Here is a 50,925-nt window from a genome sequence, read left to right on the forward strand (position 1 = left end):
GCGGCGAACCACCACACCCCCATGCCACAATCAACCCCGCAGCACCGGCAACGACGCCGCCCAACCCCACCCAACCAGACGATGAAAGATCGAGGTTAATGCGCGACCGAGAAGGAGAAGAAGAATGCTGTCGTTCATGTGGGTGCTCGGCGATATGACCGATAACGGCCCCGAGGAGATCCCGGCCCTGCTGGCCGACCTCGCCAATGCCGATGAGGAGCACGTCGACGTCGGATTCGGGAAGGGGAATTACGGCGTCGGCGTTCTCACCGACCGGTGGATCTTCATCGAGGACGTGGAGGCGGACTCTCTGCCCCCCTTCAGCTTCCACGCCCCCGATGACGAGACGATCGTTGAGATCGGGCGTCTGCTGGACGCGGGGAGGCTGAACGAGATCCTGGAGCGCTACCCGTGGCAGGACGGCTACCCCAGGGCCGACCGCTGAACGCAGAAGGTTATTCAGATCGCCCGCATGGTGGGACGGCGTCTCGCATGTCGTGACGCGGCCGATCTGCTCGGACCACTTAAATGCGGTTGGACCACCGTATTTCGTGAACCAGGTGGTCCAACGGAACACAAGTGGTCCAAGCAGGAGAACGCCGCCATGAATCCGCCGGCGGCCTCGCGCCCCGCCCCGCACCCCGCGCCGCCCCAGCCGGACCTTGGTCCCGACCCGCCCGACGGGTTCGTGCGCGCGCGGGCCGCGGTGCGTAGGCTCCCCCACGGAGCCACCCGCCCCGCGCCGCCCGCGCCGGGGCGGGGCCGCCCCGCCATCGGGATCACGACCCGGAAGGACGACCGCATGGACCTGTACGAGTACCAGGCAAGGGACCTGTTCGACCGGCACGGGGTGCCCGTGCCGCCCGGCGCTCTCGCCACCACGCCCGAGCAGGCGCGCCGGGCCGCCCAGGACATGTTCGACCGCGGCTCGCGCCTGGTCGTCGTCAAGGCGCAGGTCAAGACCGGCGGGCGAGGCAAGGCCGGGGGCGTCAAGCCCGCCCGAACCGCCGAGGAGGCCGGGGCCAGGGCCGCCGAGATCCTCGGCATGGACATCAAGGGCCACCCCGTGCGCGCCGTCCTGGTGGCCGACGGCGTCGAGATCGCCTCCGAGCTCTACGTCGCCCTCCTCCTGGACCGCGCCGAGCACCGCTACCTCGTCATGTGCTCGCGCGAGGGCGGCATGGACATCGAGACCCTCGCCGCCGAGCGCCCCGAGGCCCTGGCCCGCATCGGCGTCGACCCGCTTCAGGGCGTCACCGCCGACGTCGCCGCGCGCGTCGTGAAGGCCGCCGGCTTCGAGCCCGGCCCCGCCGCCGACGCCGTGGCCGCCGTCATCATCAAACTCTGGGGAGTCTTCACCGCCGAGGACGCCACCCTGGTCGAGGTCAACCCCCTCGTGCTCACCCCGGGGGGGGACGTCCTCGCCCTGGACGGCAAGGTCAGCCTCGACGACAACGCCGCCTTCCGACACCCCGAGCGCGCCGCCCTCAAGGACACCGCCGGCGTCGACCCGCTCGAGGCCCGCGCCAAGGAGGCCGGGCTGAACTACGTGCGCCTGGACGGCCAGGTCGGGGTGCTCGGCAACGGCGCCGGCCTGGTCATGTCCACCCTCGACGTCGTCGCCGCGGCCGGACGGGCCCACGGGGGCATGAGGCCCGCCAACTTCCTCGACCTGGGCGGCGGCTCGTCGGCCGAGATGATGGCCACCGGCCTGGAGGTGGTCGCCTCCGACCCGCAGGTGCGCGCCATCCTCGTCAACGTCTTCGGCGGCATCACCTCCTGCGACACCATCGCCGAGGGCATCGTCACCGCCGTCGGCTCCCTGCCGGACTTCGACAGGCCGATCGTCGTGCGCCTGGACGGCAACAACGCCGAGCTCGGCCGGAGGATCCTCGCCGAGGCCGCCATCGACGGCGTGAGGGTCGTCGACACCATGGACGGGGCCGCCGACGTCGTCACCGCCATCGCCCAGCGCGTCACCGAGTATCCGGACGCTGAACGGCGGGACGCCGCCGCCCGGCCGGACGCTGAACAGCCGGACGCCGCTCGACGAGGCGGCGAGCAGCGCACCACCGCCCAGCACACCGCCGTCCAGCAGGGGGCCTGAGACCATGAGCATCTTCCTGACCGAGGCCGACCGCGTCATCGTCCAGGGCATGACCGGCTCGGAGGGCCGCAAGCACACGGCCCGCATGCTGTCCGCCGGCACGAAGATCGTCGCGGGCGTCAACCCCCGCAAGGCCGGCACCTCCGTCGCCTTCGACGTCGCCCCCCTGGGCCCCGGCGCGGGCGACGTCCGTGCCGGCGCCGTCGAGATCCCCGTCCACGGCACCGTCGTCGGCGCCCGCGAGGCCACCGGCGCCGACGTCTCCGTCGTGTTCGTGCCCCCGGCCCACGCCAGGAGCGCCATCGTCGAGGCCGTCGACGCCGGCGTGCGCCTCGTCGTCGTCATCACCGAGGGCGTCCCGGTGGCCGACACCGTCTACGTCCGCGCCTACGCCGCCGAGCGCGGCGCGCGGATCATCGGCCCCAACTGCCCCGGCATCATCTCCCCGGGGCGCTCGAACGCGGGCATCACCCCGCCCGACATCACCGGCCCCGGGCCCCTCGGCCTGGTGTCCAAGTCCGGCACGCTGACCTACCAGCTCATGCACGAGCTGCGCGACCTCGGCTTCACCACCTGCATCGGCATCGGCGGGGACCCCGTGGTCGGCACCACCCACATCGACGCCCTGGCCGCCTTCGAGGCGGACCCCGACACCCGCCTGGTGGTCATGATCGGCGAGATCGGCGGCGACGCCGAGGAGCGGGCCGCCGCCTACATCCGCGAGTGCATGACCACGCCCGTCGTCGCCTACGTCGCCGGCTTCACCGCCCCGGAGGGCCGGACCATGGGCCACGCCGGGGCCATCGTCTCCGGCTCCTCGGGCACCGCCGAGGCTAAGAGGGCCGCCCTGGAGGCGGCGGGCGTGCGCGTGGGCCGCACCCCCAGCCTGACCGCCGACATCGCCCGCGAGCTCTACCGGGGGCTCGCGGGCGGGCGGGCGTGAGCGCCGCGGGCGGTCAACGGGGACTGAACGGCATGAGGTTCGGACGCGGCGGGCGGATCGGCGATCTGCGGGCGCTCCTGGTGCCGCCCGACTGGTTCTTCGCCGTGCGCGCCGGCGTCGAGCTCGTCATCGGCGCCTGGCTCGTGGTCCTGCTGCCCGTGCTCGCCGTCTTCGTGACCACCTCCTCCATGGACGCGGCCGCCGCCCTGTCCCTGGGCAAGGCGCTGCGGGTGGGCACGGGGCTGTGGAGCCTGGGCCTGGGCGGCTCCTACGGCCGGGCGTCCTCGCCCGCCGGGGTCCTCGGCCTGCCGCTGCTGGGGGTGACCCTGCTGCAGGCTCTCATCGCGCGCAGCTCGGTGCGCCGGGCCCGGCTGAGCGGATCCCGCGCGGGCGCGTGGACCGTGACGACCTCCGTGCTCACGGCGGCGGCGGTGGCCGCCCTGAGCGGACCGGCGGGCTCGCGGACCTGGCCCGCGGTCCTCGGCGTCGGGGTCATCAGCGCCCTCGTCGTCGTGTGGTCCCTGGGCCGGGCCGGCCGGTTGCCGGTGGGGCTCGCGGACCGGTGGGCCCGTCGACCGCCGTGGGCGGATCCGGCCCTCGCCCTGGCCCGCACCACCGCGGCGGCCCTGGCCGTCGTCGCCTGCCTCGCGGGGCTGGCCGCCCTCATCGGCGGCGCCGGACGCATGTCCCGACTGCACGGCGCGCTGAGCGCCGGCGGGATCGTCGCCACGGCCGGGCTGATCCTCCTCCAGCTCGGCTGGGCCCCCACCGTGATCGTGTGGGCCCTGTCCTGGGTGGCGGGGCCGGGCTTCGCCGTCGGGCGGGGGACGACCTTCAGCCCGGACCACGTCCAGGCCGGCGCCGTGCCGGTCCTGCCGCTGCTGGGTCTGCTGCCCGCCGGGCCGCTGGGGGGCGAGGGCTCCCGGCTCGGCCTGTACCTGCCCCTGGTCGTGACCGTGGCGGCGCTCGTCGTCGTGTGGATCCGACGCCGCGAGCTGGCCGGGCTGACCCTGGGGCGGGCCGTGATCGCGGCGCTGGCCGCCGCCGGCCTCGTCGGCGTCGGCACGGCGGCGGTCTGCGCGGCCGCCTCGGGGCCGATCGGCCCGGGGCGCCTGGCGCGCACGGGGCCCTTCACGGTGATGACGGTGCTGCTGGTCCTCGTCGAGGTCGGCGTCGGCCTGGTCGCGGGCGCCCTGGTCACCCATCCGGCGACCCGGATCCTGACCGAGCGCGGAGTGCGTTCGACGGCGCAGGCGGCCGAGGCCGCGGCGCAGAGCGCGCGCGAGCGCGTGGAGGAGGGCCTGGGGATGGTGCGCGATCGGAGCACGGAGGGGCGCGCCGCCCGGGATGCGGAGCAGGAGGGGACGGCGCCGGAGAAGACGGACCGGGGGAAGCGGGAGAAGACGGAGCAGAGAGAGTCGGAGGCGTCGTGGGAGACGGGACGGGGGGAGGACCGCCGGACCCGCCGGGAGCCCCGCCGAGGGCGGGCCCGCGAGGAGGAGCCGTGGTCGGAGGACGCGGAGCCGCCGGACGCGGGGCTGCCGCGATTCCGGGCGAGCCGGGCCCAGCGCTCCAGGCTCTTCGCCGGCTGGCGCGAGCGCGCCTCGGAGCGCGACCGGTCGACGGGGGAGGATTGACCGGGCCCGCAGGGCGCGAGCGCGGTGGTGCGGGTGGGGCTCCTGAGACTCGCCCGGGCGAGGGGTTGTCCAAATCTGTTGCAAAGGCGCTCCGGGCCGGGATCAGCCGCGGAGAAAAGCGCGGAATATCAACGATCCTCCTCCGGCGCCGCGACTCGATCCGGGCCTTTGCAACAGATTTGGACAAACCGCGCCGCCGAGGGCCCGCCCGAGGCGGGACATGGCGCCCCGGGAGGGCGGCCGCGGGCCGCGGCGCGCTGAGTGAACCGGACAGCCCGGGCGCGGACGGCGGGCGCGCGGTACCCTGGGCGCGGCCGCGACTGGCGAGGGTGGGTCACCACCGGGGAGCGGCACCGGATCATGAGCGGGGGCGTCGTCCGCCTGGGCGCCCCCCAGACCGATCGCACCAGGAGCGCCCGTGTCCACCACGCAGCCCGAGTCCGCCGTCCTAGCACCCCGCGTCCCCGCCGGGGGGCCGACCAGCCCGGACCGGGTGCCCGTTGAACGGGCCCTGATCTCCGTCTACGACAAGACGGGCCTGCTCGATCTGGCCGCGGCGCTGGCCGGCGCTGGCGTCGAGATCGTCTCCACCGGCTCGACGGCGGCCGCCATCGCCTCCGCCGGAATCGCGGTGACCCCGGTGGAGCAGGTCACCGGCTTCCCCGAGTGCCTGGAGGGCCGGGTCAAGACGCTCCACCCGGCCGTCCACGCCGGCATCCTCGCCGACCGCCGCAAGCCCGACCACCTGGAGCGGATCAAGGACCTCGGCATCGCCCCCATCGACCTGGTCGTGGTCAACCTCTACCCCTTCACCGGCACGGTCGCCTCCGGAGCCCCCTTCGACGCCTGCGTCGAGCAGATCGACATCGGCGGCCCGGCCATGGTGCGGGCCGCGGCCAAGAACCACCCCACGGTCGCCGTCGTGACCGACCCGGCCCGGTACGGCGAGGTCGCGCGGGCCGTCGCCGACGGCGGCTTCACCCTGGCCGCCCGTCGCGCGCTGGCGGCCGCCGCCTTCGCCCACACCGCCGCCTACGACGCCGCCGTGGCCACCTGGCTGGCCGAGCAGATCGAGGCCGACGGGGCCGCGGAGGATGGGGTCGACGGAGCCGCCGCCGGGGCCGGGGCCGGGGGCCCCGATCGGACCGGGGGCGCGGGCCCGGCCGCGGGCCCCGATCGGACCGGGGGCGCGGGCCGGGGCGCCCCGCCCGCCTACATCGGCGTCGGCTACCAGCGCCTGGCCGCCCTGCGCTACGGGGAGAACCCGCACCAGCGCGCCGCCGTCTACACCCTGCCCGGCTCGGGGGGCGGCGTCGCCAACGCCCGCCAGATCCACGGCAAGGCCATGAGCTACAACAACTACACCGACACCGACGCCGCCCTGCGGGCCGCCTACGACCACGACGCCGTCGCCGTCGCCGTCGTCAAGCACGCCAACCCCTGCGGCATCGCCGTCTCCGCCGCCGGCGACGTCGCCGAGGCCCACCGCAGGGCCCACGCCTGCGACCCCGTGTCCGCCTACGGCGGCGTCATCGCCGCCAACGCCCCCGTCACCGCGGACATGGCCCGCCAGATCAAGCCGATCTTCACCGAGGTCGTCGCCGCGCCCGCCTTCGAGGAGGAGGCCGTGCAGATCCTGTCGGCCAAGAAGAACCTGCGCCTGCTCGTCGTCGAGCCCCCGGCGCGGGGCGGCTACGAGATCAAGCAGGTGACCGGCGGCGCCGTCATCCAGGAGCGCGACACCTACCAGGCCGGCGACGCCGACCCCGCCGCCTGGCGGCTCGTGGCCGGCGAGGCGGCGGACGCCGCGACGCTGGCCGACCTGAGTTTCGCCTGGCGGACCATCCGCTCGGTGCGCTCCAACGCGATCCTGCTGGCCAGGGACGGCGCGACCGTCGGCGTGGGCATGGGGCAGGTCAACCGCGTCGACTCGTGCCGGCTGGCCGTCGAGCGGGCCAACACCCTGGGCCTGCGCTCCACCGGCGACGCCGCCGGCGGCCGGCGGAAGCAGGAGGACCGGGGGAGCGGGGCGGAGAGGGGCGCCGTCGGCGGGGCCGCCGCGACCGAGGTCCTGGCCGCCGCGCCGCCCGAGCGGGCGCGGGGCGCCGTGGCCGCCTCCGACGCCTTCTTCCCCTTCGCCGACGGCCTCCAGGTCCTCATCGACGCCGGGGTGAGGGCCGTCGTCCAGCCCGGCGGCTCCATCCGCGACGGCGAGGTCATCGAGGCCGCGAGGGCCGCCGGCGTCACCATGTACCTCACCGGCGCCCGCCACTTCGCCCACTGACGGCCCGCGGGGGCGCGGCGGCCGAGCGTCCGGGCGGCCGGGGAACGGCCCGCCCGGGCGGCCGGGAGGGACGGGCCGGGCCGCCGGCCTGGTCGTCCGGCAGGTCCGGGCGGCGGCCGGGGCGAAGCGCGCGCTCGCGGCGGCTAGCATGGGCGCCGTGACTCAGCAGGATCAGCACGACCGCGACGGGGCCGCCCGGGACCGGGACAGGGCCGCCCGGGACCGGGCCGCCGCCGACCTGGTCGCCAAGGCGAACAAGGAGTCCCGCGTGCTCGCCTGGCTGCGGCCGCAGGTCCACTCCAGTGCGAACCAGGAGCCCTACCGCATGATCGGCGTGATCTGCGTGGGGGCGGGGCTGGCGGCCGTGCCCGCAATGTCCCTGCTCGGGCACCGGCGCCTGTCGGTCCTGTGGCTGGCCGCCCTCGTCTTCGTCCTCGCCCTCGTGCGCCTCCAGCGGCCCGACGGCACCTGGATCGCGGCGCGCAGCCGCCCCTTCGACGTTGTCTTCGGGATCCTCCTGGCCGCCGCCCTGGCGGCCCTGAGCTTCTACGCCAACCTCCCGCGGGCCCTGTAGGGAGGGGCCGGGAGCCTGCGCGCGCCGGGCGCAAGAACCCCGCCCGGGCGCTGGGCATGATGATGCCCGCCTACCTCACCGCCCTGGGCACGTCCTCCTCGGCGGCGACGATCCCCGTGACGCTGGCGCAGACGAAGAGGAACGGCGTATCCGACGCGGTGGCCTCCTTCACCGTCCCGCTGTGCGCCACCATCCACCTGGCCGGCTCGACGTCGAAGATCTTCGCCTTCGCCTTCGCCATCGTGTTCACCCAGGGGCTGGGCGTGTCGGCCGTGCAGTGGGTGGGCTTCATCTTCATGCTCGGCATCACCATGGTCGCCGCCCCGGGCGTTCCCGGCGGGGCCATTATGGCGGCCACGGGGCTGCTGTCCTCCATGCTCGGCTTCGACGACGCGCAGGTCGCCCTCATGATCGCCACCTACATCGCCATGGACTCCTTCGGCACGGCCACCAATGTCACCGGCGACGGCGCCATCGCGATCGTCGTCGACCGGCTCGCGGGCGGCCGCTTCGGCGCCGACGGCGATCCGGAGAACGCCCGCGAGCTGTCCTTCGACGGGATGAAGTACCTGGACCGCGTGAGTGTCGAGGGCGTGGTCAGCCCCGAGGAGCTGGCCGCCTCCGCCGAGGCCGCCGGGCCCGACGCCGCGAGCTGAGGGCCCGGACCGCCGCGGGTCCGGCGCCGCGGGTCCGGCGCCGAGGGCCCGGCCCGGCGCCGCGGCGGAGGCCCCGGCCGGGCCGGAGACTCACTTATGAGCGGGATTACACGGGCGGCGAGCCCATTGTTCTGGGCCGCCGCCGACCGCGCACCGTAGGCTCGTGCCGTGGGCCGCGGCGCTCGTGGCCCGTGCGACACCATCGAGAAGGAGTCTTCATGGCCAACGCCCCCGTCAACGTCACCGTCACCGGTGCCGCCGGAAATATCGGTTACGCCCTGCTCTTCCGCATCGCCTCGGGCGCTCTGCTCGGCCCGGACCAGCGCGTCAACCTCCGCCTGCTCGAGATCCCGCAGGCCGTCAAGGCCGCCGAGGGCACCGCCATGGAGCTGTTCGACTCCGCCTTCCCGACGCTGGGCGACGTCGACATCTTCGACGACCCGACGCGGGCCTTCGACGGCGCCAATATCGCCTTCCTGGTCGGCTCCATGCCGCGCAAGGCCGGCATGGAGCGCTCCGACCTGCTCAGCGCCAACGGCGGCATCTTCGGCCCCCAGGGCGAGGCCCTGGGCGCCGCCGCCCAGGACATCAAGGTCCTGGTCGTGGGCAACCCGGCCAACACCAACGCCCTCATCGCGGCCTCGCACGCCAAGGACGTCCCGGCCTCCCGCTTCACCGCGATGACCCGCCTGGACCACAACCGCGCCCTGGCCCAGCTGGCCGCCAGGGCCGGCTGCCACGTCACCGACATCGACAGGGTCACCGTGTGGGGCAACCACTCCTCCACCCAGTACCCCGACCTGACCCACGCCACCGTCAAGGGCGCGCCGATCACGGACATCCTCGCCGACCGCGCCTGGGTCGAGGAGGACTTCATCCCCACCGTCGCCAAGCGCGGCGCCGCCATTATCGCCGCCCGCGGCGCCTCCTCGGCCGCCTCGGCCGCCTCGGCCGCCATCGACCACGTGCGCGACTGGTGCCTGGGCGTCAAGGGCTACTCCTGGACCTCCGCCTCGATCATGTCCGACGGCTCCTACGGCGTGCCCGAGGGCGTCATCTCCTCCTTCCCCTGCACCTCCGAGGGCGGGGAGTGGAAGATCGTCCAGGGCCTGGAGATCGACGAGTTCTCCCGCGCCAGGATCGACGCCTCCGCCGCCGAGCTGGTCGAGGAGAGGACCACGGTCAAGGGGATGGGCCTCATCTGAGCGCTCCCGCGAGCCGCTGACCGGGCCGGCCGGCGCGACGCCGGTCCCGTTCCGGCCCGTTCCGGCCCCGCCCGAGCGAGTCCGGGCCCCGCACCGACGCCGGTGCGGGGCCCGGACTCGCTCGGGCGCGCCCCGCCAACGGGGCGCGGACCGGATCACGCCACCGCCCGCGCCGGGCGATCTCACTTGCCCCGATCTCCGGCGTGGCATAGGACTGCCCCATGGCACGGCGACACTCGAAGCGGCCCTACGGCGCGGGTCACATCCCCCTCGACGTCTCCCGGCTCGCCTCGGTGCCCCGCACGCAGATCGGCCCCGGGGGAGCGGAGTTCACGGTCAGGCGCGTGCGCGGCGGGAACAAGGCCTACACCTGCCCGGGCTGCCACCGCACGATCGCGCCGGGCGCCGCGCACGTCGTCGCCTGGTCCAACGAGTCCCTCTTCGGGCCCGACCGGGGGCTGGAGGAGCGCCGCCACTGGCACACGAGCTGCTGGGACCGCGGCCTGTGGCGGGGGTGAGGGTCGCGCGCCCGGGCCGGGGCTCGGGGAGGGGGCGACGTCGCCCGGGACCGCGCCCGCCGATGCGGGTCAGGCCAGGGGCTCGGGGGAGCGGGACTCCCAGCCCGGCAGCAGACGGTCCAGGGCGAAGCGCAGGGGCACGACGTCCCCGTCGCGGCCGCCCTCGCCGATGGTCATGGGCACCGGCTCGGCGTCGGGCGCGGCGCCGAACAGCCGCTCGCGCACGGTCAACGGCTTCGACAGGACGTAGAAGCGGCCGTCGACGTCGATGGCCACCGTCCGATCGGCGCGCAGGTACCAGCCCCTCAGGGACGTGCGCGCGGCCCCGCCGCCGTAGCCCTGGACCCGCAGGGGCTCGGGGGCGAGCCCCTCGGCGCGGGCGACCCGGACGAAGAGCCCGACGATCCGCGCGGCCCGGGCGTGCTCGGCGTCCTGCCGGGCCCGCAGCATCCGGGCGCGCTCGGCGGCGGCGGCGCGGCGCCGGTCCGCCCAGCCCGACGGATCTCGCGGGGATGGTGCGGGGGACCGGGCGGAGGCGCCGGGTTCGTCTGCGGCCATGATCACAGGCTACCGGAGACGCGGGGCGGCATCGGCCCCCGGGCGGCGCTCGCCGCGGGACCAGGGGCGGGGACGACGAGCGGGCGCGATCGACTGGCGACCGCGCCCGCTCGATTACGGGGCCTCGATGAGGCCGTGCCCGACGGCGCGCCCTCAGGCCCGCTGCCTGGCCGGCGTCTTCGTGGTGTTGCGCCTGGGCCGGGCGGAGGAGGCGGACCTCCTCGCCGGGGCGGGGGGAGCCGGGGGCGCGGGCGCCGGTCCGGCGGCCTTGATGTCGTTGGCCAGGCCGATCATGACCTCCGTCTGAGCGTCGTCGTCGGCCTTGGCGGACGACTCCTCCTCGTCGTCGGTCGTCTCGGCGTCCTTGGCCTCGTCATCGGCCCGCTCGCCGCCCTCCGACTCGTCGGGGGTGTTGAGCGCGGTGCTGATGGCCTCGGACAGCACCGCGACCTGCGGGGCCGCGCCGCCGAGGACGCCGCGCATCTCCTCCAGGTAGGAGGCCACGGACTCGCGCTGACGCTCCAGCTCCCTGACCTGGCGGGCCGCGGCGGCGAGGTTCGCCTCCGCGTTGGTGCGGGCGTCCTCCAGGATCCGGTCGGCCTCCTCGCGGGCCTGGTTGAGGGTCTCCTCGGCGTGGCGCTCGGCCTCGACCGTCTTCTCGCGAGCGGCGACGTCGGTCTGGTTGCGCACCGCCTCGGCCCGCTCGATGGCCTCCTGGACCCGGGCCTCCGCCTCGGCCGCCTGGGCCTGGGCCTGCTCGTTCATCTCGCGGATGCGCTCGGCGGTGGCGTCGTGGGCCGCGGCGTCCTCCTGGGCGGCCGCCTCGTGGGCCGCGGCGATCTCCAGCGTGGCCTTCTGGCGCATCTCGGTGGTCTCGGCGCGGACGGCCTCGGACTCCTCCTTGGCCTGACGGCGCAGCGAAGCGGCCTCGGTGCGGGCCTTGTCCAGCGTCAGCTGGGCCTCCTCGCTCGCCGTGCGCCGCATGTCCTCGGCCTCGGCCGCGGCCGAGGCGCGCATCTCGGAGGCCTCGCGCTCGGAGGAGACGGCGAGCTCGGCGGCGGCCTTGCGGGCCTGCGTGACGACGAGCTGGGCCTCGCGCTCCGCGGTCGCGCGCACACCGGTGGCCGCGGAGTCCGCCTCCGCGGTGGTCTGCGCGGCTTTGCGCTCGGCGGCCGAGACGAGCTCGTCGGCGCGGGCCTGCGCGTTGGCGAGGATCGTCGAGGACTCCGACTCGGAGCGGCTGCGCAGCTCGGAGGCCTCGCGGCGGGCGTCCGCCAGGAGCGAGGCGGCCTCCGAGGAGGAGCGCTTGGCCAGCCGGCTGGCGTTCGTGCGGGCACGGGCCAGCAGGGCCTCCGCGTCGGCGTCGGCCTTGGACTTCATCGAGGCGGACTGCTCCTCGGCGCTGCGCAGGAGGTGCTCGATGCGCGAGCCCAGTCCGGCGTAAGTGGGCTTGTCCGACTCGCGCAGGCGCCGCTGGGCGTCGGCCAGCTCCCCCGCCAGCGTCATGGCGCGCTGGTCGAGGGCGGCGACCTCGCGGCGCGCCTCGGCGAGCTGGCGGCGCACGGCCTCCATGCGCTGATCGACTTGGGCGCGGTCGTAGCCGCGCATGGTGATGGCGAATTCTTCTGTCCCGTCTGCCACGGTATGCCCTCCTCCTGGTGGCGGTCGCTTCCGCCGCCCCGGCTACAGGGTATCGGCGTCGGGCACCCGCTCGCACCCCCGTTGTGCCATTGGGTGGGAAAAGACGGACGGGCTCCACGGGGACCGGGTGCGGGAGGGGGTCGCCGGTTTCCGCTCAGGGCGCAGGCCGCTGTGATCTTCCGCGGGAACCGTGCACCGGACGAACGGGCATGCGATTCTGGGAGCCGGGACGCCTCGTTGTGTGCGGGTCCCGGCCCCGCCGCGCTCCCCGACTGGGCTCACGCGCCCGCCCGGGCGCCTGCGAGACGCCGGTCCGGCCCATGTCCGCGAGAAGCAAGGAGACCACGTCGTGATTCGACGCATCGTGAGCGTGATCGCAACCATCCTCGGACTGGTTGTCATCGCCCTCGCCGTCTGCTCCGCCACCATCTGGCGTCCGAGCGCGACGGTGCAGGCGACGCTCACCCAGACGCCCGATCAGCACTACGTCCTGACGGAGCCCGGCGTACTCGGTCTCGTGGACCCCTCGGTCACCATCACCGCCACCGCCGAGGGGCAGCCGGTCTTCCTCGCCGTCGCCTACGCCGTGGACGCCAAGGCGTGGCTGGCAGACGACCCCTACCTGTCGGTGACCGGCCTGACCGACTGGAACACCCTGTCCGCCACCCCCGTCACCGAGCGCTGCGAGACCGTCGACCCGGCCTCCGCGGCCCCGACGCAGACGGCCAGTCCCGGGGCCGACGCCACCGCCGCGACCCGGGCCCCCACCGGGGCGGCCACCGATGGCGCCACGGCGGACTCGACCGGGTCGGGGGGCGCCTGCACCACGCTGGCCGACTCCAACGCCGACCCGTCCCAGGCCGACCTGTGGCTCAAGACGGCGAGCGGTCAGGGCACCGTGACCCTGGACAACGTCGTCGAGCCCGGCACCGTTCTCCTCGCGGCGACCGACGGCTCCGGACCGGCTCCCCGCATCACCCTGTCCTGGCCCCGCGCGGTGTCCACGCCCTGGCTCGTCCCCGGCATTATCGCGGGCGGCCTGCTCCTGCTCGTGGGCGTCTTCGGCCTGCTCATCGACATCCAGATGCGCCGTGCGGACTCCCAGCGCCGTCAGCGCGCCGCCGAGCGCGCGGCGCGCCTGGCCACGGCGGACTCCGTGTCCACGGCCGGCCTGCCGCGCGTGGATGACCCGGATCGGCCGTTGACCCGCCGGGAGACCCGTGAGAAGGAGCGCGCCGAGGCCGACGGCGAGGAGTGGATGGATCCGCGCACCGGTGTCGTCTACATCAACGGCGTCGAGGCCCCCGGGGTCCCGCTCGCCTCGGAGTCCGAGCCCGACTACGACTCCGCGCCCAGGACGGGCTACGACTCCGACTTCGGCTACAACCCTGCCCCCGGATCGGATCCGGCCCCCGGGCCCGGTTACGACTCCGACTTCGGCTACGACTCCACTCCCGGCACGGGCTACGGCCCCGCCCCCGATTCGGGTTACGGCCCCGCCCCCGATTCGGGTTACGGCCCTGCCGCCTCCGGTTCGGCGCCCGAGGCCGGTTACGGTGCTCAGCCCGAGGCCGGTTACGGTGCGGCGCCCTGGGCCGATCAGCCCGCCTCCGGCCCCGAGGCCGGATTCGACGACGGCGCGGCGCCCGGGGCGGGCTTCGGCGCGCAGTTCCAGACCGACTACGGCGCCCAGCCCGACTCCGGCTACGGCGCGGCGCCCAGGGCCGATCGGCCCGCGCCCGGCCCCGAGGCCGGATTCGACGAGGGCGCGGCGCCCGGGGCGGGCTTCGGCGCGCAGTTCCAGACCGACTACGGCGCCCAGCCCGACTCCGGCTACGGCGCGATGCCCGGTTCCGACGATCCTGGTTACGGCGCCCAGCCCGGGTCAGGTTATGGCCCTGCTCCCGATTCGGGCTACGACTCCGCCGCCTCCGGTTCGGCGCCCGAGGCCGGTTACGGCCCTCAGCCCCAGACCGACTACGGCGCCCAGCCCGCGCCCGAGACCGGCTACGGCCCCGCCCCCGACTCGGGCTACGGGTCCGCCCCCGACTCGGGCTACGGGTCCGCTGCCTCCGGTTCGGCGTCGGAGGCCGGTTACGGTGCGGCGCCGTGGGCCGATCAGCCCGCCTCCGGCCCCGAGGCCGGCTACGGCGCCCAGCCCGACTTCGGTTACGGCGCGGCGCCCGGGGCGGGTGACTCCGGTTACGGCGCCCAGCCCGACTCCGGCTACGGCGCGGCGCCCGAGTCGGGCTTCGGCCCGCAGTTCCAGACCGACTACGGCGCCCAGCCCGCGCCCGAGGCCGGCTACGGCGCCCAGCCCGACTTCGGTTACGGCGCGGCGCCGGACTCCGGTTACGGTCCGGCGCCGTGGTCCGGTCAGCCACCGTCCGACTACCTTCCCGAGCCGGATCCCGGAGCCGCGCGCGGCGGCGGCGTCGTACCCGGGCTCGACGAGCGGGCGACAGCCGCCTACCGCGCCTCCCGCGGGCTGGACGACACCAACCCGCTGGGCCTGGTCCCCGGACCCGATGGCGCCGGAGACGATGACAAGGAGAACACTCGATGAGTACCCGCCGAGTCTTCCTGAGCGGAGCCGTGGCCACCGCCGTCGGCGCCGCTCTGGCCGCCTGCGCCGAAGTCGAACAGGGCCTCCCCGCGCCCTCCGTCGCCGCGACGCCCTCGGCGCACCCCGCCCTCACCTCCGATAAGCTGGCGGCGGTCCTCGAGCGCATTCAGACCGGGCTCAATGCGGCCGACGCCGCCAAGAGCCCCGATTCCCTCGCCGGATACCTCACCGGGCCCGCCGCGCGCGTGCGCGCCGAGGAGTACGCGGTCGCCCAGGCCACGGGCGACGACCAAAAATACATCCACACCTTCATCACCACGAGCCAGATGGAGGCTGTGGGCCTGACCGCGGACTTCCCCCGCACCGCCCTCGTCGTCACCGAGCCCGCGGCCGAGGGGCAGGCCCCCTACCTGCTCATCCTCACCCAGGACGACGCCCGCAGCCACTACCAGCTGTGGGGCTGGGCCCCTCTCCGCCTGTCTCAGGTGCCCACCACCCCCGGGATCAAGGTGGGCAGCGAGTCGGTGTCGGCGGACGCGACTGGGCTGGTCGCCACGCCCCAGGAGGTCCTCGACGCCTACCTCGACGCCCTCAACAACCCCACCGGAGAGAACGGCACCGCCTTCGCCGACGACCTCCTGCGTCAGAAGATCGCCTCCGATCGCAGCATCGACCTGGGGGGCATGGGCACGATGACCGTCACGGCGGCCGCGGGCTCGGACGGGTTCAAGGGGCTGAGGACCAACGCGAATGGCGCACTGGTCGTGACCACGGTCACCTTCAGCAGCGTGTATCGCAACACGGTCGCGCGCTCGACCATCAACGTGACGGACCCCGCCATTGTCAAGATGCTGGGGGACAACGCGTCGGTGGTCGGCACCGTGACCGCCACGTACGACGCCATGGTCGCCTTCTCCATTCCGTCCGCCTCGGAGGGCGGCCAGTCCGTCGTCGTAGGAGTGGATCGGACCCTGGCCAAGGCCGAGCGCGACGACTCCCAGGCGCCCACCGGGTAAGACGGGCGGATCCGGTTCCCCGACTCGGTGGCGTAGCCTCCTCACAGCCACGCTTTCGCAATCCGCCCGTTCTCGGCGTCCCCGGGCCGCCGTCGGGCGCATATCGGGCACCGCCCGGGAAGGACACCCGCACCATGAGCATGTTCGGCGCCGTCGACCTGTCCTCGCTCTCACCCCGCTCGACGGGCGGGCCCGCACCGTCCGCACCGTCCGCGGGCGCCGCCGGGGCGGCGAGGACCGCGGGCGCCGGCGCGACGACGGGCGCCGTTGCGGGGGAGGGGGTCGTGCCGGGGCCCCTCGTCGTCGACGTCGACGCACAGAACCTGCGCGAGGTCGCCGAGACCTCCACGCGGGTGCCGGTGGTGGTCGTCCTCCACGCCTCGCGGTCCCAGGTCTCCACCGACCTGGCCGGACAGCTCCAGACGCTGGCCCAGGAGTACGCCGGGCGCTTCCAGCTGGCCCGGGTGGATGTCGACGCCGCTCCGGAGGTCGCCCGGGCGCTCCAGGTCGCGGCCGTGCCCACCGTCGTCGCCCTCATCGCCGGGCAGCCGGTGCCGCTGTTCCAGGGGGCGATCCCCGCCGACCAGCTGCGGGAGCTGCTCGACCAGCTGCTGGAGTTGGCGGCCCGCAACGGCGTGACCGGGAGCCTCGCGCCGCAGGCCGCGGACGCCGAACCGGTTGAGCCCGAGGAGACCGAGGTCGAGCGCGCCGCCCGCGAGGCCCTCGAGCGCGGCGACTACGCCGCCGCCGAGGACGTCTATGACCATGCCATCGCCCAGAGCCCGGCCGACGACGAGCTCAAGGTGGCGCGGGCCCAGATCCGCATGCTCGGGCGCATGGACGGCAAGGACCCCCGCGCCCTGCTGGCCGCGGCGGACGCCCCGGGGGCGAGCGTGGAGGACCAGCTCGCCGGGGCCGACGCCGCCCTGGCCCTGGGGGACATCAATGTCGCGCTGGGCCGCGCCCTGGAGGCGGTGCGCAGCCACGCCGGCGAGGAGAGGGAGACGGCGCGGCTGCGGCTGCTCGAGCTCTTCGAGGTCATCGGCTCGTCGGCCCCCGAGGTCGCCCGCGCCCGCCGTCAACTCGCCGCCATTCTGTTCTGAGCCACTCCGGTCCCCTCTCCGTCTCCGCGCCGCCGCCCTCTTCGCCGAAACCGGCGGAAGAGGCACACGAAACCGGCGGAAGCGGCACGTGAGACCGGCGGAGAGCGTCGGCCCCTCAGCCCGATCGGAGCGCGGCGCCCGGCCCGATCGGGCAGGGCCGCCTCTTCGCGTGCCGCCTCCGCCGGTTCCGGCGAAGAAGCGGGCGGGGTCAGGCGATCGGCTCGGGGTCGATCTTCCACACCTCGCGGGCGTAGTCGCTGATGGTGCGGTCGGAGGAGAAGCGCCCCGAGCCGGTGATGTTGACCCACGCCCTGCGCTGCCAGGCGCGCTGGTCGGCGTAGTCGGCGGCCATGCGGTCCTTGGTCTCGCGGTAGGCGGCGAAGTCGCCCAGCACGTAGTAGACGTCGGACTGCTCGTAGCCGGAGTCGATCAGGCTGCGGCGCAGGTCCGCGAACCAGCCGGTGCCGTTGTCGTCCAGGGTGCCGTCGATGAGGGCGTCCAGGACCCGCTTGAGGCCGGGGACGGACTCGTAGGCGACCCGGGGGTCGTAGTACCGGCGCAGGCCGGGCAGCTCGTCCTCGGTGGCGCCGAAGATGTAGGCGTTGTCCGCGCCCACGGCGTCGAGGATCTCGACGTTGGCGCCGTCGAGGGTGCCCAGCGTGAGCGCCCCGTTCATCATGAACTTCATGTTGGAGGTGCCCGAGGCCTCCTTGCCGGCCATGGAGATCTGCTCGGAGACGTCGGCCGCCGGGATGATGTGCTCGGCCGGGGAGACGTTGTAGTTGTGGACGAAGACGACCTTGAGCGTGCGCGAGACCACCGGGTCGTTGTTGACCAGGTCGGCGATGGTGTTGATGAGCTTGATGATCGCCTTGGCCCGGATGTAGCCGGACGCGGCCTTGGCGCCGAAGATGAAGACCCGCTTCGGCACCTCCAGGTCCGGGTTCCCCTTGAGGCGGAAGTACAGGTCCAGGATGTACAGGGCGTTGAGCAGCTGGCGCTTGTACTCGTGCAGGCGCTTGACCTGGACGTCGAAGATCGCGTCCGGGTCGATCTCGACGCCCTCGCGCGCGGACACCCAGGCGGCGAAGTCGGCCTTGTTGGCGCGCTTGACCTCCGCCAGGCGGTCCAGGACGGCGTCGTCGGCGGCGTCGGCGTAGTCGGCCAGGACGGTCAGGTCCTTGACCCAGGCGTCGGAGCCGGTGACCTCGTCCAGCAGGGCCGACAGGCGCGGGTTGCACTGGCGCAGCCAGCGGCGCGGGGTGACGCCGTTGGTCTTGTTGTTGAAGCGCTCGGGCCAGATGGCGTACCAGTCCTTGAGGGTGTCGCGCTTGAGGATCTCGGTGTGCAGGGCGGCGACGCCGTTGATGGAGTAGGAGGCGCAGCAGGCGATCCAGGCCATGCGGACCCGGCCGTGCGCCACCGGCGCCATGTAGTCGATCGTGCCCCCGTCGACGCCGCGGAAGGCGAGGTCGGCGCGGAAGCGGCGGTCGATCTCGTAGACGATCTCCATGATGCGCGGGAAGAGGCGGTCGAAGATGGAGATCTCCCAGGTCTCCAGCGCCTCGGCCAGGACCGTGTGGTTGGTGTAGGCGAAGGTGCGGGTGACGATGTCCCAGGCGGTGTCCCAGCCCAGGTGGTGCTCGTCCATGAGCAGGCGCATGAGCTCGGGGATGGCCAGCACCGGGTGGGTGTCGTTGAGCTGGATGGCGTTGTAGTCGGCGAAGCCGGACAGGTCCTCGCCGTGGTGGGTGATGTAGTTCTCGATGATCTCCTGCAGGGAGGCCGAGCAGAAGAAGTACTGCTGGCGCACGCGCAGGACCTTGCCCTCGTACGTGGTGTCGTTGGGGTACAGGACCCGGGAGATGTCGGCGGTGCGCTCGCGCTCGACGATGGCGTCGGTGAAGCGCTGGGAGTTGAAGGCGTCGTAGTCGAAGTCCTCCATGGACTCGGCCCGCCACAGGCGCAGGGTCCCCACGTTCTTGGTGCCGTAGCCGGTGATGGGCATGTCGTAGGGGATGGCGCGCACGGTCAGGTCGTTGTAGGTGACGATGCGCTGGGCCTCCTCGCGGCGGATGATGAAGGGGTAGCCCTCCTCCATCCAGGAGTCGGGGTGCTCGGTCTGGAAGCCGTCGGAGAAGAGCTGCTTGAACAGGCCGTAGCGGTAGAGGATGCCGTAGCCGGTCACGGGCAGCTCGAGGGTGGCGCACGAGTCGAGGAAGCAGGCGGCCAGGCGGCCCAGGCCCCCGTTGCCCAGGGCGGCGTCGGGCTCCTGCTCGAGGATGTCGGTGAGGTCCTGGCCGAAGGCGCCCACCGCCTCGCGCGCCTGGTCGACCAGGCCGAGGTTGGTCAGGTTGTTGAGCAGGGCGCGCCCCATGAGGAACTCGGCGGAGAAGTAGTGCTCCATCCGGCCCTCCCGGTAGCGCTGCTCGGTGGCGTACCAGTCGTCCGCGATGGCGTCGACGACGGCGGCTGACAGGCCCTGCCACACCTCCATCTCGGTGGAGGCGCCGGCCGGGTGGCCGGAGACCGCGCGCACCTGCGAGGGCACGGTGGAGATCAGGTTCTGCGTCATTCTTCTTCCCCTGTCGGGCTTCGGAGCGGCGTGCAAGATTTGCACGGAACTGTCGGCGGGCATTCGGGAAGACGGGGGCGCGAAGCTGGGCGTCGAACCCGTCCGCCCCACTGCGAGGATACCCAAGCCCGTGGTGCGGCGCCTGGGGAGCGGGTGTAGCACAGGGCACGGTCGGCGCCCGCGCGGTCCGACGGCGGGCGGCCCCATTCTCGCCTTCCTCGCCGAGACGCGCATTTCGCCCTCGAGAACGACGGTTGGATCTCGAGGGCGGAATGCGCGTCTCGGCGTCGGGGCGGGGGCGCGGGCCGCTCCGGCCCGCGCCCCCGCCCCCGGCCCGCCCGATTGGCCGGCCGCGCCGAGTCATCCGCAGGATGCGCGGCTTCCGCCGGTCCCGCGCGTCATTTCCGCCGGTTGCGGCGGCGGGGGCGGATCAGTCCTGCGAGGGGCGCAGGAAGACCGCGCCCAGCGGGGGCACGCGCAGCCGCACCGAGGCCGGGCGGCCGTTCCACGGCAGCTCCTCGGCCTCGACGTGCCCGAGGTTGCCCACGCCCGAGCCGCCGTAGTCCGGGGAGTCGGTGTTGATGACCTCATCCCAGCCGCCCGCGAAGGGCAGGCCCACCCGGTAGCCCTCGTGCGGGGTGCCGGCGAAGTTGATGATGGCCACGATGAGGTCGCTGCGCCCGTCCGCGCTGGTGCCCTTGCGCAGGTAGGACAGGACGTTGTGGTCGCCGTCGCCCGCCTCGATCCACTCGAAGCCGCGGTGGGAGAAGTCCTCCGCCCACAGCGCCGGGGAGTCCTTGTACAGGGCGTTGAGGTCGCTGACCAGGCGCAGCAGGCCCTGGTGGCCCGGGTCGTCGGCCAGGATCCACCAGTCCAGGGAGGTGTCGGAGTTCCACTCCGTGCCCTGGCCGAACTCACTGCCCATGAACAGCAGCTGCTTGCCCGGGTGGGACCACTGGTAGGCGTACAGGGCGCGCAGCCCGGCCAGCTCCTGCCAGTGGTCGCCCGGCATCTTGGACAGCAGGGAGCCCTTGCCGTGCACGACCTCGTCGTGGCTCAGCGGCAGGACGAACTGCTCGGAGAAGGCGTACACGAGCGAGAAGGTCAGCTCGCCGTGGTGGTAGCGCCGGTTGATGGGCTCCTCCGCCAGGTAGCGCAGGGTGTCGTTCATCCACCCCATGTTCCACTTCAGCCCGAAGCCCAGCCCGCCGTACTCGGTGGGGGCGGTCACCCCCGGCCAGGCGGTGGACTCCTCGGCGGCCATGACCGTGCCCGGGTTCTTCCGGTAGGCCGTGGCCGTGGCCTCCTGGAGGAAGCTGATCGCCTCCAGGTTCTCGCGCCCGCCGAACTGGTTGGGGTGCCACTGGCCCTCCTTGCGGGAGTAGTCCAGGTAGAGCATGGAGGCGACGGCGTCCACGCGCAGGCCGTCGGCGTGGAACTCGCTGAGCCAGTACAGGGCGTTGGCCACCAGGAAGTTGCGCACCTCGTTGCGGCCGAAGTTGAACACGTAGGTGCCCCAGTCGGGGTGCTCGCCGCGCTGGGGGTCCGGGTCCTCGTACAGGGCGGTGCCGTCGAAGCGCGCCAGCGCCCACTCGTCCTTGGGGAAGTGCGCCGGCACCCAGTCCAGGATGACGCCGATGCCCGCCTGGTGGAGCTGGTCGACCAGGTAGCGGAAGTCGTCGGGGGTGCCGAAGCGGGCCGTGGGCGCGTAGTAGCCCGAGACCTGGTAGCCCCAGGACCCGCCGAAGGGGTGCTCGGCCACCGGCAGGAACTCCACGTGGGTGAAGCCGGCCTCCTTGACGTAGGGCACCAGCTCCTCGGCCAGGCCGCGGTAGCCCAGGCCCTGGCGCCACGAGCCGATGTGGACCTCGTAGATGCTCATGGGGCCCGAGTGCGGGTCGGTGGCGGCGCGCCTGGTCATCCACTCGTCGTCGCCCCACTCGTGGAAGCGGTCGGTGACCACGCTCGCGGTGGCCGGGGGCACCTCGGTGGCGCGGGCCAGCGGGTCCGCCTTCTGGTGCCAGGAGCCGTCGCCGAAGCAGATCTCGTACTTGTAGCGGGCGCCCACGCCCACCCCGGGGATGAACAGCTCCCACACGCCCGAGGAGCCCAGCGAGCGCATGGCCGTGGCGGTGCCGTCCCAGTAGTTGAAGTCGCCGACGACGCGCACGGCCCGGGCGTTGGGCGCCCACACGGCGAAGGCGGTGCCCTCCACCTCGCCCATGGGGCCGGAGTACCGCTTGATGTGGGAGCCCAGCACCTCCCACAGCTCCTCGTGACGGCCCTCGGAGATGAGGTAGATGTCCATCTCCCCCAGGGTCGGCATGAAGCGGTACGGGTCGTCGACGCGGGTGGTCTCCTCCCCGTAGGTGACGTCGAGGCGGTAGTCCGGGATCGCGTCTCCGGGCACCACCGCCACCCACACGCCGTCCTGCTCGTGGGTGGCCGGGAAGGAGCCCTCGGCGGTGATCACGGTGACGGCGTCGGCCAGGTGGCGGACGGTGCGGATGGTCACGCCGCTGTCGCCCAGGTGGGCCCCCAGGACCTCGTGCGGGTTGTAGTACCGCGCGTAGGCGACGTCGGCGAGCACCCAGGGCTCGACGCTGACGGGTTCGGGGGCGGGAGGGGAGTCGGTGGCTCCGGTGGAGTTCGGCTCGGCGGCGGGCTCGGAGGTCATGGGGTCGCTCATGACTCATACTGTCCCATGAGGGGACTGCTCAGCGGGGGACTTTGCTCGCAGGACATGACGAATTCCGCTCAGCGGAATCCTCAGCCAGTCCGGACGGTTGCGCGCCTCGTAGACGGCCTCGTACAGGGCCTTGTCGAGCTCGAGGACGCCCATGAGGACGTCGGCGGCGTGTCCGGCCGCTCCGGTCGACGGCGCCGCCGAGCGGTAGCCGTCCAGGAAGGCGGAGCGCACGGCCGGCAGCCAGCCGGGGTCGGCGGCCCCGCCGACGGCGGCCGCGTAGTCGAAGGACCGCAGCATCCCCGCCACGTCCCGCAGCGGCTGGTCGGGGCGGGAGCGATCGGCCAGCGGGCGCAGGGGCTCGCCCTCGAAGTCCAGGACGTACCAGCGGCCCTGCCCGCCGCTGCCGCGCAGGGTCTGCCCCAGGTGGTAGTCGCCGTGGACGCGGGTGGCGGGCGGCAGCTCCTCCAGGCCCCTGAGCTCGTCCAGCCCCGCCTCCACGCGGGCCTCCAGGTCGGGCACGGCCCGGGTCAGCTCGGGCACCTCGCCCAGCGCCCAGGAGGCGCGCTCGCCCAGCGCGGCCGCCAGGTCCGCGGGGGAGCCGGGGTCGGCGGTGCCCATGGCGGCGGCCAGGTGCTCGTGCATGTGCGCCGTCGTGACCCCCAGGTCGGCGGCCAGGGACACGGCGCGCGCCCGGGTCCCGCCAGCCTCGCCGTCGTCGGAGCCGGCCAGGGAGCAGAACAGGGCGAAGCCGTCCTCGGCGTCCGGGATGAAGGCCGCGGCCACGGCGGAGTCCGCGCTCGCCTGCTCGCCGGAGTCCGGGTCGGGGAAGGACAGGGTCGACCAGGCCACGGGGCTGCTCACCTGGTCCCAGCCGTCGCGGGCCAGGGCGACGGAGACCTCGACGTCGGGGTTGCGCCCGGGCGCCAGGACGCGGAAGAGCTTGATGATCAGGCCCTCCGTGGCCGCGTCCTCGGCCCCGGCGGCGTCGTCGGCCCCGCTCGGCGCGGGCAGGATGACGCTCGTGTTCGACTGCTCCCCGGTGGTGACCCGCAGTCGTTCGGCGCGCTGGACGACGGCGGTGGTCGCCTCGGGGCGCAGCGTCGTCCCGGCGGCCAGCGCCGCCCGGGCCCAGGCCCGCCAGAAGGACGGGTGGTGCGGGCCGTCCACGAGGGCCGTCCCGTCCGGCAGGGCGAAGCCGGCCGCGCCGGGCGCCTCGCCCGCGCCGGTGAGGCGCTCCAGGGCCCCGGGGGAGTCCAGGACGAGGGGCACGTGCATGAGGACCGGGTCGCGGCCGGCGCGGGGCACGGCCACGACCAGGTCGCGCACCCCGGGGGCCAGATGCGAGTCCGCCACCACGCGCAGCGCGGCGCCGTCGGGCGGCTGCTCATCCTTGAGCGGGAACCAGCGGCGCTCGCTCATCCACGCCGCCAGGCGGGTCAGCAGGACCTGCTGCTCGGGCCAGGGTCCGGTCGGATCGGTGGGGGGCATTATCGCTCCTTGTCGTAGTCGGGCGGGTTGTATTGAAAAGGACGGGCGGAATGGAGGTTCGGTTGGAGCGGAGGGGCGGGCGCCGGATCTCGACCGGCGCCCGCCCGGGCGGGGCCCGGACCGGGGCCGGGCCCCGCCCCGCTCACCGGGAATCGGTCGGGGGCTTGGTCAGGGGCTCGACCCGGAAGACGTGGGCGACGCGCCCCTCGAAGGGGTCCAGGCGCACGTAGTTCTGCCCGCTCCACTCGTAGGCCGCGCCGGTCAGCTCGTCGGTCACGCGCAGGACCGGGTGGGAGCCGTCGGTGCCCGGCGGCAGGCCCAGGGCCTCCAGGTTGAGGTAGACCTCGCCCTCGCGGGCGCGGTGCGGGTCGAGGTTGATCACGGTCAGGACGACGTCGTCCTCGCCCATGGGCGAGTGGGCGGCGTCGACGTGCTTGGAGTAGGCGATGAGGCTGTCGTCGCTCGTGCCGTGGAACCAGATGTCGCGCAGCTGGAGCAGCGCCGGGTGGGCGGCGCGGGCGGCGTTGAGGCGCGTGAGCAGGGTCGCGATGCCGTTGGCGCGCGCCGCGGCGAAGTTGCGCGGCTTGAACTCGTACTTCTCGTTGTCGATCTGCTCCTCGAAGCCGGGGCGCGGGGTCGACTCCGCCAGCTCGTAGCCGGAGTAGATGCCCCACGACGGCGACATGGTTGCGGCCAGGACGGCCCGGATCTTGAAGGCGGGCACCTTCCCGTTGGTCATGAAGGGCGTGAGGATGTCGTGGGTCGTGGGCCAGAAGGTGGGCCGCAGGACGTGGGCCGTGTCCTGGGAGAGCTCGACCATGTAGTCGATGAGCTCCTGCTTGGTGTTGCGCCACGCGAAGTAGGTGTAGGACTGGTGGAAGCCGATCTCGCCCAGGGTGCGCATCATGGCCGGGCGGGTGAAGGCCTCCGCGAGGAAGAGGACATCCGGGTGCTCGGCGTGGATCTGGCGCAGGAGCCGCTGCCAGAAGGTCAGCGGCTTGGTGTGGGGGTTGTCGACGCGGAAGATGGTCACGCCCCGGCCGATCCAGGTGTTCACGACGTCCAGGATCGCGGCGTAGATGCCCTCCGGGTCGTTGTCGAAGTTGAGGGGGTAGATGTCCTGGTACTTCTTGGGCGGGTTCTCCGCGTAGGCGATGGATCCGTCCGCCAGGATCGTGAACCACTCGGGGTGCTCTGTCACCCACGGGTGGTCCGGCGAGCACTGGAGGGCCAGGTCCAGGGCCACCTCCATGCCCAGCTCCCGGGCGCGCGCGACGAGGGCGATGAAGTCCTCGACGCCGCCCAGCTCGGGGTTGATGGCGTCGTGCCCGCCGTCGGCCGAGCCGATGCCGTAGGGCGAACCGGGATCCCCGGGCTGGGCTACCAGCGTATTGTTGCGGCCCTTGCGGTTGGTGGTGCCGATGGGCGAGACGGGGGTGAGGTAGAGCACGTCGAAGCCCATGGCGGCGATGCGGTCCAGGTTCTGCGCGGCGGTGCGCAGGGTGCCGGTGCGCATGGTGCCGTCCGCGTCGCGGCTCGAGCCCAGCGAGCGGGGGAAGATCTCGTACCAGGAGCCGGCCAGGGCGCGGGTGCGGTCGACCTGGAGGGGGTAGGTGGCGCTGGGCGAGACGTGGTCGCGCAGGGGCAGGCGGTCCAGGACGGCGACGACATCCTCGGACAGACCCGCCCCCAGGCGCTGGGCGGCCGGGGCCGACTCGTCGCGCAGGGCGGCGGCGGCGTCGGTCAGGACGGCGGCGTCGGCCTCCTCCCGGCCCGGCACGGCGGCGGCGCGGTCCATAATGCGGGCGCCCTCCTCCAGCATGAGGTCGACGTCCACGCCCGCGGGGACCTTGATGCCGGCGTCGTGGCTCCAGGTGCCGTAGGGGTCCGACCATCCCTCCACGCGCAGGCCCCAGTCGCCGGGCGCGTCGGCGGCCAGGCGCGCCTCGTAGCGGTCCAGGCCCGGCAGGATCTCGACCATGCGGGCGCTGGGGCCGTCGGTGCCGTCGGGGCGCACGAGGACGGCGGTGGCGCCGAAGCGGTCGTGGCCCTCGCGGAAGACGGTGGCGCGGATGGGGAAGACCTCGCGCGGAACGGCCTTGGCCGGCCAGCGCCCGTCCTCGACGACCGGGAAGACCTCGGTGACCGGGATGCGCCCGATGGAGGAGTAGGGGGCCGGGAGCGGCGGGGACGGGGGCGCCGACCCGGCGGACGGGTCGTTCGATTGGGGGGCATCGGGACTGGCGGAGGAGGTCGTGTTGAGCGTCACAGGACCAGAGTACGGGGCGATGCGCCCCGCGTCACGTCGAAGCGGGGACCGGATCGGGGTCGCGGGCGTGGCGCCGCCCGCCCGCTCTCGCCGGGACCGGCGGAAAGCGCGCACCCTGTGGGTGACTCGGCGCGGCCGGCCGGCCTCTGGTCCCGCTGCTCCTCCGCGAGCATCTCCGATCTTCCGCGAGCATCTCCGCGAGCGCGCAGGTTTCCAGTCGAACGCGCGCCTCCCGCCTGCGCGTTCGACTGGAAACCTGCGCGCTCGCGAAAATCGGGGCGCCCCGGCGGCTCGGGGCGGGGGATCGTCGAAGGGGTGGTGCGGGTGGGGTTCCTGGGGCGGCTCGGGGCGGGCGGTTGTCCAAATCTGTTGCAAAGGCGCTCCGGGCCGGGATCGGCGGTGAGAGAAAGCGCGGAATATCAACGATCCTCCTCCGGCGCTTCGGCGGGATCGGGGCCTTTGCAACAGATTTGGACAAACGGCGCCGCCGCGGACCCCCGCCGAGGGCGACCCCTACGATCTCGCGGCCCGCCCGGCCACTCCGAACGCCCCCGGCGTCGAGGCGCAGGTTCCGGTGAGAAGGGCTCAATGCGAGGAACTCGGGGGGAGCGCGCAGTCGTAGCGCCGCCGCCCCGGCCAGCGCGGGTCGACCGGAGCGGGGCTGTCGAGGAATCCCAGTCCGCGGTAGAAGCCGATCGCGTCGTCATCCGTCGAGGCGCGCACGACGGCGTCCGGATGCCGCCGCCGGATCTCGGCGATCAGGGCGCCCGCCGGCCCCCGGCGCTGGTGGGCGGGCGCGGTGGCGAGGTACTCGACGGCGGGGGCGGGGCCTGGACCTGGGGCGGGCGCCCGGTAGGCGGCCATGGCTGCGGGTCCGTCGGTCACGCGGAACGACCCCGGCCGCGGTCAGTAATCCATGTGCATGGCGGTGCGCACGGCGTCGAGCGTCCTGTCCGCCGCCTCGTTCGCCCGCTCGTTGCCGGCGTGGAGCACATCGAGCAGATGGCCCTCGTCGGCCGCCAGCTCGGCGCGGCGGGCGCGGATCGGGGCGAAGAACTCGTTGACCGCCTCCGTGGTCAGCTTCTTGAGGGCCCCGGCCCCGCCGTCGCCGATCCTCTCGGCGATCTCGACCGGCGCCCCGGCCCCGCACAGGGACGCCAGCATGATCAGATTGGCCACCTCCGGGCGGGCGACCGGGTCGTAGGTGATGCGCCGGTCGGAGTCCGTCTTGGCCTTCCTCAGGGCCCTGGCCGTCTCGTCGGCGCTCATGCGCAGCTCAATGGTGTTGCGCCGCGACTTGCTCATCTTCTCCCCGTCCAGTCCCAGCAGCACCGGCGCCTCGCTCAGCAGCGCCTCCGGACGGCGGAAGACCGGGCGGTCCGGCACGGCCCGCCCGTAGCGCCGGTCGAAGCGCTGGGCGATCAGGCGCGCCTGCTCCAGGTGCGGGAGCTGGTCCTTGCCCACGGGCACCAGATTGGCCTGGCAGAACAGGATGTCGGCGGCCTGATGGACCGGATAGGTCAGCAGCAGCCCGCTCATGGCGCGCCCGTCGGTGGCCTCCAGCTCGGCCTTGACGGTGGGGTTGCGGTGCAGCTCGGCCTCGGTGACCAGGGACAGGAAGGGCAGCATGAGCTGATTGGCCGCTGGCACCGCCGAGTGGGCGAAGATCGTCGAGCGCTCCGGGTCCACGCCCACCGCCAGGGTGTCGGCCACCAGGGACAGGACGCGCTCGCGGATGGGGCCCACGGCGTCGCGGTCGGTGATGACCTGGTAGTCGGCCACGAGGATCCACGTGTCCACGCCGCGGTCCTGGATCGACCTCCACGAGTGCATGGTGCCGAAGTAGTGGCCCAGGTGCATATTGCCGGTGGGGCGCACGCCGGTGAGCATGCGGTAGCGGCCGGGATTGACGTCCAGGTCGGCCTCGATCTGGGCGCTGCGGGCGATCGAGCGGGCCAGGGAGGCGTCGTCGGCGGCGGTGGCCAGGGCCTCCTCGGCGGTCGAGGGGGCGGGGGTCGCGGCCGGAGTCTGGGTCATGGCGCCATCCTAATGGCCGTTCCGGCCCGTCCCGGCCAGGCCGGACGACGACGCCGCCGAGCCGGGAGTCGGCTGGCCCGGCCCGTCCCGGTTCGGCCCGGACCGGCCGCTACCCTGGCCCCGCGAGCGCTCACGAGGAGAATAGAGGAGCAGCCATGACCCGCCGGCCCGACCAGATCGACTGGTCCGCCCTGTCCCATGCCTACGGCAGCGCCGAGGACATCCCCGAGGCGATCGAGGCGCTGGCGGATCCGGAGCGGGTCGAGTCCGCCGTGGACTCCTTCTACGACGCCCTGCTGCACCAGCAGTCCATCTACTCGGCGACCGGCCCCGCCGTGGTCGCCGCCGCCCGCATGATCGTCGAGGGCCGCTGCGCCGACCCCGAGGACGCGGGCGAAATGCTGCTCTACTTCGCCCAGCTCACCGACCACTGGCGGGGCCTCGCCCGGGACGACCCCGGGGCCGCGGTCCACCACCCGGAGGTCGCCCAGGCGCCCGCCTGCCAGGCGGCCCTCGACGAGGTCGCCGACATCCTGCTGCCCGTCGTCGACGGTGCGGGGGCGACGGCGCGCACCGCCGCCGCTATCCAGGCCTACCGGTCCGCCCCCGACGCCCGCGCCGTCGCGGCGCTCGCGGCGCGGATCGGCTCGGCCCCGCCGTCAACGGGGGAGGGCGGTCAGCCCCCGGGGGTGGCCGCAGGTCCGCAGGGAACTGCGGGCTCGGCGGGAACTGCGGGCTCGGCGGCGGCCACTGACCCGAAGACGACCGCCGACCCGGGGGCGGCCGCGGGACTGGAAGCGGCCTGCGCCTGGAGCCTGGCCGCGCTCGGGGCGGACGCGGGCGCCACGGGGCTCACGCCCCGGCTGGCGGGCGCCCTGGCCCGCGTGCGCACCCGCGCCTGCGACCGGGAGGACCTCGCCCTGCTCGCCGAGCACTGGCCGCGGGCCTGCGAGCTCGTCGAGGAGCTCGTCGTGGGCGAGGATCCCGCCCATTGGCTGATCGATGTCAACGCCGAGGCGGCCGCCGCCGTCCTGTGCGCGCCGCCCGCCCTGGGCGATGGCGACGACGAGGTGCTCATCGACCTCGTGCGCGCCTCTCGCGGGGCGACGCCCCGGGTCGTCGAACACATCGCCGCGCTCGCGGCCGATCCCGGTGCCGACCCGGAGCTGCTGATCGCCGTGCTGGAGGAGACGCCGATCACCCCCGAGGTCTGCGATATCGCCGCCGCCCTGGCCGACCGCCCGGCCGGCGCCCCCCGGTCCAGGGGGTGGGCGCGGCCCGACCACCGCCTGGGCGCCGCGCGGGTCCTGGCCGCGGGCCGGGACCCCCGTTGGGCGCGGGCCCTGGAGGCCTTCGTGCGCACCTCCTGCCTGGAACGGGCGACCTGGGCCAAGATCGGCGGCCACTGGGCCCTGGAGCCGATCGGGCCCCTCACCGGAGCGGGGCTGTCCCCGGGCGCCGGGCTCGTCACGGCGGTGGCCGAGCGCCTGCGGGGCCGCACCGAGCGCACCGACGTCTCCAAACTTCTCGCGCTCCTGGCCGGCTGGCCGCCCGACGAGTGCCGGGACGCGCTGGAGACGGTGCGCGGCCTGCTGCCCCGCACCGCCGCCGTCAGAGTCCTGACCGCGTGGCGCGACCTCGAGTCCCTCCCGGCCCTGCGGCGGGCGGCGGCGGACGGCGGCCTTTACGAGCGTTTCATGGTGGCGCGGATGACCCGGGATCTGCGGGACTACCACCGGGTCCTCGACGCCGGCCCCGACGAGTCCTGCCTGCCGGAGCTGATCGCCTCCTGGCCGGAGCCCGGCGACCCGCGCCTCGTCGAGCTGTGCCGACGCCTGTGCCGGATCCCCGACGACGCCCGGCCCCCCGCCCAGCGGGCCCGGGTCGCGGCCATGGCGGGGCTGGTGGCGGCCGGGGACGACGTCGGCCGTCACCTGCCGGCCCTCCTGTCCCTCATCGCCGCGGATCCCCGCGTGTTCGACGCCCAGGCGCTGCTGCGGCGCTGGCGGCGCGAGGGCCGGCTCGGGGCCGACGACGTCGGCCGGGCGGCGTCCCTCCTGGCGGGCATCGCCGCCGACGGGGGCGGGGTCCCCCGGCACAGCGCCGACGGCGTGCGCGCCACGGCCGCCCTGACCGCCTGGCGGGTCGCCGGCAGCCTGCCGGAGCCGCCCGCGCTCCTCGCCCGCATCCTTGCCGAGACCCTGTCCGGGCACTCCAAGCAGGGGACGGCCCTCGACCTCGCCGAGTCCCTGGCGGACGCCCCGGCCGGGGCCCGGGCCGCCGTCGTCGCCGAGCTCTCCCGTCAGGCCCAGCGGGATCAGCGCCTGAGCACGATGGACGCCGCCGGGGACGAGGAGCTCCTGGCGCGCATGCGCCGGGCCGTCGCCCTCCTGGGGGACGGGACGGCCGTGAGCGGGCGCGAACCGTGAGCGGGCGCGAACCGTGAGCGGGCGCGAACTCACCGCCCTGGGCACCGGCAGCCTCGTGCCCACGCCGGAGCGCAACCACTCCGGCCACTTCCTGCGCTGGGGCGCCACCGGCGTCCTGTTCGACCCCGGCGAGGGCACCCAGCGGCAGATGACTCTCGCCGGCGTCCCGGCGCGCCGCATCCGCATCATCTGCCTGACCCACCTGCACGGCGACCACTGCCTGGGCCTGCCCGGGGTCCTCCAGCGCCTGTGCCTGGACCGGGCGCCGCACCCGATCACCCTCCTCTATCCGGCGTCGGGACAGGAGTACGTCGACCGCCTGCGCGCCGCCAGCATCCACCACGACGAACTCGACCTGCGCCCGGTGCCCGTCGAGGTCGGCCCCGAGCCGGTCGAGGTGGCGCGCACGCCCGATCTGGTGCTGACCGCCGCCGCCCTCGACCACCGGGTCGACGCCGTCGGCTACCGCGTCCAGGACCCGCCCGCCCGCGTCTTCGACGCCGCCGGCCTGGCCGAGCTGGCGGCGCGCGGCATCGCCGGGCCCCTGGTGGGGCGGCTGCGCCGCGAGGGGAATGTCGACGTCGGCGGCGTCACCACCCGCCTGGAGGAGGTCACCCGCGAGCGCGCCGCCGCCTCCTTCGCCTTCGTCCAGGACACCCGGCCCTGCGAGGGCGCCCGCAGGCTGGCCGAGGGCGCGGACCTGCTGGTCATGGAGGCGACCTACCTGTCCGACCTGGCCGACAAGGCCCGCGAGTACGGGCACTGCACGGCCCTGGACGCCGGGCGGCTCGCCGCGGCGGCGGGGGCGGCCAGGCTCGCCCTGACCCACTTCTCCTCCCGCTACGCCTCGGCGGCGGGGCACGTGGCCGAGGCGGGCGGCGCGCACGGCGACGTCGTCGCGCTGGCGGACTTCGACCGGGTGGCGGTGCGCTGAGGCGGGCCGGGGCGTCGCGGCCCGGCAGCGCGCCGCCCCGAAGAGTCGGACGCCGGTCCCGGGGGAGTCGAATTAGTGATGTCACCTGGGCTCGCATTGTGCGAGGTGGGATCGCGAGAATCGAGCGCGGGCTGATTCCGTCGCGCTGGGCTCGCACGGCGCGAGCCGGAGTGGATTTCGTCGCGCTGGGCTCGCATTGCGCAAGCCGGGCCCGGCCCGCAGGGCGCGTTTCTCAGTGCGGAGGCAATTCCTGTGGGGTCCTCGGCGTCGAGGAGCCCGTCCTCGCCCCGGTCGGGTCCGCGAGATCTCCGGGTAACCCGCGAGAACGTACCTCGACCCGCGAGCACGTCACTTAACCCGCGAGAACGTCTGCCAGAGGTACGATCTCGCGGGTTAAGTGACGATCTCGGCGGTTACCCGGCGATCTCGCGGGTTAAGTGACGTGCTCGCGGACCGGATTGGAGTCCCCGGCGTGGGCGGGGACCGGTTTCCCGCCCCCGCCCGCGAGGCCGACGTGAACGAGCGCACCGATACCGGGACTATGGACCCGCGCGGGCGCGGCGACGAGATTCCGGCTCTGACAACGTGCGTCCGATTTACGCCATCACGACCGAACCCCCGCCACGACCAGAACCCCGCCGACTTTCAGGCTGGCATGGGCCGATCCCGAGACTGCCGAGACCGGCGCTCGCCGGGCCCGGCTTGCGCAATGCGAGCCCAGCGCGACGAAATCCACCCCGGCTCGCGCCGTGCGAGCCCAGCGCGACGGAATCAGCCCGCGCTCGATCCGCGCGATCCCACCTCGCACAATGCGAGCCCAGGTGACATCACTAATTCGACTCCCCCGGGACCGGCACCCGGCTCCCCCAGGGACGGAACGAGATCCGCGCACCGGCGGTCAACGGATTCAGGCCCCGCGCGGGGAGCGGCCGGGGGCCGCCGGCGCCCGGTGCCGCTGCGCCAGCTGAACGGCCAGCACGTGCTTGCACGGGCCCCGTCCGCCGTCGTACCGCAGCCACCAGGGGCACGAGCAGCCGGGCGGGTCGGTGCGCACGATGTACTCGCCGTGGTCGCCCGTCACCCAGAAGGCGCCCGGCGCCCCCTCGAAGGGGCGGACGGCCCCGCTGCGGACGAGCTTGCGGGCGCCCCTCAGGCGGGGGTTGTCCCTCAGCGCCCGTTCGGAGTCGTCGGGCAGCTCCCGGTGGAAGTAGGCGCCCTCGAACAGGTCGTAGCCCACGCGCCCGTCCACGGCCAGGGCGGCCAGCGCCCGGCCGACCCGCCGGACGCTCAGCCCCGTCCGGCGCGCCAGGTCCTCCCCGTCTATGCGCGGCTCGAAGGCCAGGTGCGCGCCGACGAGCGCGGCGTCGTCCGCCGTGGTGCCCGCGGCGAGCTCGGTCAGCAGCGCGCCCTCCCCGGAGAAGCCCCGGTGGCGCTCGGCGGTGAGGGTGTAGGTCAGCCGACCGAAGGGCACGCCGACCTCCCACACCGATGCCGCCCTCTGCGCCCCGGGCGCGCCGTAGACGCGCAGCCCCGTGACCTGGGGGATCAGGCGGCGCGCGGATCGCAGCCGGTTCAGGCCCTCGGCGCGGACCGTTCCCGGCCCGGGGCGCAGCGCGGGGCGCACGCCGGTGCGGCTCACCGTCCACGCCCCCGCGCGCCCCGGTCCGTCCGTCAGGGAGGCGAGGAACCGGCGCGCGGGCGCGGCCGGGGCCTCGCCGATGAGCTCCAGGCCGGCGCTGAGCTCCTGGGAGGAGCCCAGGGCCTTGATCCAGCGCTCGGGCAGGTCCACCTTGCGCTCCACGTGGGTGGCCTGCGGGGTCGACACGCGCAGCTTGTCGGCGCCTATGCTCAGGTGCATCAGCTCCGAGGAGCGGATCCGGGCCAGGGCCTCGCGCAGCGGCCGGTTGAGGTCGACGTTCGTCGTGCCGTGGCGGATGTCCCCGCCGTCGAAGGCCTGCGACAGCAGGTCGAGGCGCACCGCGACGGTGTTGCAGGCGGAGAAGGCCTCCATGCGTATGCGGTCTCCGTTGGCCGTGCAGATGGGGTCGTACGACGCCGCCGGCCTGGGCCGGATGTACCGGGTCTGGGCGACGTCGGCCAGCACCAGCAGGCCGCGCGCCAGCACCAGCGGCTGGGCGGCGAACCCCGAGAAGAACCCGGGGGCCTCGGCCGGTCCCTGCGGCGTGAGTGCGGGGGCGAGCTCCAGGGCCAGCCCCGCCTCGTCGAGCAGCGAGGGGGCGGTGAATGATCTCATGCGCCGAGGCTATTGCGGGGGTCTGACGCATTCGCCCGGCGGCCGCTCGGAGCGGTTCCACCGGGGGCCGGGAGCGGCGGGCCGACGGCGCCGGCTGCCCGCCCGCGCCCCGTCGGGGAGGGCCGGGGGAGGGGACGGGGCCGGTGCGGCGGGCGCTACCGGTCCTGCGCGAGGGCGGGGACCGGGGCCGGGTCGGGCTCGGCGACGGGCTCCAGGCGCTCGCCGGACAGGTAGATGCGCATGGTCAGGGACTCCAGGGTCGTGGTGTCCCCGGGGCGGTCCTGGCGGCAGTCGGTGGCGCCCGTGCGCGCGGCCCGCGCCCCCTCGGGGTTGATCGCCCGCCAGTGCGCCGCCGGGCCCCGCTTCACCCGCCGCGCCAGGGCGAAGGCCGAGCTGTGCGGCCGCGGCACCGGCCAGGTCGAGTCCCAGGTCAGGTGCCAGTCCTTGCCGTGGGCGTCGGGCAGGACCACGTCGACCTGGTCGAGGGAGCCGTTGATGACGACGAGCAGGTCGTCGTCGCCCAGCGCCCGGCCCGAGCGCAGCATCTGGATCACCCGCGTGGCCGGATCGTGCCACGTCCAGCCCTGCATAGGCTCGCCGTCGGCCCGGTACCAGGCCAGGTCGGCGATCTCGTCCCCGTCCGCGGGCCGGCCGGAGGCGAAGGCGGCCGGGCGCATGACCGGGTGCTCGTCGCGCAGGCGCAGCAGGAAGCGCGTGGTGGCGATGAGGTCGTTCTGCCAGGGCGCCAGGTCCCAGTCGTACCAGGAGATCGGGGAGTCCTGGCAGTAGGAGTTGTTGTTGCCGCCCTGGGAGCGGCCCATCTCGTCGCCGCCCAGCAGCATGGGTGTGCCGGCCGAGACCAGGAGGGTGCCCAGCACGTTGCGCGAGCTGCGCCGCCGCAGCACCTCGAGGGGGCCGGCGTCGATCCCCTCGGGGACGTCCCCGTCGGTCCCGTGGTTCCACGAGCGGTTGTCGTCGGTGCCGTCGCGGTTGTCCTCGCCGTTGGCCAGGTTGTTCTTGTGGTCGTAGCTGACCAGGTCGCGCAGTGTGAAGCCGTCGTGGGCGGTGACGAAGTTGACGCTCGCCAGGGGCCCGCGCCCGCCCGGGTACTCCCCGTGGCTGAACATGTCGGCGCTGCCGGCCAGGCGCGTGGCCAGGTCGCGCACGCCCGAGCCGGGCCGGCCCCGGGTCATCTCGGACACGTCCGCCAGCCAGAAGGAGCGCACCGTGCCGCGGTAGCGGTCGTTCCAGTCGTGGAAGGGGGCGGGGAACTCCCCGGTCCGCCAGCCGCCCGGGCCCACGTCCCAGGGCTCGGCGATGAGCTTGACGCCCGAGAGCAGCGGGTCGGTGGCCATGCCCACCAGCAGGGGGTGGTGGGGGTGGAACTCGGTGGCGTTGCGCCCCAGCGTGACCGCCAGGTCGAAGCGGAAGCCGTCCACGCCCACGTCGCCCGCCCAGTAGCGCAGGGAGTCCAGGGTGAGCTGGACGGCGCGCGTGGAGCGGAAGTCGACCGTGTTGCCGGTGCCGGTGACGTCGATGTACTGGGCGGGGCGGTGGGGGGCGTGCAGGTAGTACTCCAGGTCGTCCAGGCCGCGCAGGGACAGGCTCGGCCCGCTCATCCCCGACTCGCAGGTGTGGTTGTAGACCACGTCCATGATGATCTCCAGGCCGGCCTCGTGCAGGATCGAGACCATGCCGCGGACCTCGTCGAGGACGGCCTGGGGCCCGGCCCTGCGGGCGGCGCGCGTGGCGTAGGACGGCTCCGGGGCGAAGTAGGACAGGGTCGAGTAGCCCCAGTAGTTCGTCCGGCCCCTGGTCAGCAGGAAGACCTCGGAGAAGGAGGCGTGGATGGGCAGCACCTCGATCGTGGTCACGCCCAGGTTCTTGAGGTAGTTCACGGTGACCGGGTGGGCCAGGCCCGCGTAGGTGCCGCGCAGCTCCGGGGGCACGCCCGACATGTTGAGGGTCAGCCCCTTGACGTGGGTCTCGTAGATGACGGTGCGCGCCTCGGGCACCTTCGGCCCGGGGACCACCGGGAAGGAGGGGCCCGTGACCACGCCGACGGCCACGTGCCCGGCCGAGTCCAGGGCCGAGGGCGTGAAGGGCACGTACAGGGGGTTGTAGTCGGCGTCGACCTCGTGGGCGAAGATCTCCGGCCCCAGGACGGGGGCGCCCTCCAGGGCGCGGGCGTAGGGGTCGAGGGTGAGCTTGCGGGGGTTGGCCAGCAGCCCCTCGGAGGGGTTCCACTCGCCGTGGACGCGGTAGGCGTAGCGCTGGCCGGGCCCCACGCCGCTCACGTGCGCGCCCCAGGCGCCGCGCTGGGGCCCGTGCATGCCCACGCGCCGCTCGGAGACCACGGCGCCGGCGCCGTCGGTCTGGAGCAGGCACAGGTCGACGGCGGAGGCGTGCGGGGCGACGACGACGAAGCTCGTGCCGTCCCCCACGGGGGTCGCCCCCAGGCGCGTACGGTCGCGGGCGTCCTCGGGGCTGAGGACCGCGGGTTGCAGCTCGAGCGTGCACGGCATGAGGGCCATTGTCCCGGCTGGGCCCGGCCGGTACCAACTCCAACGGTGCGAGTGAGACATACGCCGCCGGTGCGGTGAGATCTGCGGCACATGAGCCGGGGCGGCGTGCGCTCCGTCTCAAGCCGATTCCGACCGGCGGCGGCGATGGCGCGATATGGCAATCTTGGGCGCATGAAAATCGTGGTCTGCATCAAGCACGTCCCCGACGTGCAGTCGGAGCGCCGTCTCGAGGGCGGCCGGCTCGTGCGCGGGGAGGACGACGTCCTCAACGAGCTCGACGAGAACGCCGTCGAGGCCGCCGTCGCCCTCGTCGAGGACCTCGGCGGCGAGGTCGTCGCCCTGACCATGGGGCCCGAGGACGCCGAGGACGGCCTGCGCCGCGCCCTCCAGATGGGCGCCGACTCCGGCGTGCTCATCACCGACGAGTCCCTGGCCGGGGCCGACGTCGTCGCCACCGCCCGCACCCTGGCCGCCGCCATCGGGCGCATCGGCGGGGCCGGGGCCGGCGGGACCGGGGACGTGGACCTGGTCATCACCGGCATGGCCTCGCTGGACGCCATGACCTCCATGCTGCCGGGGGCGCTGGCGGCCGCCCTGGGCGTGCCCGCCCTCACCCTGGCCTCCTCCCTGGAGGTCTCCGACGCCGGGGACGTCCTGATCACCCGCGCCGTGGGGACCCTGCGCGAGTCGCTGGCCGCCCCCACCCCGGCCCTGGTATCCGTCACCGACCAGGCCAACGAGCCGCGCTACCCCAATTTCGCCGCCATGCGGGCCGCCAGGAAGAAGCCCGTCGACACCTGGGACCTGGCCGACCTCGGCCTGGAGCCGGGCGCCGGGCCCGCCATCGCCGTCGTCGACTCCAAGGCCCGGCCCGCCCGTCAGGCCGGCATCATCCGCACCGACGCCGGGGCGGCCGGGCGCGAGCTGGCCGCCTGGCTCGTCGAGAACAAGCTCGTCTGAGCGCGGCGAGAAGGAGAGAAAGAGCATGTCCCAGACCCTCACCGCCCCCGTCCTCGTCCTGGTCGACCCGGACGCCCCGACCGGCGCCGCCCCCGCCCCCGCCGGGGCGTGCCTGGACCTGCTGGGCGGCGCCCGGCGCCTGACCGGCGGCGAGGTCGTCGCCCTCGTGCTCGGCGACGCCGGCGCCCCCGACGCCCTCGCCGCCGCTGGCGCCGACCGCGTTCTGACGGCCGATCTCGACGGCCTGGAGTCCCTGGCCGGCGCCGCCGCCGACGCCCTCGTCGCCGCGGCCCGCCGGGTGCGCCCGGGCGTCGTCCTCGTCGTCTCCGACTACCGCGGCAAGGAGATCGCCGGCCGGGCCGCGATCCTGCTCGGCTCGGCCTGCGTGTCCGACGTCGCCGCCCTGGAGGTCGTCGACGGCGAGCTGCGGGCCTCCAAGCTGGTGCTCTCGGGCTCCTGGTCGACCACCATGTCGGTGGCCCCGGCCCCCGAGGGGACCCCGGTGCTCGCCGTGCGGCCCGGCGCCTTCGGGGCCGAGGCGGACGGCCGGGCGCCGGGGTCCGGGCGGGCCGCCCGGGTCGAGGCGCTCGAGGTGGACGCGGCCCCCGCCTCGCGGGCGGTGCGCGTGGTCTCCCGCGAGCGCGTCGGGGCGGCCGCCGGCCCGCCCCTCACCGAGGCCCGCACCGTCGTGGTCGGCGGGCGCGGGGTCGACGGCGACTTCGACCTGGTCCGCTCCCTGGCCGACCCGCTGGGCGCGGCCGTGGGGGCGACCCGCGTGGCCTGCGACGAGGGCTGGATCGAGCGCAGCGCCCAGATCGGCCAGACCGGCGAGACGATCTCGCCTCGCCTGTACATCGGGCTGGGCGTGTCCGGGGCGATCCACCACACCAGCGGCATCCAGGGGGCCGGGACCATCGTGGCGGTGTGCGACGACTCCGAGGCGCCCATCTTCGAGATGGCGGACTTCGGGGTGGTCGGGGACGTGGCCGACGTCGTGCCCCAGCTGGTGGACGAGCTGGCGCGCCTGCGCGGCTGAGCCGGCGGGGGCGGGCCGGGGCCGTAAGCGTCGTACCCGGGCGCTACCCTGACCGCATGGACCTGCTCCCGCTCGCCGCCGCCCCCGACCGGTCTGACGCCGTCGGGCCCGGCGCCGCCCCCGCCCAGCTGCGCCCGCCCGCCGAGGAGCGCTGGGCCGCCGAGCTGGAGGCCCTGGCGGCCGCCGACGCCGCCTCCGGCGCCGAGGTCCCCGCAGGCTGGAGGCTGTCGCCCCGCTCCGTGCGCGCCTTCATCGTGGGTGACCAGGCCCTGGGCGTGACCCGCAAGTTCTACGGCGACGACCCCCTGGTCGACCGCGCCGTCGTCACGCTCCTGGGCCGTCAGGGGCTCATGCTCGTGGGCGAGCCGGGCACCGCCAAGTCCATGCTCTCCGAGCTGCTGAGCGCGGCGGTCAGCGGGGCCTCGACCCTGACGATCCAGGGGTCGGCGGGCACCACCGAGGACCACATCCGCTACTCGTGGAACTACGCCCTGCTCATCGCCGAGGGGCCCACCCGCCGGGCCCTGGTGCCCTCGCCGGTCTACCAGGCCATGGAGTCCGGGCGCCTGGTCCGCTTCGAGGAGATCACCCGCTGCCCGCCCGAGATCCAGGACACCCTCGTGTCGGTCCTGAGCGAGAAGCAGCTCATGGTCCCCGAGCTGGGCGACGGCTTCCGCGTGTCCGCCGCCCCCGGCTTCAACGTCATCGCCACCGCCAACCTGCGCGACCGGGGCGTGCACGAGATGAGCGCCGCCCTCAAGCGCCGCTTCAACTTCGAGACGGTGCGCCCCGTCTCCGACCGCGCCTTCGAGACCGAGCTCATCTCCCGCGCCCTGGAGGCCGAACTCGGGCCCGAGCGCGCCCCCATGAGCCCGCAGGTCCTCGACGTGCTGGTGACCGCCTTCGCGGACCTGCGCACCGGCGCCACCGCCTCGGGCGCCCCGGTCAAGCGCCCCGAGGCGGTCATGTCCACCGCCGAGGCCGTCAACGTCGGGGTGGCCGCCTCCATGAGCGCCCGCTACTTCGGCGACGGCACCGTCAGGGCCGCCGACGTCGCCCGCCAGCTGGTCGGCGTGGCCCTCAAGGGCGGGGACGAGGACGCCAGGCGGATGCGCTTCTACGTCGACTCGGTGGTGCGCGAGCGCGCCCGCTCCTCGGCCGAGTGGAAGGAGTTCCTCTCCGCCTCCCAGGACCTGTGGGGATGAGGACGGCGGGGCCGCGGGCCGGGCGCGGCGCGGCGGGCCCGTCGTCGGCGCCGGGCTCGCCCGTCCCGCCCGGACTCGCCCGCGCCCTGGAGGCCCAGCGGGCCTGGGGCCGGCGGGGCGTGCACCTGGTCCCCATCCGCCACCACTCCCCGGCCTGCGCCCTGGCCCTGTCCGCCCTGCTGGAGGAGGTCCGCCCCGCCGTCGTCCTCATCGAGGGGCCCGCCGAGTACACCGCGCTGCTGGGGGCCCTCCAGGACGCGGCGACCGTCCCGCCGGTCGCCGTGCTCTCCCTGGGCGAGGGCGCCGCCTCCTACTACCCGCTGGCCGAGTTCTCGCCCGAGTGGGTGGCCCTGCGGTGGGCGGGGGCCAACGGCGCCGAGGCGGCCTTCATCGACCGCGGCGCCCGCCCCGGGGACGACGACGGCGCCGGGGCGGGGGCGGGCGGGCGCACCCTCCAGGCCGAGTACCATCTGGCCCGCTCCGCCGCCCTGGACGCCCTCGCGTCCCGGCTGGGCTGCCGCGACCACGACGAGGTCTGGGAGCAGCTCTTCGAGGACCGGGCCACCGCCGACATCCGCGACTGGCGCGGCTTCTTCGCCGACACCCTGGCCTGGTCGGGCCTGGCCCGCCTGGACGCCGAGCCCGAGGTCCTGGACGCCGACGGCACCCGCGCCCGCGAGGCGGTCATGGCCGCCGCCGTGCTCGAGCGCCTGCCCGACGCGAAGACGGACGGGACGGGCGACGCCCCGGACGGGCAGAGCGGCAACGCGCCGGACGCGCCGATCGTCGTGGTCACCGGCGCCTTCCACACCCCGGCCCTCCTCGACGTCCTCGACTCCGCCCCCGGGGCGGCCCGGCCGCCCGAGCCCGACCCGCGCCCCGGCGCCGGGGGCTGGCTCATCCGCTACGACTTCGCCCGACTGGACTCCCTGCGCGGCTACGGGGCCGGCATGCCCTCCCCGGGCCTGTGGCGGCGCGCCTGGCGGGCCCGCACCCGACCGGGGACGGACGGGCGCGACTTCGCCACCGGGGTGGTGCTCGACGTCGCCGCCGCCCTGCGCGGGCTCGGCGAGCCGCTCGGCACCGCCCAGGTCGAGGCCGCCGTGGAGCAGGCCCTGGGACTGGCCGAGCTGCGCGGGCGCGCCTGGCCCGGGCGCACCGACCTGCTCGACGCCCTGCGCTCGTGCCTGGTCAAGGACGACGCGGGGCTGTCGGGCAACCTGGGCGCGGCGGTCGCCTCCGTCTTCGCCCACTCCAGCCCGGGGGAGGTGCCCGCCAGCACCTGCGCCCCGCCGCTGGTCGCCGAGGTCCGCGAGCGCCTGGCGGCCATGCGCTTCATGCTCGACGACGCGCTCGAGCACCGCACCGCCCTGGACACGGCCCGCAAACCCCGCCACCGCGAGCGCCGCGAACTCCTGGCCGCCATGCGCTTCGTCGGCTCGGGGTTCGCCTGGCAGACCGGGGGCGCCGACCTCGTGGCGGGCACGGGTGCGGGGCAGTTCGTCGAGGAGTGGGCCTACGCCTGGACCCCGGCGGTGGAGGCCGAGCTCGTGCGCGCCGCCGAGCGGGCCCCCACCCTCGACATCCTGATCCGGGTCCGCCTGGCCGAGCGGCTGGAGGCCGAGCCGGGCGCCGAAGCGCTGGCCGCCCTGCTCACCGAGTTGATCGTCATGGGCGAGCACGAGCTGGCCGGGCCCGTGTGCGACGCCCTGGAGACGGCCCTGGCCGACCTGAGCGGGCTGGGGGCCCTCGCGGAGGTCCTGCACCGCCTGATGGACCTGGTGGAGGGCGCCGGCCGGCTGAGCCTGGGGGGCGCGGCGAAGCGCCTGCGCGCCATGGTGCGCCGGGGCGTGGCCGGCCTGGCCGAGCTCGTGGCCGAGGCCGCCGGGCTGGAGGACGACGAGGCCGCCGACGCCGTCGACGCGCTCATCAGCGTGCGCGACCTGCTGGTGCGCCTGGACGGCGGCGCGGCAGCCCCGAACGGCGGAGCGGATCCGGACGGTGCGGATAACGGGGCGGATCCGGACGCCGGGCGCCGGGCGGTCGCGCGGGAGGTCGACGTCCTGCGGCGCAGGCGCGACGCCGCCCCGATCCTCGTGGGCTGCGCCACCGGCATCGCCGCCTCCATCGGGTCCCTGAGCCGGGCCGGGGTCACCGCGGCCGTCGTCGCCCACCTGAGCGCCGGCGCGGACCCGGGGCGCCTGGCCGACTTCCTCGTCGGCCTCGTGCGCGCCTGCCCCGACCTCGTCCTGCACGCCCCCGACACCCTCGAGGCGGTCACCCGCGTCCTGACCGGGCTGGACGAGCCGGGGTTCCTGGCGATCCTGCCGGACCTGCGCCGCGCCTTCACCGCGCTGCGCCCCACCGAGACCCACCGCCTGGCCGAGCAGGTGGCCGCCCTGACCGGCGCCCGCGCCTCCCAGATCGACGTCGTGTGGCGCATCGACCCGCAGTGGGCCGAGGCCGGTCGGCGCCTGGAGGCCGATCTCGTCGCCGGCCTGGTGCGCGACGGGCTGGGGCAGTGGACCGGGTCCGCCGGGGGCGGTCCCGCTGATCATCCCGGTGCGCGGCGGGCCGGGGCAGCGGGCGGCCGCATGAGCGCGACGACGCCGCCGCAGCCGGACCGCCGGGCGCCGTCGGACCGCGAGGGCGACCCGCCGCCCCTGGACGCCGAGAAGGCCGTGCGCCGCTGGCGCATGGTGCTGGGGCGCTACGCCGAGTCCGCCCTGCCCCGCCGGGACGACGACGCCGGGCTGGACGAGACCCTGGGCTACCTCTACGACCGCGAGTACACCGGCCGGGGCCTGCGCCACGGGCGCGGCGTCGGCTCGGGCGGTGCGGGCCCGGGCGGCGTCGGCTCGGGCGGCGGGCTGGGGGCCTCCGCCCTGCGGGCCGTGGACTGGCTCGACGGCGCCCGCCGGCTGTTCCCGGCCTCCACCCTTCAACGCCTGGAGTCCGACGCCCTGACCCGCTACGGGCTCACCGAGCTGCTGGCCGACCCCTCCGCGGTGGACTCCATCGAGACCAGCCCCGAGCTGGGCGCGGCGCTGCTGCGCATCAAGGGCACGATCTGCCCGCAACTGGCCGACGGCCTGCGCGCCCTCATCGCCCGGATCGTCGCCGACGCCGTCGAGCGCCTGCGCCGGCCCCTGACCACCGCCCTGACCGGCTCCCGCCGGCGCGACCGGCGCAGCCCGCGCGCCTCGGCGCGCGATTTCGACTGGCGGCGCACCATCGCCGCCAACCTGGGCAACGCGGACCCCGTCACCGGGCGCCTGCTCGTCCAGGACGTGCGCTTCATGTCGCGCCGGCGGCGCCAGAACCTGCAGTGGGACGTCATCATCCTGGTCGACCAGTCCGCCTCCATGGCCTCGTCCCTGCTGCACAGCGCCGTCATGGCCTCCATCCTGGCGGCCCTGCCCGGCCTGAGCGTGCGCCTGATCCTGTTCGACACCTCCGTCGTCGACGTCAGCCACCTGGCGGGCGACCCGGTGGAGGTGCTCATGACCTGCCAGCTGGGCGGCGGCACGGATATCGCCCGGGCCGTCGCCTACGCCTCGGGCCTGGTCCGCCGGCCCACCCGCACCGTCGTGGCCCTCGTGTCCGACTTCGAGGAGGGCGGCTCGGTGTCCTCCCTCGTGGGCGAGGTGGCGGCGCTGGCGGGCTCCGGGGTGAGGCTGCTGGGGCTGGCCGCCCTCAACGGCGACGGCGAGCCCTGGTACGACCGGGTCGTGGCCGAGCGCCTGGCCGGGGCGGGCATGCGGGTGGCGGCCATGACCCCGGACCGCTTCGCCGTCTGGCTGGCGGAGGTGACCTGAGATGGAGGAGCCGGCGGCGGGGGTCCTGCCGCAGTGGACCGGCGTCTACGCCGCCTTCGACGACGTCGCCCTGGCGGCCCTGGCCAACCGGGGCCTGGTGCGCCGCGGCCGGGCGGAGGTCGCTGCCGGGCGGGTCCGCCCGGTGAGGATCGACGACGACGCCGTGGTCGCGGCGGCGGGCAACCCGGCCGTCGAGGTCGTGCTCCCGCCGGGCGGGCCCGCCCTGGCGCGCTGCCCCTGCCCGGTCGCCGGGGTGTGCATCCACGTCGTCGCCGCCTGCCTGTGGCTGCGCGGGGCCGCCGGGGCGCTCCCCGCCGGGGCCGGCCCGGACGGGGCGGGCCCGCACGGCGGGCGCGCGGGATCGGCGGGGGAGGAGCGGACCGGGGCGCCTCCCGCCGGGGCCGGGCCGGACGGCGGCCCGCGGGCCGAGGACGCGAACGACCCGCAGGCCGAGGGCGCGGGCGAGAGCGCGGCCGAGGGCGCGGATGCGGGCGGGGCGCCAGCGGACGAGCCGGTCGACGCCCTCCTCGCCGAGGTCCTGTCCTGGCAGCCCGCGGCCGTGGAGAAGGCCCTGGGGGCGCCCGCCGCCCGCCGCGTCGCCGCCGCCCTGGCCGGAATCGGGACCGGCGACCTGGCCGAGGGCCTGGAGCTGGACGGCGCGCCCGGGCGCCTGACCGCGACCTGGCCGGGCGCCCCCGAGATCGTCATCGTCGCGGGCCTGGGGCCGCGGGGCATGGTCGTCTCCGGCCGCCACTCCCGGGTCGCGCGCGCCGCCTGGTGCCTGCAGGCCGTCGTGCGGATCTTCGCCGCCCGGGGCCGGGACTGGCCCTGGCCGCAGGGCAGCGCCCGCCTGAGCGACGGGCGGCGCGACGTCCTGGAGGCGGCGGCCAAGACCATCGAGGGCGTTGTGAGCGCCGGGATCTCCCGCGCCGGGGCCCGCAGCGCCCGCGAGCTGGAGCGGCTGGCCCAGGCGGCCCGCCTGGAGGAGATGCCGCGCCCCTCCCGGCTGCTCGCCTCCGCCGCCGGGACGCTGGGCGCGGTGGCGCGCCGCGAGGACGCGGTCGACGAGGCGCGCGCCCTGGGCTCGCTGGCCGCCGCCTGGTCCCTGGCCCGCGCCGTCCTGGCCGCGCCGGACGCCCCCGACCCGGTGCTGCTGGGGCGGGCCGGGACCCGGCAGACCGAGCCCGGCCTGCTCGTGCCGCTGTCCGCCGTGTGGTGGCGCACGCCGTCGGGCTCGCGGGGCGTGACGGCCCGCTTCTGGGACGCCGAGCGCCACCGGCTGGAGTCGGTGACCACGGGCCGGGCCGCCGGGGCCGACCCCGGCTTCCAGCGCTCCGAGGGCGCCGTCCTGCTGTGGAACGCCTCCATCGGGGCGCTGCTGTCCGCCCCGCTGCGCCTGAAGGGCGCCGCCCGGCGCGCCGACGGGACCCTGGCGCCCTCGAGTCGTACGACGGCGGTCGGCCAGGGCGGTTTCGACGGCGTCGACCTGCCCGGCCTGGCCGCCGAGCTCGACGCCCTCCAGAGCGGCCCCGGGGCCGCGGGCTTCGAGGCCCCGGCGCCGCGCGTGCGCCTGATCCCGGTGGCCGGAGACGGCCTGGGGCGCATCGACCTGGACGAGGTCCACCAGGAGTACGTATGGCCGGTGCGCGATGCCGACGGCCGGACGCACCTGCTGCGCCTGGACCCGGTCGGGGCGGAGCCGCGGTTCGTGGCCTCCCTCCTGGCGCGCAACCTGCCTGTCGTCGCCCTCACCGTCGAGGCGGGGCGCCCCACTGGCGTCTTCGTGCACTCCGACGGCGCGCTGAAGTTGTTCGCCCCCTCCCTGTCCTCGGTGCAGGCGGACTCCTACCGCTTCTTCCGCCGGCTGTCCGAGCGCCTGGAGGGCCTGCGCGCCCGGGCGGTGGCCGTGGCGCCCGGCCGCGAGCTGGGACCCATCGAGGCCCTGTGCGCCGATGCCCGCGAGGCCCTCACGGACCTGGCGGCCTCGGGGGCAACGGCCCCCGAGGGCATGACGGCGCACGTGCTGACCACCCGCGCCCGCGCCGCCGACCAGATGCAGCTGACGACCCTGGCCGCCGCCCTGGAGGAGGTGACTGTCCGGCCCGGGCCCGCCGCGGTGCTGCGCGCCTGCGCGGTGGTGGACCGGGTGCGGGCGCTGGCCGCCTGAGGGTCGGCCGGCGGGCGCATCCCCCTTCTGCGGCGGCCCGCATTCGTGTCGGCGCCCGACGATAGCCTCGCAGCAGACGCCGGTTCCGCGGCCGCCCGCCGCGCCGGCGCCGCCGCACGCCGAGCCGAGGAGGACCGCCGCCATGACCGACGCCCCGCCCGCGGACCCGGACGGGTCCGCGAACCCGGATGAGCCCGCGTCCCGCGACCGCCGGGTGCTGTCCCGGGCCCTGCTGCCGCTGCGCGCCGTCGACCCGCAGCTGCACGTCCGCGCCGTCGACCACGTCCTGACCGGGGAGGACCCCGAGGTGGTCGAGCGGATCGATGCCTGCGAGGAGACGGACCGCCTGTTCGGCTGCCTCGAGGAGAACCGCTACGGCTATATCGGAGACGAGAATGCGCAGCTCCTGAGCGGGGTGGGCGTGCGCTGGCCCGAGCGGATGGCCGTCCCGCCCCGGGATCGCGGCGATGTCATCCGCGAACTGCGCGATCCCCTGTACCGCGACGGGGCGCTGAGCGCGCCCCAGTGGGTGCGCCTGGGCGGGATGCTGTGCGCCATTAGGAGCACCGACTACTCCCGTAAGCACCCTCCCGCCGGGCGGTCGTACGTGCCCGACTGGCTGCGCGTCCTCATTGTGGACGTGCTCAAGACCTGCGCTACCGCCGATGACGCACCGCGGATCGCGCGGGACCGGCCCGGGTGGACGCCCGGGCGGTTGGCCCGCCTGCTGCGGGTCGAGGGCGTCGACGAGGCGCGCATCCCCGAGATAATGCTCAGGGTGTGGATCCTCGCCGCTCACATCGACCGGGGCGCGGCGGACCGGGGCGACGACCTCCCCGGCCTGCCGGAGTACCTGGAGGAGAACGGGCGGCGGATCCCCGCCACGATCCTGCGGCGCCTCGACAAGTACGACCGCGTCCGGCTGGTGCGCCTGGTCTCGGCGCGCCCCGTATCGCCGGCGCCCCTGGCCCGCCTGCTCGTCCCCCAGGCCCTCCACGAGTTCGAGGACGTCCGCCGCGAGGCGATCGGCCTGCTGGGGCGCATCCCCGCCGACGAGCGCCGCGAGCGGCTGAGGGAGGTCCTGGCGGGGCGGGCCGCCAGGAGCCGGGCCGGGCTCAAGCGGGCCGCGGCCCTCATCGACCACGTGGCCGCCGCCCCCGAGGACTGCGGGGTGCTCGACGAGGCCGCGCGGGACAACCCGGCGCTCGCCGCGCCTGTCGAACAGACGCGGGCCCGCCTGGCCTTCACCCGGTGGGCGATGCGGGAGGCGGACCGGGAGCCTCCGACCCTGCCCGGGATCGGCGCCCTGGACGACCGCTCCGCCGAGGAGGTCAAGGGTGAGCTGTGGCGGATCCTCAACCGCGTCGTCGACGACCGGTGGGATCCGCATGGTCCGATCCCCCGTGAGGAGGTCGCCCGCCGGGAGGGGGCCACGGAGGCGGACGTCGAGCACTTCATCGCCGTCGCCGACGGGCGGGCCACAGGATTGCCCAGGATCGTGAGGAGGCACAGGATCGTCTGGATCGAGAGCTGGCTGACCGGTCTGTCTATGACGCACCTGGTGCGGCTGGAGTCCCAGTACTCCTCGCCGGACCTGGACTCCGCCGTCTTCTGCCGCTACGACCCGGACACCGACCCGCGCGCGGTCGAGGAGCTCCTGGCCCGGATGGGCGCGTCGGTCAGCGCGCGCATGACCGAATTCTTCTGGGATCTGACCGATCCGCGCGTGCTGTGGCCGTGGGCGTCCCAGCACCCGGACCTGGTCGCGGGCAAACTCGCTAAGACCACCACGGCGCCGCGCGCCCTGAACGTCCTCGCCTACTTCCCCCGCCTGCCCGTCGAGCTCATGCCCGCCGTCGCCGCCCTCGCCGTCGGCTCCTCGGTGCGCGCCCGCAGCCGGGCGCAGGCCCTGCTGGCCGACTCGGACGGGGCGCTGCTCCTGGCCGAGCCGCTCCTGCGGGACCCCGATGAGGGCATCCGCCGTTCGGCCGCCTCGTGGTTGGGGTCGCTGGACCCCGAGCGCTCCCTGCCGGTGCTGCGCCGGGCCCTGGAGACGGAGGAGTCGCCGCTGGTGCGCGCCGCCCTCCTGGAGGCCGTGGGCGCCTGCGGGGGCGACACGTCCGCCCTCCTGGCGCCCGGGGTCCTCCTCGAGGAGGCGCGGGCGGGACTCGCGCAGAACGCCTCGGCGGGACCGCAGTGGCTGGAGTGGCGGGACGTGCCGCCGGTGCGCTGGGCCGACGGCGAGCCGGTGCCCGAGCAGATCATCCGCTGGTGGGTGGTGCTGGCCGATCGTCTGAGGAACCCCGACGGCCGGGGCCTGATCGGCCTGTACACCTCCCTGCTGGACGCCGGGGACGCCCGGGCGCTGGGAGCCTTCCTCGTGCGGGCCTGGATCGCCCGGGACACCCGCCACCCCGACCCGGAGGAGAGCCGCAGACTCGCCGAGGCCGTCGGCAAGCAGCGCTACGACGAGAACCAGCAGTGGCTGGTGCGCTGCCAGACCGATGAGCGGCAGGCGCGCTACCTGGAGATCGCGCAGAAGGAGGCCGCCGTTACACTCAAGGCCCGCATCGCCGCCGCCTACGCGAAATTCCAGGGCGAGTACCTGGGTTCGGCCATGGCGGATAAGGGTCTGGTGGCCTTCGCGGTGTGCATGGACGACGGCGAGCTGGCCGAGCTGGTACGCGCCTATATGCGGGACAATCCGCTGCGTCGCGCCCAGCTCGAGGCCCTTCTCCGCGCGCTGCGCGCCAATGGGCGGGACCGGGCGCTGCAGGTGCTGCTGGGCGTCGCCCGGCGTCACAAGATGGCGGGCATCCAGGCCACGGCCGCCGCCCTGGTGCGGGAGATCGCCTCCGAGCGGGGGTGGAGCGATGAGGAGCTGGCGGACCGCACCGTCCCGACGGCGGGCTTCGACGACGACGGTCTGCTGCGCCTGTCCTATGGGGAGCGCGAGTTCACCGGCCGGTTGACACCGGACTTGAAGATCCGCGTCACCGGCCCCGATTGCAGGAGTCGGGCCGGCCTGCCCGCGCCCCGCGCCGGTGAGGACGCCGAGGTCGTCAAGGCCGCCAAGAAGCGCCTGAGCGCCGCCCGCAAGGAGGCCAAGACCGTCCTGACCGCCCAGACCGAGCGGCTGCGCGAGGCCATGTGCCTCCAGCGGAGCCGGCGGGCCGGCCAGTGGCGCGAGCATCTGCTCGCCCACCCGCTCATGTCCGTCCTCGCTCAGCGCCTGATCTGGACGGCGATTCCGCCGGAGGGCGGGCCGGTGAGTCTGCGCCCCGAGGCCGGCGGCGCTCTCATCGGCCTCGACGACGCCGTCGTCGAGCTCGACGACGAGGCGCGGGTGACCATCGCCCACGGCACGCTGCTGGGCCCCGAGGCCGCGGCCGCCTGGCGGCAGCACCTGGCCGACTACGAGATCGAGCCCCTGTTCGACCAGTTGGACGCCACCGCCCCCTCCTTCGAACCGGACCAGAGGCGGCTGGACGACTTCGAGGGGCACATGACCGACGTCTTCGAGTTTCGGGCGGCGGCCATCGGCCGCGGCTACCGGCGCGGGCCGATGAGGGACGAGAACTGGTTCACCGAGTACGTCCGGCCCTTCGCCGAGGCGGACCTGACGGCGGTGCTCACCTTCTCCGGCGCCCTCATGCCGGAGCAGAGGGTCCCCTGCGCCACCGGCGTTCTGGAGCTGCGGCGCGGCGAGGGCCGCCGGGCCGTGCCGCTGGCCGAGGTGCCACCGGTGCTGCTGGCCGAGTGCTACGCCGACTACCGGGCGGTGGCGGCCCTGGGCCCCTACGCACCCGACTGGTGGGAGCGGGTCAAGCTGTGGTGATCCTCGGTGGAAGAGGCGGGGCCGACCGCCCCTTCCGCGAAACCGGCGGAAACGCCACGGAAACCGGCAGAAATGACGTACGATTCGATGTATTGGACTAGGATTTCGAACCACGGTTGGTCGCCGGGCGGGCCCACTGGCGCGGTGGCGGCTACCGCGGGACCCCTCCCCGGCGGGCTGGTCTCACTCATCGCACGGGTGGGGCGCGTGGGGCTCCTGAGATGGGTTTGGGCGGAGCCGTGTCCAGATCTGCCACAAAGGCGCCTCGAAGCGGGATCGGCCGCGGATAAAAGCCCGGAATATCAACGATTCTCTTTCGGCACTTCGGCGCGATCCGCGTCTTTGTGGCAGATGTGGACAACTGCGCCGCCAGTGGCCCCTCGCCGAGGGGAGGTCCCCGGTTGGACGGCGACCGTGACGAGCACCCCGACGGCCGGATGCGCTCGCGGGAACGCCGCCCGGCCGCGAGTACGTCACTTGACCCGCGAGCACGTCGCTCTAGCAGACGTGCTCGCGGGTCAAGTGACGTACTCAGCGGTTACCCGACGATCTCGCGGACCGCGGTGCCGGTCCGCCCGCCCCTCTGGGCGCCGCCCGGCGCCGAGACGTGCACTTCGCACTCGAAAGTGCAGCTCCAACCGTCATTCTCGAGGGCGAAATGCGCGTCTTGACGAAGAAGCGGGCCGACCTCGCCCCGGGACCCCCGGCAAGAAGGCTCAGGCGGGCGTGATGGCGGAAATTCGCTCAGCGGGTCGGTTCCGGTATTGAGCGTCAACGGCGTTGAGGCCGGAGGAGAGGGCCCGGGCCAGTCGGGACATCGCCTCGCGATCCTGGAGGAGCGGGACGACGAGAGCGGGCGCCGCGAACCGGGCGACGTCGACGGCCGTGCGCGGAGCTCCCGCCGATGTCAGGTACTGGTTGACCAGGTCCATGCCCGAGGCGAGGCCCCGTTTCGCCGCGTGCGCATCGAGCGCCGTCGCGATCGCCTCGAGGGTGGCGCTGGAAGTGCTGAGGGCATCGCGCACCATGGAGGCGAGATGGTCGTCATCGGCGTAGGCGGCGGTCAGATCCGCGAGCGTTCGGGGGACGGTGGTGACGGGCATGTCGTTGACCAGGGTGATCTCGGCGGGGTCGAGCGCCGCGCGGTGGTAGCGGATGTCGGTCTGCCGCGTCTGCTTGCGCTGCGGAGCGGTGAAGGAGTGCCGGATGGGGATGAGGTCCCCCATGCGGTGCAGGGCGGACGCCGAGGCGTGCGAAACGACGGGGGTGTCGACGGCGCGGGCCCGCTCATCGGCGAAGCGCCGGGGGTCGGTGCTCAGCCATGCTGCGCGAAGATCCTGATCGGGATCGCCGTCGGATGAGGGCAGGACGTACACCCCGTGACGAATGCGCGCGAGCGCTTCACCGTCCACGAGGCGGGCGAGCGCGGTGCGACTGATGCCGATCCGGGCCGCCTGCGCGGTTGTGATGAGACCGTACTGCGAGACGGTCGCAGTGTGAAGCGTTTGGAGCGCCTCTGCCGTACTCATGAACTCACCTCGCTGCGTTTGCTACATCATGCTGTAGCAAACGCAGCGGAGTGAGCGGGGCGCCCGGGGCCGCCGGACAGACGCCGATCCGCAGCGCTTCCGTGAGCGGCGGGGGCGAAGCAGCGGATCAGGGCGCTGGCCGGGCGGGCGCGCCGGATTCGTGTCGCAGTGCGCCGTTATCCTGCGAACATCCGATCCCGCCGGTGAGGCGACGGGGATCGGCGACGATAACCGCACGAGGAGACTCCATGACCAACACCTCAGTCCGAGATCTGGTCGACCGGGCGCTGCTGCCGCTCCGGGCGGTGGACGGGGCCCTGCACGATCGCGCGGTCGACTACGTCGTCGACGGCGCCCACCCGCA

The 50,925-nt window shown here is 74.7% G+C and carries 30 protein-coding genes, 1 pseudogene and 1 riboswitch; of the genes and pseudogenes, 20 read left to right on the top strand and 11 right to left on the bottom strand.

The features are described from left to right. Positions 1-124 precede the first annotated feature (124 nt). From G446_RS16805 to G446_RS0108320, 9 genes and pseudogenes are all read left to right on the top strand, one after another. Entirely contained in the window at positions 125-445 is a 321-nt protein-coding gene (locus tag G446_RS16805; protein WP_034469800.1) for a hypothetical protein, read from the top strand. 333 nt (positions 446-778) lie between these two features. After that, positions 779-2,107 carry an ADP-forming succinate--CoA ligase subunit beta gene (gene sucC, locus G446_RS16810; protein WP_342664151.1) on the top strand — a complete coding sequence of 443 codons (1,329 nt, stop codon included), beginning with the start codon at positions 779-781 and terminating at the stop codon, positions 2,105-2,107. A gap of 4 nt (positions 2,108-2,111) precedes the next feature. Next, the gene (gene sucD / locus G446_RS0108290; protein ID WP_026409807.1) at positions 2,112-3,050 is read left to right on the top strand and encodes a succinate--CoA ligase subunit alpha; all 939 of its coding nucleotides are present in this window, start codon (positions 2,112-2,114) and stop codon (positions 3,048-3,050) included. Between the two features lie 32 nt (positions 3,051-3,082). Further along, the gene (locus G446_RS16815) at positions 3,083-4,687 is read left to right on the top strand and encodes a cell division protein PerM (RefSeq protein ID WP_051285790.1); all 1,605 of its coding nucleotides are present in this window, start codon (positions 3,083-3,085) and stop codon (positions 4,685-4,687) included. A 306-nt stretch (positions 4,688-4,993) separates the two neighbouring features. Then, a riboswitch (ZMP/ZTP riboswitch) is annotated at positions 4,994-5,081 on the top strand. A gap of 24 nt (positions 5,082-5,105) precedes the next feature. Then, a complete protein-coding gene (gene purH / locus G446_RS0108300) occupies positions 5,106-6,971 on the top strand; it encodes a bifunctional phosphoribosylaminoimidazolecarboxamide formyltransferase/IMP cyclohydrolase (protein ID WP_034469797.1) in 1,866 nt (621 codons plus the stop codon). A 157-nt stretch (positions 6,972-7,128) separates the two neighbouring features. Further along, on the top strand, positions 7,129-7,545 hold the full coding sequence (locus G446_RS21435) for a hypothetical protein (RefSeq protein WP_342664150.1): 417 nt from the start codon (positions 7,129-7,131) through the stop codon (positions 7,543-7,545). A gap of 29 nt (positions 7,546-7,574) precedes the next feature. Beyond that, positions 7,575-8,201, top strand: a pseudogene (locus G446_RS16820) (cation:dicarboxylate symporter family transporter); the annotation flags it as partial. Positions 8,202-8,419: 218 nt separating this feature from the next. Next, positions 8,420-9,406: a malate dehydrogenase gene (locus G446_RS0108315; RefSeq protein ID WP_026409810.1), complete on the top strand. Its 987-nt coding sequence runs from the start codon at positions 8,420-8,422 to the stop codon at positions 9,404-9,406. 221 nt (positions 9,407-9,627) lie between these two features. Continuing rightward, positions 9,628-9,924, top strand: a complete 297-nt coding sequence (locus tag G446_RS0108320; protein WP_026409811.1) for an Rv1322 family protein — start codon at positions 9,628-9,630, stop codon at positions 9,922-9,924. A gap of 69 nt (positions 9,925-9,993) precedes the next feature. On the opposite strand, the gene G446_RS0108325 is transcribed toward G446_RS0108320, so the two are convergent. Both G446_RS0108325 and G446_RS16825 read right to left on the bottom strand, forming a co-directional pair. Next, the gene (locus G446_RS0108325) at positions 9,994-10,482 is read right to left on the bottom strand and encodes a hypothetical protein (RefSeq protein WP_026409812.1); all 489 of its coding nucleotides are present in this window, start codon (positions 10,480-10,482) and stop codon (positions 9,994-9,996) included. Between the two features lie 153 nt (positions 10,483-10,635). Next, positions 10,636-12,123 (bottom strand): coiled-coil domain-containing protein, encoded by a 1,488-nt coding sequence (locus G446_RS16825; protein ID WP_156916582.1) that lies wholly within the window; start codon positions 12,121-12,123, stop codon positions 10,636-10,638. A gap of 349 nt (positions 12,124-12,472) precedes the next feature. On the opposite strand from G446_RS16825, the gene G446_RS18755 reads away from it, so the two are divergent. From G446_RS18755 to G446_RS0108345, 3 genes are all read left to right on the top strand, one after another. After that, positions 12,473-14,689: a hypothetical protein gene (locus G446_RS18755; protein WP_051285792.1), complete on the top strand. Its 2,217-nt coding sequence runs from the start codon at positions 12,473-12,475 to the stop codon at positions 14,687-14,689. Beyond that, complete coding sequence (locus G446_RS0108340) at positions 14,686-15,705, top strand: DUF8094 domain-containing protein (RefSeq protein WP_026409813.1); 1,020 nt, start codon at positions 14,686-14,688, stop codon at positions 15,703-15,705. The genes G446_RS18755 and G446_RS0108340 overlap by 4 nt, the downstream gene beginning before the upstream one ends. A gap of 134 nt (positions 15,706-15,839) precedes the next feature. Further along, positions 15,840-16,808, top strand: a complete 969-nt coding sequence (locus G446_RS0108345; protein ID WP_026409814.1) for a tetratricopeptide repeat protein — start codon at positions 15,840-15,842, stop codon at positions 16,806-16,808. A gap of 208 nt (positions 16,809-17,016) precedes the next feature. On the opposite strand, the gene G446_RS0108350 is transcribed toward G446_RS0108345, so the two are convergent. The 6 genes from G446_RS0108350 to trpS form a co-directional block, all read right to left on the bottom strand. Further along, complete coding sequence (locus G446_RS0108350; RefSeq protein WP_026409815.1) at positions 17,017-19,383, bottom strand: glycogen/starch/alpha-glucan phosphorylase; 2,367 nt, start codon at positions 19,381-19,383, stop codon at positions 17,017-17,019. Positions 19,384-19,813: 430 nt separating this feature from the next. Then, positions 19,814-22,060 (bottom strand): 1,4-alpha-glucan branching protein GlgB, encoded by a 2,247-nt coding sequence (gene glgB / locus G446_RS0108355; RefSeq protein ID WP_026409816.1) that lies wholly within the window; start codon positions 22,058-22,060, stop codon positions 19,814-19,816. A gap of 15 nt (positions 22,061-22,075) precedes the next feature. Next, entirely contained in the window at positions 22,076-23,560 is a 1,485-nt protein-coding gene (locus G446_RS0108360; RefSeq protein ID WP_026409817.1) for a phosphotransferase, read from the bottom strand. A gap of 142 nt (positions 23,561-23,702) precedes the next feature. Continuing rightward, entirely contained in the window at positions 23,703-25,829 is a 2,127-nt protein-coding gene (locus G446_RS0108365) for an alpha-1,4-glucan--maltose-1-phosphate maltosyltransferase (RefSeq protein ID WP_026409818.1), read from the bottom strand. A gap of 585 nt (positions 25,830-26,414) precedes the next feature. Then, the gene (locus G446_RS20980; protein ID WP_245574644.1) at positions 26,415-26,714 is read right to left on the bottom strand and encodes a GNAT family N-acetyltransferase; all 300 of its coding nucleotides are present in this window, start codon (positions 26,712-26,714) and stop codon (positions 26,415-26,417) included. A gap of 21 nt (positions 26,715-26,735) precedes the next feature. Further along, a complete protein-coding gene (gene trpS, locus G446_RS0108375) occupies positions 26,736-27,866 on the bottom strand; it encodes a tryptophan--tRNA ligase (protein WP_026409819.1) in 1,131 nt (376 codons plus the stop codon). A gap of 155 nt (positions 27,867-28,021) precedes the next feature. Here trpS and G446_RS0108380 point away from each other — a divergent pair, with 155 nt between their 5' ends. Together G446_RS0108380 and G446_RS0108385 are read left to right on the top strand one after the other, a co-directional pair. Then, positions 28,022-30,295, top strand: a complete 2,274-nt coding sequence (locus G446_RS0108380; protein WP_026409820.1) for a hypothetical protein — start codon at positions 28,022-28,024, stop codon at positions 30,293-30,295. 13 nt (positions 30,296-30,308) lie between these two features. Then, positions 30,309-31,229: an MBL fold metallo-hydrolase gene (locus G446_RS0108385; protein WP_026409821.1), complete on the top strand. Its 921-nt coding sequence runs from the start codon at positions 30,309-30,311 to the stop codon at positions 31,227-31,229. 907 nt (positions 31,230-32,136) lie between these two features. On the opposite strand, the gene G446_RS0108390 is transcribed toward G446_RS0108385, so the two are convergent. Beyond that, positions 32,137-33,483, bottom strand: a complete 1,347-nt coding sequence (locus G446_RS0108390) for an SWIM zinc finger family protein (protein ID WP_051285794.1) — start codon at positions 33,481-33,483, stop codon at positions 32,137-32,139. A 155-nt stretch (positions 33,484-33,638) separates the two neighbouring features. Then, positions 33,639-36,008, bottom strand: a complete 2,370-nt coding sequence (glgX, locus tag G446_RS16840; protein WP_051285802.1) for a glycogen debranching protein GlgX — start codon at positions 36,006-36,008, stop codon at positions 33,639-33,641. Positions 36,009-36,179: 171 nt separating this feature from the next. Here glgX and G446_RS0108400 point away from each other — a divergent pair, with 171 nt between their 5' ends. From G446_RS0108400 to G446_RS0108430, 6 genes are all read left to right on the top strand, one after another. Beyond that, entirely contained in the window at positions 36,180-36,968 is a 789-nt protein-coding gene (locus G446_RS0108400) for an electron transfer flavoprotein subunit beta/FixA family protein (protein WP_026409823.1), read from the top strand. A gap of 25 nt (positions 36,969-36,993) precedes the next feature. Continuing rightward, positions 36,994-38,004, top strand: coding sequence for an electron transfer flavoprotein subunit alpha/FixB family protein (locus G446_RS0108405; RefSeq protein WP_026409824.1), 1,011 nt, complete (start codon positions 36,994-36,996; stop codon positions 38,002-38,004). 56 nt (positions 38,005-38,060) lie between these two features. Next, positions 38,061-39,209 carry an ATP-binding protein gene (locus tag G446_RS0108410; protein WP_084779098.1) on the top strand — a complete coding sequence of 383 codons (1,149 nt, stop codon included), beginning with the start codon at positions 38,061-38,063 and terminating at the stop codon, positions 39,207-39,209. Continuing rightward, on the top strand, positions 39,206-43,027 hold the full coding sequence (locus G446_RS19945) for a DUF5682 family protein (protein WP_245574645.1): 3,822 nt from the start codon (positions 39,206-39,208) through the stop codon (positions 43,025-43,027). Before G446_RS0108410 ends, G446_RS19945 begins: the two co-directional genes overlap by 4 nt. A 1-nt stretch (position 43,028) precedes the next feature. Next, entirely contained in the window at positions 43,029-45,194 is a 2,166-nt protein-coding gene (locus G446_RS0108425) for a hypothetical protein (protein WP_026409826.1), read from the top strand. A gap of 142 nt (positions 45,195-45,336) precedes the next feature. After that, the gene (locus G446_RS0108430; RefSeq protein WP_051285796.1) at positions 45,337-49,032 is read left to right on the top strand and encodes a DUF4132 domain-containing protein; all 3,696 of its coding nucleotides are present in this window, start codon (positions 45,337-45,339) and stop codon (positions 49,030-49,032) included. A 716-nt stretch (positions 49,033-49,748) separates the two neighbouring features. Here the strand turns inward: G446_RS0108430 and G446_RS18760 are convergent. Further along, the gene (locus tag G446_RS18760; RefSeq protein ID WP_051285798.1) at positions 49,749-50,561 is read right to left on the bottom strand and encodes a type IV toxin-antitoxin system AbiEi family antitoxin domain-containing protein; all 813 of its coding nucleotides are present in this window, start codon (positions 50,559-50,561) and stop codon (positions 49,749-49,751) included. Between the last annotated feature and the right edge of the window lie 364 nt (positions 50,562-50,925).

This window comes from Actinomyces dentalis DSM 19115 (genome assembly GCF_000429225.1).
GTDB lineage: Bacteria > Actinomycetota > Actinomycetes > Actinomycetales > Actinomycetaceae > Actinomyces > Actinomyces dentalis.

Excerpts from the sequence above, each read along its gene's own strand:
- G446_RS16805 (WP_034469800.1), top strand. The coding sequence starts at position 125 with ATGCTGTCGTTCATGTGGGTGCTCGGCGATATGACCGATAACGGCCCC.
- sucD (WP_026409807.1), top strand. The coding sequence starts at position 2,112 with ATGAGCATCTTCCTGACCGAGGCCGACCGCGTCATCGTCCAGGGCATG.
- G446_RS16815 (WP_051285790.1), top strand. The coding sequence starts at position 3,083 with ATGAGGTTCGGACGCGGCGGGCGGATCGGCGATCTGCGGGCGCTCCTG.
- G446_RS0108315 (WP_026409810.1), top strand. The coding sequence starts at position 8,420 with ATGGCCAACGCCCCCGTCAACGTCACCGTCACCGGTGCCGCCGGAAAT.
- G446_RS0108320 (WP_026409811.1), top strand. The coding sequence starts at position 9,628 with ATGGCACGGCGACACTCGAAGCGGCCCTACGGCGCGGGTCACATCCCC.
- G446_RS0108325 (WP_026409812.1), bottom strand. The coding sequence starts at position 10,482 with ATGGCCGCAGACGAACCCGGCGCCTCCGCCCGGTCCCCCGCACCATCC.
- G446_RS0108340 (WP_026409813.1), top strand. The coding sequence starts at position 14,686 with ATGAGTACCCGCCGAGTCTTCCTGAGCGGAGCCGTGGCCACCGCCGTC.
- G446_RS0108345 (WP_026409814.1), top strand. The coding sequence starts at position 15,840 with ATGAGCATGTTCGGCGCCGTCGACCTGTCCTCGCTCTCACCCCGCTCG.
- G446_RS0108350 (WP_026409815.1), bottom strand. The coding sequence starts at position 19,383 with ATGACGCAGAACCTGATCTCCACCGTGCCCTCGCAGGTGCGCGCGGTC.
- glgB (WP_026409816.1), bottom strand. The coding sequence starts at position 22,060 with ATGACCTCCGAGCCCGCCGCCGAGCCGAACTCCACCGGAGCCACCGAC.
- G446_RS0108360 (WP_026409817.1), bottom strand. The coding sequence starts at position 23,560 with ATGCCCCCCACCGATCCGACCGGACCCTGGCCCGAGCAGCAGGTCCTG.
- trpS (WP_026409819.1), bottom strand. The coding sequence starts at position 27,866 with ATGACCCAGACTCCGGCCGCGACCCCCGCCCCCTCGACCGCCGAGGAG.
- G446_RS0108380 (WP_026409820.1), top strand. The coding sequence starts at position 28,022 with ATGACCCGCCGGCCCGACCAGATCGACTGGTCCGCCCTGTCCCATGCC.
- G446_RS0108390 (WP_051285794.1), bottom strand. The coding sequence starts at position 33,483 with ATGAGATCATTCACCGCCCCCTCGCTGCTCGACGAGGCGGGGCTGGCC.
- glgX (WP_051285802.1), bottom strand. The coding sequence starts at position 36,008 with ATGCCGTGCACGCTCGAGCTGCAACCCGCGGTCCTCAGCCCCGAGGAC.
- G446_RS0108400 (WP_026409823.1), top strand. The coding sequence starts at position 36,180 with ATGAAAATCGTGGTCTGCATCAAGCACGTCCCCGACGTGCAGTCGGAG.
- G446_RS0108405 (WP_026409824.1), top strand. The coding sequence starts at position 36,994 with ATGTCCCAGACCCTCACCGCCCCCGTCCTCGTCCTGGTCGACCCGGAC.
- G446_RS0108410 (WP_084779098.1), top strand. The coding sequence starts at position 38,061 with ATGGACCTGCTCCCGCTCGCCGCCGCCCCCGACCGGTCTGACGCCGTC.
- G446_RS19945 (WP_245574645.1), top strand. The coding sequence starts at position 39,206 with ATGAGGACGGCGGGGCCGCGGGCCGGGCGCGGCGCGGCGGGCCCGTCG.
- G446_RS0108425 (WP_026409826.1), top strand. The coding sequence starts at position 43,029 with ATGGAGGAGCCGGCGGCGGGGGTCCTGCCGCAGTGGACCGGCGTCTAC.
- G446_RS0108430 (WP_051285796.1), top strand. The coding sequence starts at position 45,337 with ATGACCGACGCCCCGCCCGCGGACCCGGACGGGTCCGCGAACCCGGAT.
- G446_RS18760 (WP_051285798.1), bottom strand. The coding sequence starts at position 50,561 with ATGAGTACGGCAGAGGCGCTCCAAACGCTTCACACTGCGACCGTCTCG.